Origin of the sequence: Kitasatospora sp. NPDC028055 (assembly GCF_040637885.1) — a bacterium.
In the GTDB taxonomy this organism is placed as follows: domain Bacteria; phylum Actinomycetota; class Actinomycetes; order Streptomycetales; family Streptomycetaceae; genus Kitasatospora.
In genome coordinates, this window is sequence record NZ_JBEZXE010000023.1 from 1 (window position 1) to 57,008 (window position 57,008).

A 57,008-nucleotide genomic window follows, 5' to 3' on the forward strand; every position below is an offset into this window, starting at 1 on the left:
GCCGGTGGACACGTGTCCACCGGCCCCGGCCGCTTCGTCCGCTCACGCCAGGAGCTTGTCCTTGGCCTTCTGGTACTCCTCGTCGGAGATGGCGCCCCGCTCCTTCAGGTCCGCCAGTCTCGCCAGGTCCTCGACGTGGCTGCGGCCGCCGCTGCCGCCCTCCGCAGGCGTTCCGGCCGCCGCGTCCCGGATGTAGGCCCGGACCGCCGCGTCGGCCTGCTGGGCCTGTTCGACGTCCCGCTTCCCCATGCCCTGGCCGCGGGCGATCAGGTAGGCGAGGATGCCGATCAGCGGCAGGATGATCACCAGGATCAGCCAGCCGGCCTTGCCCCAGCCGCTGAGGTCATGGCTGCGGAAGATGTCCGTGATGATCTTGAACAGCAGGAAGAACCAGAGGATCCAGAGGAACAGCTCCAGCATCGTCCAGAAGATGTTGAGCACCGGGTAGTCCACGGCCAGTGACGCGGCCAACGAATAGGTGTCCATGGCCGAGTCATATCACCGTAAAACGGATAGTTCCCTCTTCTGTTCGGCCGTTCCGGTGGTCTTCCGGCCCGACGGGAATATCCCGGACCGGGAGTGACCTCGGGCCGGGAGCCGCCTCGGGCTGGGGGCATGGCTCGGGCGGGGGCCGGCTCAGGGCTCAGCCCCGCCCGGCCCGCCGTCGCAGCTCGACCGCCAGCCCGATCAGCTCGCCCCACCAGGCGTCGTGCCCGCCGAGCAGCAGCCGCTGCGCCTCGGCTGCCGGGACGGCCCGGACCTCGACCACCTGCTCGCCGTCCGCCGGATTGGTCGGCGTGGAGTCCAGTTCGACCTCACCCCAGCCCCACAGCCAGGCCTTGTCCGGGTGCGGCTGCCACGGCCGGTACGGCACCAGGTCCTCGGTGTGGCAGCGGTGCGCGCCGAGCCAGGCCGGCTCGCCGAGCAGCCGGGCGCCGGCCTCCTCGCGCAGCTCCCGCGTCAGGCAGTCGGCGACGGACTCGTCCTTCTCCCGGGTCCCGCCGGGCAGGAACCAGTGGTTCCGGTCGTCCCGGCAGAGCACCACGTCACCGTCCGCGAACCCGACCAGGTGGATGTTGGTGACCAGCTCGTCCGGCGGCAGCAGGGTGGAGAACTGCGCGTCGTAGCGGCCCCAGGCCCAGTACTGCGGCGCGTGCAACGCCGGGAACAGGGCGGCGAGTTCGGCGGCTCTGGCGGCCGTGTCGGTGTCGGTGCGGTCCGTGGTGTCGGTCATTCCGTGATCGTAGTGCCGGCCGGGAAACGGCGGGGGGCGCCCTGGTGGACGAGGGCGATGTCGGAGGTGGAGATGGCGCGCGGCCGCCGGCGCACCGGTTCGACCGGGGTGTCGACCCAACTGCCCAGGGAGATCTCGGCGGTGATGCCCGGCCCGAACCCGGCGATCAGGCCGGTGGTGCCCTCGGCGACCCCGCCGTCGGCGAACAGCCGGGCCAGGGCGTCGAAGACGACCGCGCTGGCGATGTTGCCGCGCTCGGTCAGCGTGGCCCGGCTGTAGCGGAAGGTCGACGGCTCCAGGTTGAGGAAGTGGCAGAGGTCGTCCAGGATCCGCGGGCCGCCGGCGTGCACGACGTAGAAGCCGAGTCCGGAGACGTCCCAGCCGTGCTGTCCGGCCAGGGTGCGCAGCGCGGGGGCGAGCATCTCCATGGTGCCGGGCACCCGTTTGTCCAGCTGGAAGTGGAAGCCGGTGTCCTTGACCCCGTACGAGATCCAGCCCTCGGTGTGCGGGACGAGGTGCGAGCCGTTGCGCTCGACGTGCACCCCGCGGCCGCCCCGGCCGCGCATCACCACGGCGGCGACGGCGTCCCCGAACAGGCCGTTGGAGAGCAGCGAGCCGACTTCGAGGTCGCTCGGCTGGTAGCAGAGCGAGCAGAACTCGCAGGCGACGATGAGCACGTTGGCGCCCGGGTAGGCGCGGCAGAAGTCGTGGGCGCGGTTGACGGCGGCGCCGCCGGCCGCGCAGCCGAGCTGGGCGATCGGCACCTGGCGGGTGTCGGAGCGGAAGCCCATGGTGTTGATCAGCCAGGCGGTCATCGACGGCATCATGAAGCCGGTGCAGGACACGTAGATGATCAGGTCGATCTCCTGGGCGCCCAACTCGGCGTGGGCGAGGGCGCGTTCGACCACCTCGGGGACGCGGCGCTTGGCCTCCCGCTCGTACACCTGGTTGCGCTGGGTGAAGCCCGGGTGGGTGAGGGTCTGCTCGATCGGCTGGACCAGGTGCCTGGTGCGCACCCCGGTGTTCTCGATCAGCCGCAGGGCCAGGCCGAGTTGGGGGTGGCCGGCGTGCAGGGTGCGGGCCAGGTCGAGGGTCTCGTCGAGGGTGATGACGTGCTCGGGCACGGCGACGGCGGGGCGGCAGAGTGTGGGCATGGGTGTGTGGGTCTCCCCGGTGCGGGAACGGTGTGGCGAAGGGGAGTGGGCTACCAGGCGATCGGCAGGGTCTGCGGGAAGCGCCAGATCGAGCCGGATTCCCAGTCGAGTTCGGCCGGGTCGACGGCCAGTCGCAGCCGGGGGAAGCGGCGCAGCAGGGTGCCGATCGCGACCTGGAGCTCCATCAGGGCGAGGTGCGAGCCGAGGCAGCGGTGCTGGCCGTGGCCGAAGGCCATGTTGACGGGCCCGTCGGTGCGGTCCAGGCGCAGCTCGTCGGGGTGCTCGTAGACGGCCGGGTCGCGGTTGGCGGTGAGGTAGGAGACGTGCACGGCCTCGCCGGCCCGGATCAGCACGCCGCCGAGCTCCACGTCCTCGGTGGCGATCCGGGCGATGCCGGGGCCCTGGCGGAACGGGATGAAGCGCAGCAGCTCCTCCAGGGCGCGGGGCAGCTCCTCGGGCCGGGCGCGCAGCTTCGCGAGCTGCTCGGGGTGGGTGAGCAGGGTGTAGGTGATGTTGCTCAGCTGGTAGGTGCTGGTGTCGTGGCCGGTGACCAGCAGGACCATCGCCATGACGGCCAGTTCGTCCGGGTCGAGCAGGTCCTCGCCGTCGCGGGCGGTGGCGAGCGCGCTGATCAGGTCCTCGCCGGGGTGGGCCCGGCGTTCGGCGGTGAGCTCGGTGAAGTAGGCGCGCAGGCCGGCCTTGGCCTCTTCCTGGCCCTCGCGGCTGCCGGGGCCCATCCGCATCATCGCGACCGCCCGGGCGCGCAGTTGGTCGCGGTCCGGTTCGGGGATCTCCAGCAGTTCGCAGATGGTGTGGAGCGGGAGCCGGGCGGAGAGGAAGTGCGCGAGGTCGGCGGGGGCGCCGTGCTCGGCCATCTCGTCGAGGAAGCCGTCGACGATGGCCTGCGTCCGGGGGCGCATCCGCTCGACCTGGCGGTTGGTGAAGCCCTGGGCGACCAGGCGGCGCAGCCGGTTGTGCTCGGGCGGGTCCATCAGGTTGATGGACTCGGCCTGGGCGATGGTGGCGGGCGTCATCCGCGGCAGGTCGCGCCCGATGCCCGCGGCGCGGCTGAACCGGCGGTCGGTGGTGACCAGTTTGACGTCCTCGTAGCGGGTGGCCAGCCAGGCCTCGCCCGCGCCGTACGGCAGTCGGACCCTGGCGATCGGGGCCTCGGTGAGCAGCCGCTTGAGGAGGGGGTCGAACTCCAGGCCGTCGGTGTGGTGGAAGGGGCAGTCCCACACGGGGGTGCTGGTGGTCACGGGCCTGTCCAATGGTCTTCGTCCTGCGGGGGTGGTGCCGCCCGGACGGTGTTCGTCGCTCCGGTCGCGGATACGCAGATGCTCCCCCATGGACTGGCAAAAATGTGAATCCTTCGAGCTGTTCCCCCTAATGAGTGAGCTACCTGATTGTCATGCGAATCATCCTGGCGAGGAGGGGAATTGACGGTCAGTCGTTCGCGCCGGGTGCGACCAGTCCGGTCTCGTAGGCGAGCACCACCGCCTGGGCCCGGTCGCGCAGGTTCAACTTGGCGAAGATCCGGGCCACATGGGTCTTCACGGTCGACTCGCTCAGGGTCAGTTCGACCGCCAACTCGCCGTTGGACAGGCCGCGTCCGAGCAGGCCGAGCACCTCCACCTCGCGCGGGGTGAGCGGCGCGAGGTCGCGGTGCAGCCGCGGCCCGTCGGCGCCGCGCGCGGCGGGGTGCGGGGCGCCGGTCGCGAAGCGCTCCACCAGCCGGCGGGTGATCGACGGGGCGAGCAGGGCGTCGCCGGTGTCCACCAGCCGTACGGCGGCGGCGAGGTGGGCCGAGGTGACGTCCTTGAGCAGGAAGCCGCTGGCGCCGGCGGACAGCGCCGCGTAGACGTAGTGGTCCAGGTCGAAGGTGGTCAGCATGATGACCCGGCAGCCGGGCACCGCGGCCAGGATCCGGCGGGCCGCCTCCAGGCCGTCCATGGTCGGCATCCGGATGTCCAGCAGGGCCACGTCCGGCCGGTGCAGGGTGGCGGCGGCCACCGCCTCGGCGCCGTCGCCGGCCTCGGCGACCACGTCGATGCCGCGCGCGGTGAGGATCATCCGGAAACCGGTGCGGACCAGCTCCTGGTCGTCGGCGATCACCACCCGGGGGCGGCGCTGCTCCTCGGGTCGCACGGTGCCCTCCAGGGCGTTCACGGTCTCCTCCGGGGCGTTCACGGTGTCCTGGGCGTTCACGCTGCCCTCCGGGACGTTCACGGCGTTCACGGTCGGTCCAGCGGGCGCGGCCGGTCCAGCGGGATGCGGGCGCGGACCCGGTAGCCGCCGCCGAGCCGGCGCCGGGCGTCCAGGTCCCCGCCGTACACGGCGACCCGCTCGCGCAGGCCGATCAGCCCGCGCCCGGCGCCGTCCGCCTGCCGGAGGGCCGGCGCGGGGGCGGACCCGCCGGAGAGCACGCTCGGGCCGCTGTTCAGCACCTCCACGCGCAGGTAGTGGTCCGCGTACCGCACCGTCACCTCCGCCGTCACCCCGTCCCCGTGCTTGAGCGCGTTGGTCAGGGCCTCCTGGACGATCCGGTAGGCCGTCACGTCGACGCCGCCGGGCAGCGGGCGCGGCTCGCCGGAGACCCGCACCTCCACCGGCAGCCCGGCGAAGGCGAAGCGGTCGATCAGCGGGCTCAGCCGGCTCAGGCTCGGCTGCGGCGCGAAGCCGTCGCGCTCCGGTTCCTCGCTGCCGTCGGCGGCCGGGGCGAGCAGGCCCAGCAGGTGCCGCAGCTCCGTCATGGCGTCCCGCCCGGCGGCCTCGACCGCTCCCATCGCGGCCGCCGCCTCCTCCGGCATGGTGGCCAGCACCTCGCGGGCGGCCCCGGCCTGCACCACCATCAGGCTCACGTTGTGGCTGACGATGTCGTGCAACTCGGCCGCGATCCGCGCCCGTTCGGCGTCCACGGCGGAGCTCGCGGCGCTCTCCCGCTCGCGTTCCAGCAGCCAGCCGCGCTCGCCGATGGCCGCCCGGTACAGCCGCCGCGCCCGTACCAGCGCGACGCCCAGCCAGCCGGCGGTCGCGCAGGCGGTGCCCGCCGTCGCGACCGCGATCCAGTCCGTCCCAGTTCCCCACACGGCGCCAGCTTCCCAGGTCGGAGCTTGATCGACATCATCCGGGGGTGCCGCCCGCGTACATCCCGGGTACTACGGCGACCTGCGGTTACACCCGGGGTGGGACGCCCGGCCCGGGAGGCCGCGCCTACCGTCGTCGACCATGAGCAACGACCACGACGGGACCACCCGGCCCGACGACGCGCCGTACGTCGTCGAGCTGTCCGGGGTGCACAAGGAGTTCGGCGACGCCAAGGCGCTCGACGGCGTCGACCTGCGGATCCGCGCGGGGGAGGCGGTCGCCGTGATGGGCCCCTCGGGGTGCGGCAAGTCCACCCTGCTGAACATGGTGGCCGGGCTGGACCGGCCCAGCGCCGGCACCGTCCGGGTGCAGGGGCAGGACCTCGGCGGGCTGAACGAGAACGGCCTGGCGCTGTTCCGCCGCCGCCACATCGGCATGATCTTCCAGTTCTTCAACCTGATCGACGACCTCCCGGCCCTCGACAACGTCGCCCTGGCCGCCCAGCTGACCGGCACCAGCGCCAAGCAGGCGCGCCGCCGGGCGCTGGAGCTGCTGGACGAACTCGGCGTCGCGCACCGCAAGGACGTCTACCCGGCCACCCTCAGCGGCGGCGAGCGCCAGCGCGTCGCGGTGGCCCGCGCCCTGATGAACCGCCCGGCGCTGCTGCTCGCCGACGAGCCGACCGGCGCGCTGGACAGCCGCTCCGGCGAACAGGTGATGGACCTGCTGATCGACCTCAACCAGATCGGGCAGACCCTGCTGATCGTCACCCACGACCCCAACCTGGCCACCCGCTGCGCCAGTCGGCTGGTCGAGGTCGCGGACGGCAAGGTGGCGCGCGAGCGGATGCTGGAGAGCTCATCGTGAACAGTGCCGTGTGGCGGGCCTCCCGGGCGGCCGTGAAGCGCCGCCGGGTGCAGACCATCGTGATCGGCCTGGTGGTCTTCTGCTCCACCGCGACCGTGCTGCTCGCCCTCGCGGTGATCAGCGCCGCCCGGGCCCCGTTCGACGCCGCCTTCGAGGGCGAGCGCGGCGCCCACGTCAGCGCCCTCTTCGACCCGGCCAAGGCCTCGGCGGAGCAACTGGCCGCCACCGCCCACCGGCCGGGCGTGGAGGCGGCCGCCGGGCCCTTCGACCAGGCCGTGGTGACCATCCCCACCGACTGGGTCGGCCGCCCGCCGGGCCCGCTGGCCCTGGTCGGCCGGCCCGACCCGGCGGCCGCGCCGGTGGACCGGGTGGAGGTGCTGTCCGGCCGCTGGGCCACCGGCCCCGGCGAGGTGGTCATCAACGCGGGCGGTGGCGGTGGGACTCGGTTCCTCGGCACGTCGCTCACCACCAGCACCGGGCTGAAGCTCACCATCGTCGGCTTCGCGAGCGGCATGAGCCAGTCCGCAGGCGGCTGGGTCACCCCCGAGCAGGCGGCCGCCCTGCACCCCACCGGGCGGCAGATGCTCTACCGCTTCACCGACGCGGCCACCGAGCAACAGCTCACCACCTCGCTCGCCAACGCCACCGAGGGCCTGCCCGAGGACGCCGTCGAGAGCGGACAGTCCTACCTGGTGCTCAAGCAGGCCTTCTCGGCCGGCGCCGACACCTACCTGCCGCTGATGACGGTCTTCGGCGTGCTCGGCCTGGTCGTCGCCGCCCTGATCGTCGGCAACGTGGTGAGCGGCGCGGTGGTCTCCGGCTACCGGCACATCGGGGTGCTGAAGTCGATCGGCTTCACCCCGCGCCAGGTGGTGACGGTCTACCTGACCATGGTCTCGGTGCCCGCCGTCGTCGGCACCGTCCTCGGGACGGTGGCGGGTTGGGCGGCCTCGTACCCGATCCTCAAGGCCGCGTTCAGCGGGATCGCGACCGGTACCGCCGTGATCGAGCCGGCCGGCTGGCTGCCCGCCGCCAGCCTGCTCGGCGTGCCGCTGCTGGTCGCGCTCGCCGCGTTCGTCCCCGCCTCGCGGGCTCGCAGGTTCTCCGCCGCCCAGGCCATCTCGGCCGGCAGCGCCCCGCGCGCCGGGCGCGGGCTCAAGGTCCAGCGCTGGCTGGGCGGCACCCGGCTGCCGCGCGCCGTCAGCCTCGGCCTCGGCCAGCCCTTCGCCCGCCCGGCCCGCACCGCGCTGACCATGGCGGCGATCGTGCTCGGCGTGGTGACCGTGACCGTGACCACCGGGGTGAGCAGCACCCTGGCCAGGTCGATGTCCGCGCCCGACGGCAGCACCCACATCGACGTGCTGACCAGTGCCTTCTCGGAGAACAAGATCACGCCCCGGCTGACCCCGGAGCAGACCGAGGCGATGCTGCACGCCACCCCCGGCGCCGAGCAGGTCTCCGTCCGCAGCCTGGTCAGGGTCGGCATCGTGGGCCAGCCCCAGCTCGTCTTCGCCAACTTCTACGGCGGCGACGCCATGGTCGACCACCAGCGGCTCAACGTGGTCGAGGGACGCCTGGCGACCGGGCTGAACGAGATCGAGGCCGGGCCGGCCTTCCTCGACCAGCACGGGCTCAAGCTCGGCGACCGGATCACGCTGGTCCTGGACGGCCGACAGACCACGGTCACCCTGGTCGGCAAGGAGCTCGAGGGCAACGCCAACGCGATCACCTCCAACGACGCCACCAGGGCCCTGCTCACCCCCGATCCGCACGTGGTCGAGTACGACGTGAAGCTCGCCCAGGGCGCTGACGCCGCGGCCTACCAGAAGGCCGTCACGGACGCCGACCCGAGCCTGTCGGTCTCGGTGAGCACCCAGGGGTCGGTGGGGCCCGTCGTCGCGATCAAGACCTTCAGCACGACCTTCACCGTTCTGCTGTCCGTGGTCGCCGCGCTCGGCGTCTTCAACACCCTGCTGCTCACCATCCGCGAACGCCGCCGCGACCTCGGCATGCTGAAGTCGATCGGGATGACGCCCCGGCAGGTGGTCGCGATGACGATCACCTCGGTGGCCTGGCAGGGCGTGGCCAGTGGGATCATCGGCATCCCACTCGGGATCCTGGTGCACCGGCTGATCATCGAGCACGTCCGGATCATCGCCTTCACGGACTCGATGATCGACGTCTGGGGCGCCCCGCTGCTGGCCGCCCTCGCCCTCGCGGGCGTCGCGATCGCCGTCCTCGGCGCGCTCGTCCCGGCCCGCTCGGCGGCCCGGCTGCCGATCGCCGAGGTGCTGCACAACGAGTGAGCCCGCCCGGGACGCGGCGGACGCGACGAACGGACCCGGGTGGCCGGGCGGTCGGGGGGCCGGGCGGTCGGGCGGCCGTGCGGTCGGGCGGTCGGGCGGTCGGGCGGGGAACCGCCCGGCCGGTCCCGGCGTCCCACTTCCCGTCGACACCGGGGGAGTTGAGGCCAATGACCGCCAGCCGTACGGGAACCGGCCTGCGGGCCGTCGCCACCACGCTCAGCGTCGTCGTGCTGTTCCGGCTCGGCCAGAGCCTGCCGCTGCCGGGCGTCGACCCGGCGGTCCTGGGCCGGGTCGCCGACCGCACCCTGCCGGGCGACCAACTGCGCGGCCTGGTCGACCTGCTGACCGGCGGCGGGCTGTACCGGCTGGCGCTGCTCCCGTTCGGCGTTCTGCCGGTCCTGCTCGCCCGGGCGCTGGTGCTGCTCCTCACCCGGCTGCACCCCAGGCTCGCCGCGCTGCGCCCCGAGCACCTGGGCGGCAGCCGCGCCGGGATGCGGCGGCTGGAGACCCGGACCACCCTCGCCCTCGGCCTGCTCGGCGGCCTGGCGCTCGGGCTCGTCGCCGACTCCGGGCGGCTGCTGCCGTCCCCGGCCGCGGCGGACGGCGTGCTGCGGCTGCACGGCGCGCCCGCCGTCGCGGTGATCACCGGCTGCACCGCGGCCGGCGCGATGGCGGTGCTCTGGCTCGCCCGGTGGCTCAGCCGGCGCGGGCTCGGCGACGGGGTGTCGGTGCTGCAGCTCGTCCAGGTGCTCGCCGTCCTGCCCGGCCAACTGTGGGCGGTGGAACGGGAGTCGGGCCCCGGCGGCTACGCGCTGGTGCTCGCGGCGGCGCTGTTCGCCCTGCTGGCGACCACCGCGCTGGTGATCGCCGGGCGCAAGGGCGAGCGGCGCATCCCGGTCCAGTACGCCCGGCGCCTGATCGGGGTCCGGTCGGGTGGTGAGACCCGCTACCTTCCCCTGGTGCTGAGCCACCGCGGCTTCGTCCCGGCGGTGACCGCGGCGCTGCTGCTGGCGCCCTTCCCGCTGCCCCGACTCCCGTACCTCGCCCTGCTGTTCGTGCTCGCGGCGATCGGTGCCGGGCTGGCCGTACGGGCCGACCGGTCGGCACTGGGGGGTGCCGACGCGCTGCTGCGCACCGGGGGGTTCGTGCCCGGGATCCGGCCCGGCCGGCCGACCGTCGAGTTCCTCTCCTACCTGCGCCGACGGCTCGCCGTGGCCGAGGTGCTCGGCACCGGACTGGTCGCCGTACTGCCCGCGCTCGCCCTGACCGCCGTCGACGCGGGCGACGGGTACGCGTTCAGCGGCGCGAGTCTGCTGGTGGCGGCGGGCGCCGCGCTCGGCGCCGTCGGGCCGGTGATGCGGGACCTCCGACGGGCGGAGCTGCCGCGCCGTTACGCCGAGTACGTGAGGCAGGCCGAGGGGTGAGCGTCGGAGCGCCTATCATCGCGCCATGGCCACCGCTGAGCTGATCCGCATCGTGTCCCGCTCCTCGCCCATGGCACTCGCCCAGGTCGACCGGGTCCGCGCCGAACTCGCCGCACTGCACCCGGGGTTGCGCACCGAGGTGGTGCCGGTCACCACCTCCGGCGACCGCTGGACCGGGGACCTCGCGGCCCTCGGCGGCAAGGGCGCGTTCACCAAGGAGGTGGACGCCGCGCTGCTCGCCGGGGAGGCCGACGTCGCCGTGCACTGCCTCAAGGACGTGCCCGCCGACCGCCCGCTGCCCGCCGGCACCGTCTTCGCCGCCCACCTGCGCCGCGACGACATCCGCGACGCACTCGTCCACCCCGGCGGTCTCACCCTGGCCGAACTGCCGCCCGGCACCCGGATCGGCACCTCCTCCGTCCGCCGGATCGCCCAGCTCGCCGCCTCCCACCCGCACCTGGAGTGCGTGCCGATCCGCGGCAACGCCAACAGCCGGCTCGCCAAGCTGGCCGCCGGGGACGTTGACACGCTGCTGCTCGCCGTCTCCGGACTGGAGCGGATCGGCGAGCGGGCCAGGATCACCGAGGTCCTCCCGGTCGAGGAGATGTGCCCGCCGATCGGCGCCGGCATCCTCGTACTGCAGTGCCGCGAGGACGACGCGGCGACCATCGAGGCCGTCACCGGGCTCGGCCACCACGACACCTGGCGCGAGGCGGCGGCCGAGCGGATGTTCCTGCACGTGCTGCAGGGCCACTGCAACAGCCCGATCTCCGGCTTCGCCAAGGCCGAGGCGGACGGCCGGCTCTCGCTGCGCGGCCGGGTCTTCACCCCGGACGGCAAGCGGGTGCTGGACGCCCACGAGTGGGCCGGCGCGCTCACCCCGGAGGACCTCGGCACCTCGGTCGCCCTCGCGCTCAAGCGGCAGGGGGCGCACGAGCTGATCTCCTCGATCCCGCACTGAGGCCGACCGACACAAACCGCTGACCTGCAGTGACATTGACCTGCAGTGTCATCTGCTCCGCGAGGGCGGGGACCGGTACTCGGTCCCCGCCCTCGTCGGGTCTCAGCGGTGGGTCGCGGCCTTGCGGCGGCGTGCGACCACGAACAGCGCGCCGCCGACGGCGATGGCCGCCGCGCCGGTGCCCGCGATCAGGAGCGTGCCGTCGCTACCGGTGTGGGCGAGGTCGCCGCTCAGCGCGCGGGCGCTGGGGGAAGCGGTGCTCGCGGCCGAGGCCGTCGTGCTCGGGGCCTGGCCCGGCGTCGAGGGCGTGGCGGTCGGCCGCGCGATCGGCGGGGCGGAGGTCGGGCGGCTGCTCGGCGTCGGGCCCTGCGACGGCTCCGAGGTCGGAACCGGGCCGGGGATCGAGCCGCTCGCCTGGGCGCCCAGCTGGACCGAGACCGACTCGTGCGACGGGTCCGGTTCGAAGGACAGCTTGGCGATCGTGGCGCCGGTGCCGTACAGGCTGTCCTGGTCCTGGAGCGTCACCTGGACGGTCGGCGGGGTGCCGGCGTCGACCGACAGCCCGAACGGGAACACCTTCTCCAGGCCGTTCGCCACCCAGATCGGGGACTCGCACAGGTACTTGTCCGGGTGGGCGACCTGCTTGCCGTTCTCCCAGGTCTTGGGTCGGCAGCCGTCCGGGACCTTGGTCACGGTGACGCCGGCGGGGATCGCGGCCTGGACGGTCACGACCGCGTCGCCGCTGCGGTAGAAGATCGAGGCCGGGCCGTTGTTGCGGAAGCCGACCGACAGCGTGCCCTGCTTGGCGCCGTTGGGCTTCCAGGCGCCGAGCGCGGAGAAGTCGGCGGTGTTCGTGGCCTGCACGTTCTGCTCGACGTGGTTGTCGTAGCTGGTGCGGGGGGTGCTGAGCAGCTCGGGGTCGTTGGCCGGCTTGGCGGTCAGCGCCGGGCCGGTGCCGCGCTGGAAGGTCAGGCGCTTGCGCCAGTCCGAGATCTCGGAGAACTGGGCGTCCTCGGTCGGGGACACCGTGATGTCCGCGAAGGTGTACCAGGCGCTGTTGGTGATGCCGAGCTGCAGCGGGTCCAGGGCGACCACCTGGCCGGGCGCGACGGTGGTGTCCACGGTGCAGATCGCGATGGAGTCACCGGGCCAGGTCTTGTCGCCCGAGCTGCCGTCCGGTGCGGACGCGAACTCGCAGTTCGACGGGCGCTGCTTGAGGTCGATGCCGGAGATGGCGTCGACGGTCACCACGACCTTGCCGGCCGGCAGGTCACCGACGTTGGCGAACTCCACCGACGGCGTCAGCACGGTGCCGGGCTTGACGTTGTTCCGGTCGGCGAGCGGCTTGGCCTTGAAGTCCGGCCCGCCGACGTCGACCCGGACGTCCTGGCTGGCGCTCTGCGCGTTGGACGCCGTCAGCTTCAGGTGCAGCACTCCGTGGCTGCCCGGGGTCGCCCCCGGTACGGCACTGAGCCACGGGTTGGCGAGGATGTTGATCCGGTCGAAGTTCAGTTCGTGCTGGTCGCACGTGATGGTCTTGCCCGCGGTCGCGCAGCCGGGAACGGTCAGGTCCGCGACGCCGGCCAGGTCGGTGGTGTCGAACACGACCTTCACGTCGTGCGCGGTGCCGGAGCCGATCCGGCCGATCTCGATGTGCAGGTTCTCGCTGCCCCGACTCGGCTGTGCAGGCTTGGTCGGGATCTGGACGGTGGAGTTCGAGACTCCGGCGAAGGTGAGCTTCAGGTCGTCCGCGTGCGCCGGGACGGCGGTCGCCCCGAGGACGACGGCGGCGATGGTGAAGGGCGCGTAGAGCGCGCGTCTGCGCGAGTTGCGCATGTGGAAGGTCCCCCTGGGGTCGTGGCGGGCATGCCGGGACGGATCTGCCAGGACGGGCATGCCGACGGGAAGAACTACTCGACCGGTGGAGCGGTCCGCAATTTCCGTCGGGGTGACGCCTTCTCAGATGTGGTTGATCGGGTAAGGAATGTCCGAAAAGCACACTCTGTCCCGGTGAAGATTTTTGCCGCCCTTGGAAATCCCGTCATCCGGCCGTTACCCGGCCGCTGAGCCCCGTCCCCGTTCACTCCGACCGGCTCTCGCTCACCGTCGTCCGGAGCGAGCCGGGGTGACTACCGAATCCGTCAGCGGTTGACCACCGAGGCCCGTGGCGGCCCGTGGCGGTCCTTGGAGGTCCGGGGCGGCCGGTAGTTCTTTGCCTTTCCGAACTGGCCCCGCGGGCGTACAGCTGAGATTATTCTGCTTGCGGGGTCAGGCAGCTGAGGTTTACTCAGGTGCTGTCGGCCCCCGCAGAACGTGGAACGCGCACGCCGGGGGTGGACGTGGAGGCGTTGAGACCCACCGACCCGACGACGGTCGGCGGCCGCTACCGGCTGCTGGCCCGGCTCGGCAGCGGCGGGATGGGGGTCGTCTACCTGGGGCGCTCGCCCGGCGGACGCCTGGTCGCGGTCAAGTGCGTGCACTGGGACCTCGCCACCGACCCCCGCTTCCGGCTCCGCTTCACCCAGGAGACGGAGGCCGCCCGGCGGGTCGGCGGCTTCCACACCGCCCAGGTGGTCGACGCCGACCCGGACGGCGACCCGCCCTGGCTGGTCACCGCCTACATCCCCGGCCCGTCCCTGGAGGCGGCCGTCGCCGCCCACGGCCCGCTGCCCGAACCCGTCCTACGGGTGCTCGGCGCCGGACTGGCCGAGGCGCTGGCGGCGATCCACGCGGTCGGACTCGTCCACCGCGACCTCAAGCCCTCCAACGTGCTGCTCGGCGACGACGGGCCGCGGGTCATCGACTTCGGCATCGCCCGCGCCCTCGACGGCGCCTCGATCACCCGCACCCAGACCGTCATCGGCACCCCCGGCTACATGGCGCCGGAACAGATCGCGGGCGAGCCGCTCACCCCCGCCTGCGACCTGTTCAGCCTCGGCCGGGTGCTCTGCCACGCCGCCGGCAGCGCCCCGTACGGGCACGGCGGCAACCCGCAGGTGCTGCTCTACCGGATCATGCACACCGAGCCCGACCTCGGCCAGGTGCCCGAGGCGCTGCGCCCGCTGGTCGCCGCCTGCCTGGCCCGCCGTCCGGAGGACCGGCCCACCCCCGCCGAGCTGGTGGAGCGGCTCGGGCCGCCCGGGTACCAGGGGCCGACCGGGTCGTGGCTGCCGGAGGCGCTGCGGGTGCGGTCCGCCGTCCCGGAGGCACCGCTGCTGGCGCCTGGGGCCGGTGCGCCCGAGTCCGGTGCGCCCGGTTCCGCTGCGCCCGGGCCCGCTGCCCCCGGGTACGAGGGGCCCGGGTTTGAGGGGCCCGGGGCGCCGGGCGGGCTGCCCGGCCGGGTGCCCTCGACCAGGGTGCCGACCCTGCTGGGCGCGGACCCGTACGGCGCCGGCGGCTGGGCGCGGACCGAACCCTCCGAGGCGGCGGCCCGGCGGCGGCGCCGGGCGCGGCGGCTCTGGGTGCTGCTGCCGAGCGCGTTGGCGGTGGTCGCGGCCGCCGTGCTGGTGCCGGTCTACCTGCGGCACGACGACGGCGGCGGCACCGGGCTGGACAACGGCGGCTTCGTGGTCGCCGAGGACGGCGGCGGCCCGCCGGACTGCGTGACCGGCGGGTCCGGCGGAGCGGGCGGTACGGGCGGTACGGGCGGTACGGGCGGTACGGGCGGTACGGGCGGCGACGCGAGCGCCAACCAGGGCCCGCCCGCGGCCGTGCCGAACGGCACCCCGCACGCCTCCGGCCTGCTCACCCCGGCCGACCGGGACACCCTGACGCTGGGCCGCTCGCTGGTGCTCAGCTGGGACAAGGCCGGCGCGGTGACCAAGGTCTTCACCCGGCGCGGCACCCAGCCCTGGCAGGCCTCCGGCTGGCTCACCTCCGCCGACTGCACCTTCAAGCCCACCGAGGCGGGCGTCTACCAGTGGGCCGTGGTCGGCGCGAACGCCTCCAACGGCAGCATCGGCAGCGGCTGGAGCGCCACTCGCTACCTCAACGTGCAGCCGGACCGGAGCCAGGCGACCAACCCGGTCAAGGCCGCGCCCTCGGCCCCGATCCCGGTCTTCCCGAAGGACCAGCAGGTGGTTCCGGTGGGGAAGCCGGTCGAGTTCAGCTGGGCGAGCGCCGGTACGACCTCCACGGTGAACATCCTGACGCCGGGCGCCACCGCATGGGACCACCTGCCCTGGCAGGCCGCGCTGAGCACCACGTACACACCGAAGCTGCCCGGCGTCTACATCTGGACGGTCTACACCTCGGGCCCCGGGGACTGCGCGGGCGGGCCGTTCACCGGCGGGGGCTGCGTCAGCGGGGGGAGCGAGCAGCGGTACCTGGTCGTGCAGTGACGGCCGCTCAGTCCGTCGCCACCCGGGCCCGGGCCACCCGCCGGAGCACCGGCCCCAGCGCCAGCCCCACCGCCGCCCCCAGGACGATCCCCTGCACCCCGTCCCAGACGTCCTGCACGTCGCAGGCCCGCCCGATCGACGGCACCGCGTACTGCACCGCCGACACCGCGAACGGCAGCACCGCCGCGCCGAGCAGCGCCACCACCGCCCGCCGCCTCGTCCCGGCCAGGGCGGCGGCGAAGCCGACCGGGGCGTAGGTCGCCAGCTTGAGCTCGATGTGCCGCACGTGCAGCAGCTCGTACGGCGAACGCGGCCGCGCCCCCTGGACGGTGCAGTGCCGCACGGCGTCCGCGGACAGCCGGAACGCCTCCGGCAGCAGCGTCGCCACCACGACTCCGCCGAGCCCGAGCAGCAGGAGGAAGCCCACCACCCAATGGGCCCGCAGCAACCGCCCCACCGGCCGGTTCAGCAGCGCCGCCGGTACCAGCGAGAGCAGCAGCCCGGGCCAGAACATCGGCATCCCGCCGAGCACCGCACTGATCACGCCTCAAACGGACGCGCCGAACGCCCGTCCGGTTCTGGCGTCGGCGGGTCGGCCTCAGTCCCCTTCCAGCAGTGGGAACAGCCGGGTGACGGCGGCGACCGGGCGGGCCCCGGCGGGGCGGGCGGCCGGGTCGGCCTCGCGGTCGCGGTAGCGGGCGAGGATCCGGCGCACCTCCGCGCCGACGGCGGCCAGTTCGGCCGGGGTGAGGTGGACGACGGCGCTGAACGCCTCGTCCTGCTGCCACTCGGCGGGTGCCTCGGAGCGCCGGGCCAGCCAGCGCCGGTGGCTCTCGTCCTCCAGGCCGCGGGCGAGTTCGCCGAACTCGTCCGGGCTCTGTTCCTCGCTCGGCTCCTCGCTCTGCCCCGGCTCGGCCCGGGGGAGACGCCAGGGGCGGGCCCGGCCGTCGAGGGCGGGTGCCTCCTCGATCAGCCCGTGGCGGGCGAGCTGGCGCAGGTGGAAGGAGCAGAGCCCGGAGCTCTGCCCCAGGTGGGCGGCGGCCTGGGTGGAGGTGAGGGTGCCGTGTTCGGCGAGGAGCGCCAACAGGGCGGTGCGCACCGCGTGTTCGGGGAGGGTCCCGGATCTGACGAGGTCTTCGGTCACTTTGCAAAGTCTGCTACTTTGCAAAGCTGACAGCAAGTCCGACAGCAAGTCCGACAGCTAGTCCGACCGCACGTCCGGCGTCTCGTCCGGCATCACGTCGGACGGCAAGTCCATCGAAGGGGAGCACCCGTGTCCGAGCTGCGCGAGCGTCCGACCGTCCTGAGGATCACCGAGGTGGGGGAGGAGATCCTCCGCCGCACCTGCCGCACGGCGACCGAGCAGGACTTCGGCACCGAGCGACTGGCCCGGCTGATCGACGACATGTTCGCCACCATGTACCTCGCCGACGGCTGCGGCCTCGCCGCCAACCAGGTGGACGTGGACCTGCGGCTGTTCGTCTACGACTGCACGGACGAGGACGGCGTCCGGCACGTCGGACACGTGCTCAACCCGGTGGTCGAGGAACAGGAGCCCGGCCGCCGGCTGATCGAGGACGTCGAGGGCTGCCTGTCCGTGCCCGGCGCCAACACCCGACTCGCCCGCCCCGCCCACGCGGTGGTGCACGGCGTCGACCAGCACGGCGAGCCCGTGGTGATCGAGGGCGCCGGCTACTTCGCCCGCTGCCTCCAGCACGAGACCGACCACCTCAACGGCGGCCTCTACCTCGACCGGCTCTCCGCCCGCGACCGCAAGCGGATGATGAAGCAGACCGCCGACCGCCGCGAGAAGGTCTTCGCCGAGCGCGCCGCCCGGGCCGCGAAGGCCTAGGGCCCGTCTTCAAACTCCCGCCTGCGGGCCGACGCCGGGGCACGCACCTCGCCGCGTTGTCGTCGGTCGCCGATGGCCCCCAGCCTTCGGCCGGGAGGTGCCCCCACCGCATGGACTCCCTCCTCCGCCTTGCGATGCACGCACCCCAACGCCGCCCCGCCCGCCCTCCGGGCGAACGACGGGAGTTTGAAGACGGGCCCTAGTGTGGCGCGGTGACCGAGCCCGCACACCTCGCCGCCGTCCGCGAGTCCTACGACACCGTGGCCGCCGCCTACCTCCGCCGCGTCGTCCCGCCCGAGGGCATGGACCCGCTCTCCCGAGCGATGCTCGCCGCCTTCGCGGAGCTGGTCCGGGAGTCGGGCGGCGCCGAGGTCGCCGACCTCGGCTGCGGGCCGGGGCGGGTGACGGCGTACCTGCACCGGCTGGGGCTCCGCGCCCACGGCGTCGACGTGTCGGGCGGGATGATCGCCCTCGCCCGCCGCGCGTACCCCCGGCTGCGCTTCGCCGTCGGCTCGATGGCCGACCTGGACGCCGCCGACGGCAGTCTCGGCGGCATCCTCGCCTGGTACTCCGTCCACCACACCCCGGAGGCCGAACTGCCCGCGCTGTTCGCGGAGTTCCACCGGGTGCTCGCCCCCGGCGGACACCTGCTGCTGGGCGGGCACACCGGCGACGAGGAGTCCCGGCCGAGCTCGGCGTACGGGCACCCGGTGTCCTGGTCCTCCCACCTCGTCCCGGCCGGACGCCTGGTCGCGCTGCTGGCGGGGGCCGGGTTCACCGTCACCACCCGGCTGGAACAGACCCGGCCGGAGCGTCCGGACCGGGGGTACGTCAGCCTGCTGGCGCACACGTAACTCGCTCTGCCGGGGGAGGGGGTTCGGCCGCGCGGTCGAGGCGGGGGAGGGGTGGCGGCGGCGAGGGTGGACGCATGTGGAGGAACATCCCCGTCGGTGACACCGAACGCCCCGTCCCCCGTTGGGCCTTGCGGCTGGCCAAGGCCCTGCCGTTCATCCTGCTGCCGCACTGCCTGTGGCGGCTGCCGTTCGCCTTCGACTACGTGATGGGCACGGTCGACCCGAACCGCCCGCCCTTCCCGTGGTTCGGCGCCCCGTACGTGTTCGCCCTGAGCCTGGTGACCGAGGGGCTGGCGCTGCTCACCCTGGGCCTGGTCAGCGGCTGGGGCGAGGCGTTCCCGCGCTGGGTGCCGCTCCTGCGGGGGCGCCGGGTGCCGCCGCTCGGGCCGCTGGTCGCGACGGTGCTGGGCGGGCTGGTGCTGTTCGGACTGTTCGGCCTCCAGCCGCTCGCCTGGGCCGGCGTGCTGGACGAGGTCGGGTTCGACAACGGCTGGTGGGAGGCGCTGTACCGGGTCTGCGTCACCCCGGCCGCGCTGTGGGGGCCGATCACCATCGCGCTCGGCGTCGCGTACTACCGCCGCCGCACCGCCTGAGCGCCCGGTTGGTCGTTGCCGGCGACCAGGGTGTCGGCGAGCCGCTCGGCGACGGCCGGGTCCAGCGGGCCGTGGCCGAGCAGGAAGCGGTACCAGAACACCCCGTAGACCTGGTCCACGATCAGGTCGAGGTCGGCGTGGTCGGCCAGTTCGCCGCGCTCGCGCCCCCGGGCGAGCAGGTCGTGCAGCGCGTCGCGCCGGGTGGCGGTGAAGGCCTGCATCAGTTCGGCCAGGTGCGGGTCGCGGGCGGCCTCGCGGACCAGGGTGCGCAGCGCGGAGGCCGTGGTGCTCTGCTGGGCGGCGTCGAAGGTGGTCCCGATGAAGGCGCGCAGGTCGGTGCGGAGTGCGCCGGTGTCGGGGTGGTCGGTGACGTCCTGGTCGGCGCGGTCGGTGAGGGCGTCCAGGAGGACGGCGCCCTTGGAGGGCCACCAGCGGTAGACGGTCTGCTTGCCGACGCCGGCCGCGCGGGCGATGGCGTCGATGGTGACGGGCGTGCCGTCGGATTCCGCGAGCAGGTGCAGCGCCGCGTCCAGGATCGCCCGGTGGGCCGCCTCGTTGCGGCGGCGGCCGGTGTGCGGCCGGGTGGCCTGAGCGTCGGTCTCGTTCATGGCGGTGTCCCTCTCTTCCTGTCCCCGTGCTTCCTTTCCCCGCTTGACAAGACTAGCAGTCTCGGCAAACATCGTTACCGGAACCGATGGTCTCGACAAGTTCCCGATCAAGCCGGAAGGGCCAGAACCATGAGCACTGCATCGAACCTCTTCGCCGGACAGCGCGTCGTCGTCATGGGCGGCAGCTCGGGCATCGGCGAGGCGACCGCGACCGCCTTCGCGGCCGACGGCGCCGAGGTCGTCATCACCGGCCGCGACCGGGCGAAGCTGGACGCCGCCGTCGCCCGGATCGGCGGCAAGACCGAGGGTGCGCAACTGGACGCGACCGACCCGGCCGCCCTCGCGGCCTTCTTCACCGGCGTCGGCACCGTCGACCACCTGGTCGTCGCGGTCAGCGGCGCGGCCGGCAGCGGCCCCTTTGCCCAGCTCGACCTCGCCGAGCTCGCGCACGGCTTCGACGCCAAGTTCTGGCCGCAGGTGCGCGTCCTCCAGGCCGCCCTGCCGCACCTGCGCAAGGACGGCTCGGTCGCCCTGATCACCGCCGCCTCGGCCCGCGCCGCCATCCCCGGCACCGCCGGACTGGCCGCCATCAACGGCGCCCTGGAGGCGATGGTCCCGCCGCTGGCCGTCGAACTCGCCCCGCTGCGGGTCAACGCCGTCTCGCCCGGCGTCATCGACACCCCGTGGTGGGACCGCGTCCCCGCCGAGCAGCGCACCGCGCTCTTCGACGGCCTGGCCGCCACCACCCCGGTCGGCCGGGTCGGGCGCCCCGAGGACGTCGCCCGGGCGATCCACATGTTCGCCGCCAACACCTTCGTCACCGGAGTGGTGCTCGACTGCACCGGCGGGGCCAACCTGCCGACCGGCCGCTGAGCACTGGTCGCTGATCACCGAATGGCGCGACGGCCCGCCCGGGGCACCCCGGGCGGGCCGTCCTCGCAGGTCAGGCCTAGGGTTCGAGCATGAACGTACCCGCACTGATCCCGATCCGGCACGAGCCGGGCGGGCGCACGGACACCATCGGCCGCTGGCAGGGCGGCCAGTTCTTCGCCTCGGCCGTGTGGGCCGACGGCCGGCCGTACGCGGTGCTGCACCGCTTCGACCCGGACGGTCGGCACCTGGAGTCGAGCATCCGGGCCGTCGGCACGGCGGCGGAGGCCCGGCGGCTGCTGGGGGAGTGGCTGGACGCCCTGCCCGAGCGCGCGTACGGGGACATCGCGATCGCGCAGTTCTCCGTGGAGGTCGACGGCGTGCTCTTCGGCCTCCTCCTCGACGACGAGGAGGGCGACGAGGACGACGAGGACGACGAGGAGGAAGGCCCCTGGGTCGAGCTCCACCCCGACGGCCTCGGCTTCCACGCGCCCTGGCACGGCTGCTACGACACCTGAGCTGTTACCACCTCAATGCCTCACCACTCCGCGACCCGGTAGTTCTTGAGGAACACTCCCGACACCGGGTGCCCGGCCTCGCCGCGCACGATCGGGTCGTACACCCGGGCCGCGCCGTCCACGATGTCCAGCGGGGTGCGGAAGCCCCGGGCGGCGATCCGGGTCTTCCTGGGCGCCGGGTTCTCGTCGGTGATCCAGCCGGTGTCGACGGCGCACATGTGCACGCCCTGCGGCGCGAGTTCGGCGGCGCTGGTGCGGGTGAGCATGTTGAGCGCGGCCTTGGCCATGTTGGTGTGCGGGTGGCGCGCGGTCTTGTTGCGGACGGCGAACCGGCCCTCCACCGCCGTGACGTTGACGATGTAGCGGGCGGGGTGCGGGGAGGCGAGCAGCAGCGGCAGCAGCCGGTCGCACAACAGGGCCGGGGCCAGGGAGTTGACCAGCTGGGTCTCCAGCAGCTCCGTCGGGTCGAGCGAACCGAGCGTGGCGGACCACGAGTTGGCGGGCGCGAGGTCGGGCAGCAGTCCGGCCTCGTCGGTGAGGTCGGGCAGCAGTCCGGCCCCGTCGGTGAGGTCCGGCAACGCGCCCGCGCCCGAGGGCAGTCGGGCGGCGTCGGCGAACGGCCGGAAGCCGGGCGCGTGGGTGATGGCCCGGCGGTCGGCGCCCGGCAGGGGCGCGGACTCGCCCGCCGCCAGCAGGGCGTAGGACTCCGGCGGGCGGCGCAGGGTCTGCGCGGCGTTGTTGACCAGGATGTCCAGCGGCCGTCCGTCGGTGCGCAACTGCTCGGTCAGGCCGAGGACTTGGCGCGGATCGCGGAGGTCGATGCCGACCACGGTCAGCCGCTCCCACCACTGCGCGCTGCCCTCGGCGGCGCGGAAGCGGCGGACGGTGTCCTGCGGGAAGCGGCTGGTGACGATCAGCTCGGCGCCGTCCCGCAGCAGCATCAGGGCGAGCTGGAAGCCGATCTTCACCCGCCCGCCGGTGAGCAGCGCCCGTCGGCCGCGCAGGTCGGTGGAGAGCTCGCGGCGGGCGGTGTTGTCGGCCGCGCAGCCGGGGCAGAGCATGTGGTAGAAGCCGTCGACCTGCCGGTACGGCTGCTTGCAGACATAGCACCGGCGCGGGGCCAGCAGTTCGCCCACCGGTCCTCCCGTGGCCGGGGCGAGCGGCGCGTCCTCACGGCGCTGCCGGGCGCCGGTCGCGGTGGCGGCGAGCAGGGCGGCGTCGGCCTGCCGGACGGCCTCCTTGGCCTCCTGGCGGCGGCGCTTGCGGCTCTCCGTCACGAAGGAGGTGAGCTGGCGCTCGGCGACCAGCCGGGTCCGGTCGTGGGAGGGGAGGCCGCGCAGCCGGCCCAGGGTGAGGCTGAACGCGCTGAGTTCCTCGGGGGTGAGGCCCGCCGCAGAGGCGGCTTCGCTGGTCGCGATGGTGGTGATCAGCTGTTTGTGGTCGTCCCGGACCGTCATGTCCGCCCCCTCGTTCCGTACAGGTGGGAGGGACTGTAGTTGACGGTCCGGGAGGATGGGATGCCAATTTACGTGCGGAGGTGCCGGCGGCCCCCTGGTCCGCCGGCACCTCCGACAGCCGTGTCGTCAGCCCGTGTACTTGCTGAAGATCTTCGCGAACTCGTACGGCTGCTGCGGGATGTTGGTGCACTTCGCCAGCGAGCCGCCGGTGCAGGCGTTGGCGTCCCGGGTGGCGTCCCAGAAGGCGAGCAGGCCGAGGTGGTTCTGCTGGGCGAAGGTCACCAACTGCTGGGCGGCGGCCTGGTTGTAGACCTGGTGGTCGTCGTTCTCGCCGATCATCGGGGTGACCCCGACCATGGCCCACAGCCGGGCGTCGGTCTTCGCCGGGTAGAGCGCCTTGAGCTGGCCGAAGGTCGCCTGCGCGGCCTGGACGGCGGCGTTGCCGTAGTCGCTGCCGGAGCGGTAGTAGTCCATCGCCATGATGTTCACCAGGTCCAGGTCGACCCCGGCGTCCCGGGCGGACTTGACGATGGCGACGCCCTCGCTGGTCAGGCCCTCGGGCAGGACGGGCAGGGTGAGCGAGACCTTGAGGCCGGGGTGGGCCTGCTGGAGCTTGGCGAGCGCGGCGGAGCGGCGGTCGTTGGAGGCGGTGTCGGCGATCGCCGCGCCCTCGATGTCGTAGTCGACGTAGCGCAGGTTGTAGGCGTTGACCACCGCGTCGTACTCGTTGAACAGCGAGTCCACCGAGGTGCAGGCGGCGGCGAGTTCGGTGCCGCTGGCGCCGCCGAAGGAGAGCTTGACGTCGCCGCCGGCCGCGCGCAGCGCGTCGACCTGGTCCTTGGCCCAGGCGGTGCGCGGGTCGTAGGCGTTGAACCAGCTGGCCTTGCAGCCGACGCCGGTGACGAAGCCCATGGTGTAGCCCTTGACGCCGCCGGCCTTGGCCATGTCGGGCATGGACGGGGTGGGCCAGGCGCCCATGTCGATGTACGGGGCGACGGGGAGGGCGACGTTCGGCGGCGGGGTGGTCGGGCCGCCGGTGGGCGTGCCGGTGGGTGTCCCGGTGGGCGTGCTCGTGGGCGTCCCGGTCGGCGGGGTGGTCGGCCCGCCGCCGGGGCCGGTGAGGGCGACGTCGTCGGCGAGGTAGGCGCCCTGCCCGTACCAGCCGTGCAGGTAGACGTTGACGCTGGTGGTGCTCGGTCCGGTGGTGAAACTGGCGGACAGCTGCTGCCAGTCGGCGCCGCCCGGGGTCCACACGGCGGGGTCGGTGACGCCGCTGCCGGTGGCGCCGAGGTAGACGTACCGGCCCTGCACCCAGGCGCTCAGGGTGTAGGTGGTGTTGGGCCGGACGCTGACGGTCTGGCCGCACTGCGCGGTGTCGCTCGCGCCGACCGCCCCCTTGAGGGCGTCGGCTCCGCTGTGGGCACCGGAGTTGACGATGCTTCCGGTGCCGGCGGAACAGCTCCACGGGGCGAGCGCGCCGCTCTCGAAGCCGCCGTTGACGAGCAGGTTGGCGTCCGCGGCGCCGGCGTTCCCGGCGAGGGTGGCGAGGCCGCCGGCCGCGAGCACGGTGGCGGCGGCGAGGCTCAGCAGTTTGGTCCGGCCGGCGGGGCGGCGGTGGGTGGGGGCGTGCTGGGGCGCGCTGGGCATGGGGGTGCCTCTCGGAGCGTGGGGCCGCCCGCGCCGCGAAGGGGGAGACACGGGGCGGGCGGCGGCATGGGGGCTGTTCCGGTGCGGGAGGAGCACGGTGCTGAGCATCAAACTGGACTAGACCAGCTGTGCACGTCAAGCACTTCCCGGCGTTCGGGAGCTTCCGGGAGCAGGTTTTAGGGAGGGTTTAAGGAGGCCGGCCGCTCGGCCGAGCGCGGTCCGATGGCCGTACCGGGCCGGAGACTTGACCTTGAGTGCACTCCAAGGGGGAAGCTGGTGGCGTTGATCCACTTCGGCTCAGCGGAACCACAGATCGGAGCACCGTCATGCGCAGCGTCTCGTTCGGCAGCGGCGGCCCGGAGGTCGGCGTGATCGGCCTCGGCTGCATGGGGATGACCCACGCCTACGACGTCCGGAGCCGGGACGACGAGAAGTCCGTCCGGGTCATCCACCAGGCGCTCGACCTGGGCGTCACCCTGATCGACACCGCCGACGTCTACGGCCCGTACAGCAACGAGGAGGTGGTCGGCGCCGCCCTGGCCGGCCCGCACCGCGAGCGCGCCTTCCTCGCCACCAAGGTGGGCATCGTCCCGGGCGGCGGCGGCCCCGACGTGCGCGACGGCCGGCCCGAGCACGTGCGCCGCTCGATCGACGACAGCCTGCGCCGGCTCGGCACCGACCACGTCGACCTGTACCAGCTGCACCGGGTCGACCCGGCCGTCCCGATCGAGGAGACCTGGGGCGCGCTCGCCGAGGCCGTCCAGGCCGGCAAGGCCCGCCGGATCGGGCTCTCCGAGGTCGGCGTCGAGGAGATCCGGCGCGCCCAGGCGGTGCACCCGGTGGCCTCCGTGCAGTCCGAACTGTCGCTGTGGACCAGGGACGTACTGGCCGAGGTGCTGCCGTACACCGAGGAGCAGGGCATCGCCTTCCTCCCCTTCTCGCCGCTCGGCCGGGGCTTCCTGACCGGCAGCATCTCCTCCTTCGACGAGCTGCCCGAGGACGACCTCCGCCGCCGCCTGCCGCGCTTCCAGCAGGACGCGCTCAAGGCCAACCTGGCGCTGGTCGGCAGGGTCCGGGAGGTCGCCGAGCGGCTCGGCACCACCCCGGCGCGGGTCGCGCTGGCCTGGGTGCTGGCGCAGGGCCGGTACGTCCTCCCGATCCCGGGCACCAAGACGCCGCGCTACCTGGAGGACAACGTGGGCGCGGCCGCGGTCGAGCTCTCGGCGGCCGACCTGGCCGAGCTGGACGCGCTGCCGGCCCCGGAGGGCGGGCGCTACTGAGCGCCCCGGGCCTCACCGCCACCGCGCGCGGGGCGTCACCGCTTCCGGGTCACCGCCACCGCGCGCGGGGCGTCACCGCTTCCGGGTCACCGCCACCGCGCGCGGGGCGTCACCGCCTCCGGGTCACCGCCACCGCGCGCGGGGCGTCACCGCCTCCGGGTCACCGCTCCATGACCCAGACCAGCTGCCGTCCGGTCTCGCCCGGAGCCCGGACGGCGGCCTGGGCGACCCGGTCCAGCCGGTAGCCGAGCTTGCGCGGGACGGCCGCGCTGGCGGCGTTCGCCCGGTCGCAGCGGATCTCCACCCGGACGATCCCGGGCAGCGCCAGCGCGGCCTCGGTCAGCGCCCCGGCCGCGGCGGTGGCGATGCCGCGGCCGACGTGCCGGGCCGCGACCCAGTAGCCGATCTCCAGCGCGCCCGGGCCGATCCGGGCGTGCAGTCCGAGGGCGGCGACCACCCGGCCGGGGGCCTCGTCCAGCTCGGCGAGGTACATGAAGTCCGTCCCGGCCTCCCAGGCGGCGGTGCCGGCCCTGGTCCGTTCGGCGGTCCGGGCCCGGGTGGGGACTTCGGCCGCCCAGTCCAGCCAGGGCCGCAGGTGCTCCAGGTTGGCCCGGACGGCCCGGTGCAGGGCCGGTGCGTGGGCGCTGCGGCGGCGGTGCAGGGAGAGGCCGCCGGGCAGCCGCAGCAGTTCGGGCGGCCGTCCGGTGGTCACCTCGGGTGCCGCCCGGGCGGGCTCGCAGGACTGCGGCAGTGCGGGGCTCATGGCGGCGATTATGTCCTTGGCCCGGACCTGCCACATCCGGGCGGGGGCGCATCCCGTCCCGCCGACCGGCGGGGGCGGGCGACGCGCTTCGGGGCGCGCCCCGCCGTGCGCTTCGGGACGCGCCCCGCCGTGCGCTTCGGGGCGCGTCCCGCGGGCGCGGCGGCGCGCCGCCCGGCGCGTCAGAGCCGGATCATCACCTCGTCCAGCTCCTTGCGCCGCAGGTCCGGCACCCGCGCCCCCTCGGCGGGGTAGCCCACCGGGATCACGTACGCGGCCCGCTCCTCCGCCGGGCGCCCGCACACCTCGTTGAGGAAGCGCATCGGGCTCGGCGTGTGGGTCAGGGTGGCCAGCCCGGCCTGGTGCAGCGAGGCCAGCAGCAGTCCGACCGCGATCCCCACCGACTCCTTGGTGTAGTACGGGCGCGGCGAGTTGGGGCCCTTGTGCACCTCGAAGACCACGATCACGGCCGGCGCGTCCTCCAGGAACGGCTTGTGCCAGTCGGTGCCGATCGGCGCCAGCGCGGCCAGCCACTCCTCGGACGCCCGGTGGCCGTAGAACTCGCGCTCCTCCGCCTCGGCCGCCTCGCGCAGCAGCCGCTTGCGCTCCGGGTCGGTGATCACCACGAAGCGCCAGGGCTGGACGTGGGCGCCGCTGGGCGCGGTGCTCGCGGTGCGGACGGCCCACTCGACCACCCCGTCCGGGATCGGTTCGGTGGAGTAGTCGCGGACGGTCCGGCGCTGCGCCATCACGTCGTGGAAGGCCTTGCTGCGGGCCTCGGCCTGGTGGGCCGGCACCGTCATCGGGGTGAGCGGGACGGTCGGGTGGGGCGTCCCTGCCACTGTGCTGTCAACCATGGCCGACAGCACAGCACATGACGGCCGCTCCGGGAAGAGGTAGAGACCAATTCCCGGAGCGGCCGGCTGCGCTTCGACGGACCTACAGCTCGTGCACCCGGCCGTCCCGGACCTCGATCCGCCGGTTCACCGCCACCGTGTCCAGCATCCGCCGGTCGTGGGTGACCAGCAGCAGGGTGCCGGTGTACGAGGCGAGCGCAGACTCCAGCTGCTCGATCGCCGGCAGGTCCAGGTGGTTGGTGGGCTCGTCCAGCACCAGCAGGTTGACCCCGCGGGCCTGCAGCAGCGCCAGCGCGGCCCGGGTGCGCTCGCCGGGGGAGAGGGTGCTCGCCGGGCGCAGCACGTGCACCGCCTTGAGGCCGAACTTGGCCAGCAGGGTGCGCACCTCCTCCTCGGTGAGCTCCGGTACGGCGGCCGCGAAGGCGTCCGCCAGCGGCTCCCCACCCAGGCTGTGCTTGTTCTTGAAGATGTGCCCGCGCGCCTGGTCCACCTCGCCGACCACCACGCCGGAGCCCAGCACGGCACTGCCGGAGTCGAGTTCGAGCCGGCCGAGCAGGGCCGCCAGCAGGGTGGACTTGCCCGCGCCGTTGGCCCCGGTGATCGCGACCCGGTCGGCCCAGTCGATCTGCAGGTCCACCGGGCCGAAGGCGAAGTCGCCGCGCTTGACGGCGGCCGCGCGCAGGGTGGCCACCACCGAGCCGGAGCGCGGCGCGGTGGCGATCTCCATCCGCAGCTCCCACTCCTTGCGCGGCTCCTCGACCACGTCCAGCCGCTCGATCATCCGCTGGGTCTGCCGGGCCTTGGAGGCCTGCTTCTCGGTGGACTCGGTGCGCTTCGCCTTGGCGTTCTTGTCGTTGTCGCCGCCCTTGCGGCGGGCGTTGCGGACGCCGTGCTCCATCCAGTTGCGCTGCATCTGCGCCCGGGCCTCGAGCGAGGCCTTGGTGTCGGCGTAGTCCTCGTACTCCTCGCGGGCGTGCCGGCGGGCCACCGCCCGCTCCTCCAGGTACGCCTCGTAGCCGCCGCCGTACAGGTTGACCTGCTGCTGGTGCAGGTCCAGCTCCAGCACCTTGGTCACGGTGCGGGCCAGGAACTCGCGGTCGTGGCTGATCAGCACGGTGCCGGCGCGCAGGCCCTTGACGAAGGACTCCAGCCGCTCCAGGCCGTCCAGGTCGAGGTCGTTGGTGGGCTCGTCCAGCAGGAACACGTCGTAGCGGGAGAGCAGCAGCGAGGCCAGGCCCGCGCGGGCCGCCTGGCCGCCGGAGAGCGCCGTCATCGGCAGGTCGAGGGAGACCTTGAGGCCGAGTGAGTCGGCCACCTCCTCGGCCCGCTCGTCCAGGTCGGCACCGCCGAGGTCCAGCCAGCGGTCCAGGCTCGTCGCGTACGCGTCGTCGGCGCCCGGGCGGCCCTCGACCAGGCCCTCGGTGGCCTCGTCCAGCTCGGCCTGGGCGGCCGCCACGCCGGTGCGCCGGGCCAGGAAGTCGCGCACCGACTCGCCCTCGCGGCGCTCCGGCTCCTGCGGCAGGTGGCCGACGTTGGCGCTCGCCGGGCTGAGCCGCAGCGAGCCGCCCTCGGGGGTGTCCAGGCCGGCCAGCAGCCGCAGCAGGGTCGACTTGCCGGCGCCGTTCACGCCGACCAGGCCGATCACGTCGCCGGGGGCGACGACCAGGTCCAGGCCGGAGAAGAGGGTGCGTTCGCCGTGACCGGCGGCGAGGTCCTTGACTACGAGTGTCGCGCTCATGATGGAGCCGATTGTAGGAGGAGCGGGCCCCGAGCCGGAAAAGCCGGCGGGGCCGCGGCTGCGCTCCGGCAGTCGCGGCCCCGCACGGGACCGGGGCGGGTCTCAGCCCTCGGTCACCCGGCCTTCTCGGAGAACGGTCACTTGGCCTTCTTGGAGAAGTAGTCGAACATGTGCGCCGCGACGTCCTCCAGGTAGGGGCCCGCCTCGTAGGTGTTGGCGCCGTTGCCGACGGAGGTGTCGCTGACCAGGGCCGGCTTGCCGTCCTTGGTGGTGTACCAGCCGCCGCCGCTGCTGCCGCCGGTCATGTTGCAGCCGATCATCAGCATCGCCGGGCGGCTCGGGTCACCGGGCTTCGCGGCCGGCTTGCCGCCGTCGCAGTGCTCCAGCTCGACGCCGTCGAAGGGCTTGCCCTCCGGGAAGCCGTAGTTGGCGACGGAGGCGAGCTGGTCGCGCGGGGCGTTGAACCACAGCGGCACGGAGCCGCCGACGGTCTCCTCCAGCGACTTGCCGTTCGGGTCCGGGTTGGCGACCTTGATGATGCCGAAGTCGTACTGGCTCCACGGACCGCCCTTCTCCGGGTCGGCCTCCTGGGTCCACTGCGGGGAGACCATGCCGGCGGTCGCGCCCCACTCGCCGTACGGCTCGGCGTCGTCCAGCTTGGACTTCTGCTTGTTGCCGTTGCTCAGCACGCCGTTGCTGTTGAAGGCCGGGGCGAAGGTGATGTCGGTGTAGTACTTGTTGCCCTTGCCGCCGTGCAGGCAGTGGCTGGCGGTCCACACCAGGTTGCTCTTGCCCGGGTTGGCCGGGTCGGAGACGACGGTGCCGGAGCAGACGTAGTCCTCGTTGCCGTCCTTGAAGAAGATCTTGCCGTTGACGTGCATGTTCTTCGGGAACGGGTGCGCCACGGGCTTGGCGGCGACCACCGAGGGCAGCTGGTCCGGGCCGGTCGGCGGCTGGGCGGCGGTGGGCTGGGCCGGGGCCGCGCTCGTCGGCTGGGCCGGGGCGGCGCCCGTCGGCTGCCCGGTGGGCTGGGCCGGCGCCTGCGGCAGCGGCTTCGGCTTGGCGTTCAGCAGCTTCTGCAGGGTCCAGTAGCCCTTGGTCGCCGGGGTGATCACGTTGGCCTGGGCCCACTTGTCCCAGTCCTCGAGCTTCCAGGTCTTCAGCTCCTGGACCGTCGGCAGCTTGATCGGAGCCGCGCCCGGCTTCCCGGAGGTGCTGGCCGCGACCGACGGCGCGGAGGTCTGGGCGCCGGCCGGGTCGCTGTTGTCCGGGCCGCAGCCGGTGGCGACCACCATGGTCAGCGCGGCGACGGAGGCGCCGAGGACGGCACGGCTCGGCCGGGATATCGGTGACATGAGTTCAAATCCCCCTGTTGACTTCCGCCATACGGCCCGGTCCTCGGGTACGGCCGGCTGGGGCCGCAGGTATGGCAGGTGAGGAGTCTGCCATGTGGATAAGGAACTCCTTACAGGTGCCCCCGGCCGGTACGAGGCTGTCACCGGATCGGCACCGGATCGGCACGGGGGCTTTGCCGGGGTCGAATTCGCCCGGGCGTTGCGGCGGCATCGCGGCGGCGCTGCGGTGGTGTCGCCGTGCTGTCCCGGTGTCGTGGTGGCCGGATCGAGTTGCCGGATAAATCGGTTGCACGCGTCCGTCGGGGCTCCTAGCGTGGTTCCCGTCATCCGCCAGACAAGGAGAAGGCCGTTGCTCTACTGAGGTCCCGGGACACCGCCCCCGCCACGCAGGCCCCGCTGCCGTTGCCGCTGTCGTTCTCGCGGCCGCAGCCGCAGCCGCAGCCGTAGCCCTTGCCGTGTGGTGTGCGAGTGTGCGACCTCAGTCACGGCCCCCTGGCGCGTCATCGCGCCGTCCTGTCCTCCGGCCGTCCCGGTTCCGCACCCGCGGTGTCTCCCCGTGTTGCTCGTCACCCCTTCAGCAACCACCCGGGAGGCCTTGCATGGCACAACCCACCACCGCCGTCCTCTGCACCGACCTCGCGTTCGAGTGGCCCGACGGCAAACCCGTCCTGGACGGCTTCCACCTCGCCGTCGGCCCCGGCCGCACCGGACTCATCGGCCTCAACGGGGCCGGCAAGTCCACCCTGCTGCGGCTGATCGCCGGCGAACTCACCCCCACCGGCGGCACCGTCCGGGTCGAGGGCGAACTCGGCCACCTGCCGCAGGGCCTCACCCTCGACACCGGCCTGCGGGTCGACGAGGCGCTCGGCATCCGGGCCGCCCGCGAGGCCCTGCACGCCATCGAGTCGGGCGACACCGACCAGCGGCACTTCGACGCCGTCGGCGACGACTGGGACGTCGAGGAGCGCGCCCGCGCCACCCTCGACAAGCTCGGCCTGCGCCGCCTCGGCCTCGACCGCACCACCGGCGAACTCTCCGGCGGCGAGGCGGTGTTGCTGCGACTGGCCGCCCTGCTGCTGCGCCGCCCCGACGTGCTGCTGCTGGACGAGCCCACCAACAACCTCGACCGGGCCGCCCGTGAGCGGCTCTACGAGACGGTGGCCGGCTGGCAGGGCGCCATGGTGATCGTCAGCCACGACCGCGAACTGCTCCGGCACGTCGACCAGATCGCCGACCTCCGGGACGGCGGGGTGACGTGGTACGGCGGCAACTACGACGACTACGAGCGCACCCTCGCGGCCCAGCAGGAGACGGCCGAGCGGCTGCTGCGCAACGCCGAGGCCGACGTCCAGCGCCAGAAGCGGGACTTGGCCGAGGCCCGCACCAGGCTGGACCGCAGCGCCAGCTACGGCAAGAAGCGCTCGGTCACCCGCAACGACCCGCACATCTTCGCCGGGATGCTCAAACGCAAGGGCCAGGAGACGGCCGGCCGGCTCACCGGCATGCACGCCGAACGGCTGGAGGAGGCCAGGGCGCGGCTGACCGCCGCCGAGGAGGCGGTGCGTGACGACGCCGAGATCCGGATCGACCTGCCGCGCACCGAGGTGCCGGCCGGGCGCACCGTGCTCACCCTGCAGAAGGTCAAGCTGCCCTTCGGCGCCACCGTCGACCTCGACCTGCGCGGCCCCGAGCGGATCGCCCTGGTCGGGCGCAACGGCTCCGGCAAGACCACGCTGCTGCGCACCATCGCGGGCGAACTCTCCCCGCTGGAGGGGCAGATCACCACCCCGGAGGGGCTGCGCCACCTGCCGCAGCGGCTCGACCTGCTGGACGACGCCCTCACCGTCGTGGAGAACGTCAAGCGGTTCGCCCCCGCCGCCGGGGACAACGCGATCCGGGCCCGGCTGGCCCGCTTCCTGTTCCGGGGCGCCCGGGCCGAGCAGCCGGTCGGCACGCTGTCCGGCGGCGAGCGCTTCCGGGCGACACTGGCCGCCCTGCTGCTGGCCGACCCGCCGCCGCAGCTGCTGCTGCTCGACGAGCCGACCAACAACCTGGACCTCGCCAGCGTCCGCCAGCTCACCCAGGCGCTGGCCGCCTACCGGGGCGCGCTGATCGTGGTCAGCCACGACCTGCCCTTCCTGCGCGGCCTGGGGCTGACCAGGTGGCTGGAGTTGGAGGGCGAACTGAGGGCGGTGGATCCGATGTAGCGGCTACTGATACTGGTACTGGTACTGGTACGGCTACTGGCGCGGCTGGTGCTGCCGCTGTCGGTCCTGGTCGCCCTGGTCGCCCCGGGCGTTCTGGTGGCCCTGGTCGCCCTGGGCGTCCTCGGCGAATACCCGGCGGGCCGTGCTCAGGGCGGAGTCCTTGAGCGCGGCCAGCTCCTCGGGGCTGTACACCGGGGTCCGGAGGTCCGGCGCGATGCCCGGGCCGTCGAAGGTGCCGCCGCTGCGGGTGAGGTACTTCTCGTTCGGCAGGACGACCGCGAAGTCCGGTGAGAGCGGCTTGATCAGGACGTCCGAGAAGACGCCCTGGGTGTTCTCGCCGATCCGGGTCACGTGCGGGGAGCGGCCCATCAGCGCCTGGGCGAAGGTCTCCGCCGCGCTGGCCGAGATCGAGGAGGTGAGCAGGGCCACCGGCCCGGTGAAGTGCTCGCCGTCCGAGGGCTCCACGGGGACGGGCACGGGCCGGGTGAACTTCGTCGGGTCGGCCGGGTCGTTCCGCGCCACCTTCCGGTAGGCGAGGTACGGGCGGTCGGTGAGCCGGGCGGCGATGTGCAGCCCCAGCGCGTCCGAGCCGCCGCCGTTCAGCCGGACGTCGAGCACCAGCCCGCTGAGCCCGTCCGGGTCGGCGAGCAGGGCGTCCAGCGCCCTGTCCAACTCGGCGACCTGGCTGCGGTAGTCGCCGTCGGTGTAGCCGGCGAAGCTGCCCACCCGCAGGTAGCCGACGCCGTCGGGAAGCCGGCCCACCCCGAGCTTCCCACCGGCGAAGAGTTGCTCCGGGCCGGTGAGCTGGGCGGCGACGGCCTCCCCGGCCCGGGTGGTCAGCTCCTTGGTGCGCACCGTCGAGCCGGGCCGCCGCCCGCCGAACACCGGTGTCGGCTGCCCGTCGACGATCCGTGCCAGCCCGGTGTGGGCGTCGCCGAGCGGCCGCAGCATGTCGACGAACACCTCCTGCAACTGGTCGGCGGTCGTCGTCGGCGTGATCCTTCGGCGCTGCTCGTCCCGGACGGCGTGCCAGTCGATCCCCTTGGCCGCGAAGAAGGGGTAGTTCTCCGCGAAGTCCTCCCAGAACCGGTCGAAGACCGCGAGCGGGTCGTTCGGTGCCGGGGTGGTGCACAGCGCCGGCAGTGCGGGGATCCGGTACAGGTCCTTGGTGCCGACCCCGCCCTCCTCACGGTCGACCAGCCGGTCGCGGCCCTTCGGGGTGAGGGTCACCGCGTTGGTGCCCGTGACGTAGCGGACGGTGCCGTCCGGTCCGGGCGAGCCGGCCTGCGTCGCGGTGATCCAGCCGGGCACGCAGCTGTGCGCGGTCACGTCGTAGGTGGTCAGCCGGCCTCCGTCGACGGCGACCACCGTGCCGTAGCCGTCCATCCGCCAGACGCCGGTCAGCGGACTCCCCGGCCGCCCCTCGGCCGCGGCCGCCGCCGTCCCGGCCGTCGGCCCGATCACTGTCGCGAGCGCCGTGGCGAGCACCACCGTCGTCGCCAGTGCCGTCGTGGCGGCCGCCGCCCGGCCGACCTTCCCGTACCTCAGCTCCAGCCCTTGCCGGCTCTGCTTCATTTTCGGCCTCCGCCGACTCTGCTTCATTTTCGGCCTCCGCCGAGTGGCCGGCCTCCCCCGCGGAACCCCTCCGCCGCCGTGCCCACGACGCTACGGTCGCCCGTACCGCCCGGGCGTCATCCGACGCGCCGCTCCCGTCCCTCCTCCGGGCGCACTCGCACGCCCGGGCGAACCGCCTCGGGAGGGATGGACGGCAAACCCTTTTGACGGCGGGTGGAAAATCCGTCGCGCACAGGTGTCCCCGGCTGCCACCCGCCCGGGCTGCCACCCCGCCCCGGCTGTCACCCGCCCGGGCCGTGCCCCCGCGGTCCCTCACCCCGGCAGGACGAAGCCCGACTCGTAGGCCGCGATCACGGCCTGGGTGCGGTCCCGGGCGCCCAGCTTGGCCAGCACGCTGCCGACGTGGGTCTTCACCGTCTCCTGGCTCACCACCAACTGCCGGGCGATCTCCGCGTTGTTGAGCCCGGTGGCCATCAACCGCAGTACCTGGCCCTCCCGTTCGGTCAGCCGTCCGATCGGCCCCCGGTCCGCGGCGGCCCCCCGCCGGCCGTCCGCGCCGTGCCGCAGCGCGAGTTCGCGCACCGCCGCCGGGAACAGCAGCGAGTCCCCGCGCGCGACCAGTCGCACCGCCTGCACCATCTCCTCGGCCCGGGCCCGCTTCAACAGGAAGCCGGCCGCGCCCGCGCGCAGCGCGTCGTACACGTGGTCGTCGTGCTCGAAGGTGGTGACCACCAGGATCCGCGGCGGCTCGGCCATCCCGCCGACCAGCTGCTCGGTGGCCCGGATCCCGTCGATGCCGGGCATCCGGACGTCCATCAGCACCACGTCCGGGCGCAGTTCGCGCACCAGCGGCACGACCTCGGCGCCGTCGGCGGCCTCGCCGACCACGGAGAGGTCCGGTTCGGCGTCGATCACCACCCGCAGGCCCATCCGGACCAGGCGCTCGTCGTCCGCGATCACCACGCGGACGGGCCCGTCCCCCGCGCCGTTGCCGTCGTTCATCCCCCAGTCCCTCCCAGCGGCAGCCACACGGCCAGCCGCCACGTCGTCCCGTCCTCGCTCGGCCCCACGGCGCTCCCGCCGCGCAGGGCCGTCGCCCGTTCCCCGATCCCGCGCAGCCCGCGCCCGCCGCCGGGGCGGCTCGGGCGGGCCGGGCCCAGCGGGTTGGTCAGTTCGATCTCCAGCCGGCCCGCGTCCAGCGCGACCCGCAGTCCCGCCGGGGCGGGCCCGGCGTGCCGGAGCACATTGGTCAGGCCCTCCTGGACGATCCGGTACGCCTCGCGGGAGACCTCGGCGGGCAGCGCGCCCAGGCCGGGCGCCAGCTCGGCGTCCACCGTCACGCCGGTGCGGGCGAGTTGGCGCAGCAGGTCGTCCAGCCCGGCCAGCGTGGGCCCGGCCGGTCCGGCGCCGCCGTCCTCCTCCTCGCGCAACAGCCCCAGCACGGTGTCCAGTTCGGCGACGGCCCCGCGCGCGGTCTCCTCGATCGCGCGCAGCGCCTCCGCGGCGAAGTCCGGGTCGGTGCGCAGCACCCGGGCGGCCGCGGAGGCCTGGATGCCGACCGCGCTGAGCGCGTGCCCGACCGAGTCGTGCAGTTCCCGGGCCAGCCGGTTGCGCTGGGCGAGCACGGTGGCCCGCCGTTCGGCGGCGGCCAGCCGCTCCTCCGGGGTGGGGCCGAGCAGCCTGGGCGCCCAACGGGCCAGCAGCGCACCGCAGCCGGCGTTGCTGACGACGATCAGCAGCAGTACGGCCAGGCCCAGCGCGGGGCCGGTGAGCATCCAGTCGGGGAAGCGGTCCGTCCAGTAGCCGGCGAAATCCCTGGACCCGACGAGGCCGAACATCAGCACCACCGCGAAGGGCGTCCCGGCCAGCGTCATCCCGGCGACCACCCCGCCGGTGAACAGGTGCAGCACGAAGAACGCGGCGGTCCGCCGCCGGGCGGCCCAGGACCGGGACGGCCCGGTGGCCAGTTCCTCCGGCCGGGCCACCGCGCACAGCGCCCGGGCGGCCGCGCCCTCCAGCCCGCGGACGGTCGGCACCAGTGCGGTCACCGCGGCCATCGGCAGCGAGGTGAACAACGACAGGATCTGCAACAGCAGTTGGCGGGCGTGCCCCTGGTTCGGGTTGAGCGCCCCGAGCCCCACCGTCGACAACAGGTAGTAGGGCATCAGCAGGGCGCCGCCCAGCACCAGGTGCACCCAGCGCAGTCGGGCCCGCCGCCCGAACAACACCTCGCCCGCCCGCCGGATCCGGCCGCCCCCCGTACTCACCCGGGCGACTTTACGTCAGTGCCGCCGGAGTCGTCGGCGCTGCGGGGGCTGTCCGTGCCGCCGGGGCCGTCAGCGCTGGCGGGCCCGGAAAACCTGCGGGCGCCGGCCCCCCGTTCGGTCAGGGCCACCGAGCCCACGGCCAGCATCAGGGCCCCGGCCGTGAACTGCCCGGCCTCCACCAGGGCCATGAACCCCGGCACGGCCCGCGGCAGGTCCGGAACCGTCGTCGAGGTCCCGAACGCCACCAGCAGGAAGCCGCCCCAGCCGAACAGCGAGCCCGCGCCGGTCCAGGCCACCAGCAGCGGCACCCGCAGCCGCCGTCGCGGCCCGATCCGGAAGACCAGCACCAGCAGGGCCAGTGCCGCGGCGACGGCGGTCACGGCGGTCGCCGCGTCCATCGTCGCCATCGACCGGCCGTACTCCTCGGCCATCCGCAGCGGCAGTCCCACCCGCCCGCCCGCCGCCCAGTACGCCCGGGCCGTTGCGACCCCCAGCGCGACCAGCGCGGCCGCCGTGGCGAAGGCCCGCTGCACAGTGCGGGTGGGGGAGTCGGGCAGGTCGCCGATCCGGTCGTGGAGCAGGCCCGTCCAGCGTCGGCGGGCGTAGAGCGCGAACGCGGTGAACAGGGCGGCGCCCTGCACCCCGAAGCCCCCGTAGACCAGGGCGTACACCCACCCCGCCAGACCGTCGTCGGCCTGCTGCGCCGCCGTTCGGTGCTCCGCCCCGAACACCAGCGAGCCGAGCAGGTCCAGCGGGACGACCACCAGGATCGTCCCCAGCAGGCCGGTCGCCACCCACATCGGGAACGCCACCAGCGCGGCCGGGGCCCGCCGCCCCCACGGCCGGACGAAGGCGAGCGCGAGCAGCAGCGCGACCACGTCCATGCCGAAGGTGAGGAGGTTGAGCGTCCACAGGCCGTCCAGCGCCTTCCCGTCCCGCGCGCCCACGTGGGAGCCGGACAGCCACAGCAGTTTCAGCGTCAGATAGGGCACCGTGGCGACCATCGCGATCCCGGCCGCCGCCCCCCGCACCATGTCTTCCTTGCGCCTCATGCCCCTACGCTGCCGCCGCACCCCGGGCCCCGGCCTCGGCCCGGGGTGCGATCCCCCTCCCCCCGGCGGGGGATCTTCCGGTCCTCCCTAGGCCATCCGGTGGATCAGCCGGTCCTCCTGGTCCACCCGCCCGTCCGGGTCCGGCACCAGCCCGAGCCGCTCGGCCAGTCGGCGCGACGGCAGGTTGTCCGCCCTGATCAGCGCCGTCACCGGGATCCCGGGGAACCGCGGCAGCGCCTCCGCCATCGCCGCCCGGCACGCCTCCGCCGCGTACCCCTTGCCCCACGCCGACGGCCGGAACCGGTAGTACAGGTTGAACACCGGCTCCCCGTCCAGCGAGTGCAGGAACAGCCCGGCGACCCCGATCACCACCTCCGGCTCCGCCCGGGTCGCCACCATGCAGTACCCCACCCCGTCCCGCGGCCAGTCCGCCACGAACCCGGCCAACTGCTCCCGCGCCGCCGCGAGATCCCGCTGCGGCCCGTGCGGGTTGTACCGGTTGGTCTCCGGATCCCCGTGGATCGCGAACATCACCTCCGCGTCCCCCTCCTGCGGCCGGCTCAACACCAGCCGCTCGGACACGGCGACGACCGTCCGGGCATCGGCGGGCAGATCGGTGGTGGTCATGGCGGTTCCCCCTGTCATTCGTAATGGTCCAATGGCACGATAGACCATTACGCCGACGCCCGCCCGTCCATTTCCTACAGGATCGGCTCACACCCGATCGCCTTGCCCCCGGCGGCGAGGAACTGCTTCCAGGTCTCGTCGTCGTTGGGGATGAGCTTCTGGGCACCGTCCCAGCTCAATCGGAAGACAGTGGGCTTGCCCTGGCAGGACGTCACCATCTCGTCCGGTCCGACCCAGCGGGCCCGGCCGAGCCCCGGTTCGTCCTTCGGGGCAACCGAGGTCAGGAGCCGCGGCTCGGTGCCGATGGTGAAGGAGACGGAAGGGCCGGGGTTTGCGTCGGTGTGGATGTGGCAGGCCCACAGGGGGTCGGTGGCGGTGGTCGCGGTTTCCCGGAGGCCGCGGTTCCCCGGCAGGTCAGGCAGGGTGAACCCGGGCAGACCACAGATGGCGCTGTGGTTGAGATCGTGGTCCGTTCCGGCCTCCGACAGGACGTGCGGCGCCGGCATCGGCGTCGATTCGCAGGTTCGCTGGCCCGCGATCTGGTTGGCCACCGCCACGGAGAGTCCTGCGAGCTCTCGGGCCCCGGGTCCGTCGTCACCCGAACTGACCGTGACCCGCAGCCCACTGCCGCAACCCTCGGGGAGCAGTGCCCACGCCCGGTGGTCGGAGGCCGCGCCGGCCGCACCTCCGTTGGCCGAAGCGGCGAACAGCCGGGCTCCCGAGTCGTCCGCGAGGGCGGAGAGCCCGGTGTTCTCGCGTAGCTCCACCGTGACCGACCGGTCGTTTCCGAAGATTCCACGACTCACCGTTGCCACGCAGGATGCGGTGCCGCTGCGTAGTTGCCCGTTGCCGTACGTGTGCTCGCTGACCCGGCCCGATCCGAGTGCAGCGGTGAGCGCGTCGGCGCTCACGGTGCCGCTGCACACGCTGTCCGGTCCGAACGCATTGCTCAGGTTGTTCGCGAGGAACGCCCCCGCACCGGCCACCACCACCGTCACTGCGGTCACGGCCACGGCGGCCCGTACGCGTGGACGGCGGCTGCTGTCGGAAGGCTCGTGTCGTTGCTCCGTCACGCGATCACCCATTGCCGAACGCGGCCCTGTAGGCCTGGGTGATCGACGTGTAGTAGTGCATCTTCGCCGTGTCGGACAGTTGGAGCAGTTGCGCGTCGCGGAGAGGGATGCCGGACTCGTCGGCCTTCGTTTTGAGCATGTCCGGCACCTGCATCTGTCCGGCGCTGTAGAGGCTGCTGATGTTGCCCTGGGCCTTGGAGTTGATGGCGTCAGCCGTACTGTTCGCCCAGTTGCTGGTGGCGACGTCCACATAGCGCTGGGCGATGTCGCCCACCGGCAGCCAGGCCGAACCGGGCAGCATGTTCGCGATCGTGCCGATGTAGTGGTACTTCATCTTGGCTTCCCAGTTGGCCTTGAACACGGCGTCGTCCCGATGGTTCGTGATGGTGTTCGCCTGGACCGCGTCGAGCGACCCGAGGGCCTTGCTGGCGTCGTTGACGAGCATCTCGAACTTCGGATCCGGACGGCCGTTGACGTCCTTGAATACCTCCGGGCCGTACTCGGCCATCCGTCGGGCCACCTCCCGGCTCTCGCTCAGGTGGATCAGCGCGTACGCCTCGGGGTCCTCGGCGGTTCCCCGGATCGCCCGGAGCAGTTGCTCGCGGGTGGTGTTCAGCCCGCCCGGTTCGGAGGGGCCGGCCATGTCACGGCTGAGGATGTCGTGGGTGTCGGCGACGTATTCACTGATCAGCCCGGCCATCGGGCGACGCAGCCCGGAGTACATGGCGGCCTGGTCGCCCGCCTTGTCCCCGCCCAGCGCCGAGAGTGCACCGTCCATGATCCGCGTCATCATCGCGTCGTGCGGTCGTACGGGTGGCAGAGTGCTGCCGGGCTCGCGGCCGGTTGCCGCGCCGTCCAGCATTTCGACGAACATCCGGTGGGAGGTCTTGGGCAGCACACCCGGGGGAAGCCTGCTCTCCTGGTCGTCGCTGGGCCAGCCGCGGTCCCTGAGCAGGTGGGTGAGGTTCTGGTTCTGGCTCGGGTCGAGGAAGGCCTGGGTCGTCGCCAGATCGCCCTTCATCATCCGCAGCAGCGGGGCCAGCGGGTCGCCCTTCTCGGGGTTGTTGAGCCAGTTCGGGCCCCACAGCTCCTCGCCCTTGACCTTGCTGGAGGCCTCGTAGTCGAGCAGGTCGGTGCCGACCCTGCGGACGAAGGCCGGATCGAAGTTCCCCTTCGCTTCCATGAGGGCGGTGAGTGCGGGGTAGTTGTCGTTCCATCCTGCCGCCGAGCCGCCCGGGCGGCGGGCGGCCGCGAAGAGTCCGGCCTCCCAGTCCTTGCCCATGCCGCCGTTGCGGGTGGCGTTGGCGAGAAGCACCGACAGGTTGCCGTAGACGTCCTGGTAGCCCTTGGCGTTGTGGTTGCCGTGGGCGAGGTCACCGTAGGCCTTGCTGTACTCCAGGAAGGCTTCCGGGCCGGTCTTGCCGCCGTAGTTGAGGCCGTTGAGTAGCGAGGTCGCGAAGTCCTTGTTCCCCGTGTTGGCGGCCAGCAGGGTCTGCAGTTCCTTGAGCTGGTCGTCGGAGAGGCTGCCGCCCTTGGACATCAGGTCGGTGGCCCGCTTGGCGTCGGTGACCGGGCCGGTGCGGCCGGGCGTGGGGTTGAAGACGGCGTCGCTGGTGCCGATGTCGCTCTGGAGGTGGAGCGTGGCCAGCTGATCGGCGGCGGTGGCCTTCTCGACAGCCTTGGTCAGGCGTTCCGACACGGCCTTGGCCTTGGCGTTCAGGTCTCGCGCCAGCTGTTCGCTGTCGGGGTCGTTCTTCGCCCCCTTCGGCAGACTCCAACTCACCGTGCCGTCGGCCGAGACGGTGAGTCCCTGCGTCTGGGCGTCGTGGAGGGCCGTGTCGAGGTCGCGGCGGGCGGCGGTGAAGTCCTCGGCGGCGGTCTTCATGATCGCGGCGAGGGCGGTGGCGACGGCCGAGCCCTTCTTGAAGTCGTCGTCGATGCCCTGCAGCGCCTTGGTCGCGCTGTCGGCGGCATCGCCCTTCCAGCCGGCCCGCTGCGCGGTACTGGTGAGGTCCTTGGTGACCCGGCCGTCGAGGGCGGTGAGGGCCTTGGCGACCCCGGCCCATGCCTCGGCGGCGTCGGAGACCCCGGAGAAGTCGGCTTCGTGCAGTTCCTTGAAGGACACCATGTGTCCGTTCCCCCTTCTGACTTCTACCGGGCCGCGCGCAGGTCGGCGACGGTCGTGATCTCGTTGGAGTGGTAGTTCTGCCGGGTCTGGTCGAGGCCGGTGGCGGCGTTGCCGAGCTTGTCGTGCAAGGTCTTGCACTGGTTCAGCCAGCGCTCCGTGGCGCCGGTGAGGGCGCCGCCGAAGGAGAAGCCGCGGATCTTGGTCGACGCGGTGCTCGCGTACTCGGTGAGGCTGTGCGCGCCGGGCCCGGCCTTGCTGTTGGCGCCGTCGAGGTCGGTGGCGATCTGGCGGGCCACCCCGGCGGAGGCGGTGAGCTCGTACGGGGTGTCCAGCTGGCTGGTGGCCTTGCCGGGCGGGATGAGGGGGAGGGGTGGCACGGTGTTGCCGCCGTCGGCCGGGGCCGGCGGGGCGTACGGCGACTTCTTGGCCGTGGTGGTCGGCATCGGGTCCGTGGCCGGGGCGACCGGCCCGGTGGTGAAGTACGGGCTGCCCATGTCTGCGTGTTCCTCCCCTGGTCGGCGGGGGTTCGTGCACCCCCTTCGGCATGACGACCGTACAGGTCGGCTCCGTCAGTACACCGACGCACCCTCCGTGCCGCCGGTTGCACTGGGCGTGATCGGCTCCATCAAGGTTTCGTCAGGAGGGAATTGGCGGGGGATCGGCGACGCGGCTGCGCGGGCGAGGGCTTGTTACCGGCGGGTCGCTTCCCTATCATCGCGAGTGTTACAGCTTTACTGTCAAACCCCGGAGGGGCTGCGGCCAGTGCGTGACGCGAGCAATTCGGCGAGCAGTCCGGCGACCGCCCCGGCCGCCGGTGCGGGCCCGTTGGCGGGCGTTCGGGTGGTCGAGCTCGCCGGGATCGGGCCGGGGCCGTTCGCGGCCATGCTGTTGGGCGACCTCGGGGCGGACGTGGTGCGGGTGGACCGCCCGGAGCCCTCGCCGCTCGGGACGGACCCGGCGTACGACGTGACCAACCGGAACAAGCGGTCGGTGCTGGTGGACCTCAAGTCGCCGGAGGGGCCCGGCCTGGTGCTGGACCTGGTCGAGCGGGCCGACCTGTTGATCGAGGGCTACCGGCCGGGGGTGGCGGAGCGGCTCGGGGTGGGCCCCGGGGCGTGCCTGGCGCGCAACCCGGCCCTGGTGTACGGGCGGATGACCGGGTGGGGCCAGCAGGGGCCGCGGGCCGCCACCGCCGGGCACGACCTCGGGTACGCGGCGGTGGCCGGGGTGCTCGGGCTGGTCGCCGCGGAGGGCGGGGCCGACGCGCCGCCCGGGATCCCGGCGAACCTGCTCGGCGACTACGCGGGCGGCTCGCTCTACCTGGTGGTCGGCCTGCTCGCCGGACTGCACCACGCCCGCGCCACCGGCGCCGGGCAGGTGGTGGACGCCGCGATCGTGGACGGCGCGGCGCACCTGGGCAGCATGCTCTGGGGCCTGCTGGCGGCCGGCCACTGGCAGGACCGCCGGGGCGTCAACCTGCTGGACGGCGGCGCCCCGTTCTACGCGATCTACCGGGCCGCCGACGGCGGGCACCTCGCGGTGGGCGCCCTGGAGCCCCGGTTCTACGCGGAGTTCGCCCGCCTGCTGGAACTCGGCCCGGACGCGCCCGGCCAGTACGACCTCGCCCGCTGGCCCGAACTGCGCGCTCTGATCGCCGCCCGCTTCGCCACCCGTACCAGGGCCGAGTGGGAGGCCGTCTTCGCGGGCTCCGACGCCTGCGTGGAGCCGGTTCTGACGATGCGTCAGGCCGCTGCCGAGGGGCATCTGTCGGCGCGCGGCACGTACGTCGAGGCGGGCGGCGTCACCCAGCCCGCCCCCGCCCCGCGGTTCTCCGTCACCCCTGGGGCGCTGCGCCGCCCGCCGGCCCGGCCGGGTGCGGACACCGCGGAGGTGGCCCGGGACTGGGGCGTGCCGGCGCTCGACCGCGTGCCGGCACTCGACCGCGTGCCGTCCGCGCACCCGTGCGACCCGCCGCCCGGTGCCGCCGAACCTCTCAACTCCGCGACCGAACAAGGGGAGTAGCGTTGCAGCGCGAGATCTTCACCGAGCAGCACGAGGACTTCCGGGCCACCGTGAAGGCCTTCCTCGCCAAGGAGGTGCTGCCGCACTACGACCGCTGGGAGAAGGCCGGCATCGTCGACCGCTCGGTCTGGCTGGCGGCGGGCCGGCAGGGGCTGCTGGGCATCGCGGTGCCCGAGGAGTTCGGCGGCGGCGGCGCCCCCGACTTCCGCTACGCCGCCGTGCTGGCCGAGGAGTTCGCCCGGGCTGGTGCGTCCGGGCTGGCGATCGGGTTGCACAACGACATCATCGGCCCGTACCTCACCTCGCTCGCCACCGAGGAGCAGAAGCGGCGCTGGCTGCCCGGTTTCTGCAGCGGTGAGCTGATCACCGCGATCGCGATGACCGAGCCCGGCACCGGCTCCGACCTCCAGGGCATCCGCACCCAGGCGGTGGACCGGGGAGACCACTTCGTGCTGAACGGCGCCAAGACCTTCATCTCCAACGGCATCCTGGCCGACCTGGTCGTCGTGGTCGCCCGGACCACGCCGGAGGGCGGTGCGCACGGGCTGAGCCTGCTGGTGGTCGAGCGCGGGACGCCCGGGTTCGAGCGCGGCCGCAACCTCGACAAGATCGGCCAGAAGGCCCAGGACACCGCGGAGTTGTTCTTCGAGGACGTCCGGGTGCCGAAGGAGAACCTGCTCGGCGAGCTCAACGGCGGCTTCGTCCACCTGATGCAGAACCTCGCCCAGGAGCGGCTCACCATCGCCGCCGCGGCGATCGCCGGCGCCGAGTACCTGGTCGAGATCACCACCGACTACGTCAAGCAGCGCGAGGCCTTCGGCCGGCCGCTGGCCAAGCTCCAGCACGTGCGCTTCGAGATCGCCGAACTGGCCACCGAGTGCGCGATCACCCGGACCTTCGTCGACCGCTGCATCACCGAGCACAACCGCTACGCGCTCACCCCGGCGGATGCCTCGATGGCCAAGTGGTGGGCCACCGAACTGCAGAAGCGCACGGCCGACCGCTGCCTCCAACTCCACGGCGGCTACGGGTACATGAGCGAGTTCCCGGTCGCCCGGGCGTTCACCGACGGTCGCATCCAGACGATCTACGGCGGCACTACCGAGATCATGAAGGAGATCGTCGGCCGCTCCATCCTCGGCTGACTCCTCCGCCAACCCCCCCTGCCCCGAAAGGCATCCCCATCGTGACCACCGAAGCGTACGTCTACGACGCGATCCGCACCCCGCGCGGCCGCGGCAAGGCCACCGGCTCGCTGCACGGCACCAAGCCGATCGACCTGGTCGTCGGCCTGATCCACGAGATCCGCCGCCGCTACCCCGAGTTGGACCCGGCGGCGATCGACGACATCGTGCTCGGCGTGGTCAGCCCGATCGGCGACCAGGGCTCCGACATCGCCCGGATCGCCGCCATCGCGGCCGGCCTGCCCGACACGGTGGCCGGCGTCCAGGAGAACCGCTTCTGCGCCTCGGGCCTGGAGGCCGTCAACCTGGCCGCCGCCAAGGTCCGTTCGGGCTGGGAGGACCTGATCCTGGCCGGCGGCGTGGAGTCGATGTCCCGGGTCAAGATGGCCTCGGACGGCGGCGCCTGGTTCGCCGACCCGATGACCTCGTACGAGACCAACTTCGCCCCGCAGGGCATCGGCGCCGACCTCATCGCCACCATCGGGGGCTTCTCCCGCACCGACGTGGACGCCTTCGCCGCCGAGTCCCAGGCGCGCGCCGCCAAGGCGCAGGCGGACGGCCTGTTCGACCGCTCGGTCGTCCCGGTGCGCGACCGCAACGGCCTGGTCGTGCTGGAGCGCGACGAGTTCATCCGCCCCGGCACCACCGTCGAAACCCTGGCCGGCCTCAAGCCCTCCTTCGCCGCGATCGGCGAGGCGGGCGGCTTCGACGCCGTCGCCCTCCAGAAGTACCACTGGGTGGAGGCCATCGACCACGTCCACCACGCGGGCAACTCCTCCGGCATCGTGGACGGCGCCGCCCTCGTCGCGATCGGCAACCGCGAGGTCGGTGAGCGGTACGGGCTGCGCCCGCGCGCCCGGATCGTCTCCGCGGCCGTGTCCGGCTCCGAGCCGACCATCATGCTGACCGGCCCCGCCCCGGCCACCCGCAAGGCCCTCGCCAAGGCCGGGCTCACCGCCGCCGACATCGACCTGGTCGAGATCAACGAGGCCTTCGCGGCGGTCGCCCTGCGCTTCATCGGCGAACTCGGCTTCCGGCACGACCAGGTGAACGTCAACGGCGGCGCGATCGCGCTCGGCCACCCGCTCGGCGCGACCGGCGCGATGCTGCTCGGCACCGTCGTCGACGAGCTGGAGCGGCGCGAGCTGCGCTACGGCCTGATCACCCTGTGCGTGGGCGGCGGCATGGGCGTCGCCACCATCGTCGAGCGCGTCTGATCCCCCTCTCCCCCCGGTAGACCTGGAGACCTTGAACCCATGAGCGACACCACCACCATCCGCTGGGAGCAGGACCAGGACGGCGTGGTCACCCTCGTCCTCGACGACCCCACCCAGTCCGTCAACACCATGAACGAGGCCTTCACGGCCGACTTCGAGGCCACCGTCGAGCGGCTGGCCGGCCTCGGCGACGCGTTGCGCGGCGTGGTGGTCACCTCCGGCAAGAAGACCTTCTTCGCCGGGGGAGACCTGCGGATGCTGTCCGCCGCCCGCCCCGAGGACGCCGAGGCCGTCTTCGAGAAGTCCATGCGGATCAAGCGTTCGCTGCGCAAGCTGGAGACCCTCGGCAAGCCGGTCGTCGCCGCCGTCAACGGCAGCGCGCTCGGCGGCGGCCTGGAGATCGCCCTCGCCTGCCACCACCGGATCGCGCTGAACACCCCCGCCAGCCGGATCGGCCTGCCCGAGGTCACCCTCGGCCTGCTGCCGGGCGGTGGCGGCGTCGTCCGCACGGTGCGGCTGTTCGGCATCACCGACGCCCTGCTGAAATTCCTGCTGCAGGGCCGCCAGTACCGCCCGGCGCAGGCACTGGAGCACGGACTGGTGCACGAACTGGTCGACACCCCGGAGGAGTTGACCGCCCGGGCGAAGGCCTGGATCGAGGCCAACCCGACCGCCGTCCAGCCCTGGGACGTCAAGGGCTACAAGATCCCCGGCGGCACCCCCGCCACCCCCGCCTTCGCCGCCAACCTGCCCGCCTTCCCGGCCAACCTGCGCAAGCAGCTCAACGGCGCGCCCTACCCGGCCCCGCGCAACGTGCTGGCCACCGCGGTGGAGAGCAGCCAGGTCGACGTCGACACCGCGATGGTGATCGAGGCCCGCTACTTCACCGAGCTGGCCTGCGGGCAGACCAGCAAGAACATGATCCAGGCGCTGTTCTTCGACATGCAGGCGGTCAACTCCGGCGCCGGGCGGCCCAAGGACGTCGAGAAGCGGCTGGTCCGCAAGGTCGCGGTGCTCGGCGCCGGGATGATGGGCGCCGGCATCGCCTACGCCTGTGCCAAGGCCGGCATCGAGGTCGTGCTCAAGGACGTCAGCACCGAGGCTGCCGAGCGCGGAAAGGCCTACTCCGAGGGCCTGCTGAACAAGGCGATCGCCCGCGGCCGCTCCACCGAGGCGAAGCGCGACGAACTGCTGGCCCGGATCACCCCCACCGGCGACGCCGCCGACCTGGCCGGCTGCGACGCGGTGATCGAGGCCGTCTTCGAGAACACCGAGCTCAAGCACAAGGTGTTCCAGGAGATCGAAGGCGTGGTCGCCCCCGACGCGCTGCTCTGCTCCAACACCTCCACCCTGCCGATCGGCGTGCTCGCCGAAGGCGTCCGGCGCACCGGCGACTTCATCGGCCTGCACTTCTTCTCGCCGGTCGACAAGATGCGCCTGGTCGAGATCATCCGGGGCCCGCAGACCGGCGACGAGGCACTGGCCCGCGCCTTCGACCTGGTCCGGCAGATCGACCGGACCCCGATCGTGGTCAACGACTCCCGCGGCTTCTTCACCTCGCGGGTGATCGGCCAGTTCCTCAACGAGGGCGTCGCCATGGTGGGCGAGGGCATCCACCCGGCCTCCGTCGAGCAGGCCGCCGCCCAGGCCGGCTACCCCGCCAAGGTGCTCTCCCTGATGGACGAGCTCACCCTCACCCTGCCGCGCAAGATCCGCGACGAGTACCGGCGCGCGGTCGAGGCCGCCGGCGGCACCTGGACCCCGCACCCGGCGGACACGGTGGTGGACCGGATGGTCGACGAGTTCGGCCGCCCCGGGCGCAGCGGCGGCGCGGGCTTCTACGAGTACGGCGAGGACGGCAGGCGCGGCCGGCTCTGGCCGGGGCTGCTGGAGCACTTCGCCGGTGGCGCCGACGGTGCCGAACCGGTCGACCCCTCGGAGGTCCCGTTCGAGGACCTCAAGGAGCGGATGCTGTTCAGCGAGGCGATCGACTCGGTGCGCTGCCTGGAGGAGGGCGTGCTCACCTCGGTCGCCGACGCCAACGTGGGGTCCATCCTGGGCATCGGCTTCCCGGCCTGGACGGGCGGCGTCTTCCAGTACATCAACGGCTACCCGGGCGGCCCGGCCGGCTTCGCGGCCCGCGCCCGCGAACTCGCCGCCGCCTACGGCGAGCGGTTCGCGCCGCCGGCACTGCTGGAGCGGATCGCGGCGGAGGGGCGGACCTTCACCGACTGACCACCTTCACCGACTGACCAGAGTGGCGGAGGGCAGGGGGTGGGGCCGTGCGCGCGAGGGCGCGGCCCCACCCGGGGGCTGCTAGGTGCCGGGTTCCGCGCCGGGCTTCTCGCCGGGTTCCGCGCCGGGCTTCTCGCCTGACGCCTCGCCCAGCTCGTCGCCCAACTCCTCCCGCAGGAAGCGTTGGAACGCGGTGACCAGCGCCTGCGCCACCATCGGCTGGATGTGGTCGGTCAGCTCCTTCATCCGGGCCAGCTCCGCCGGATCCGGCTCGCTCTCCCGGTACGGCTTCCAGACCGTCTCCCGGAACAGCCGCTGCAACTCCCGGGCGGTCGCCCGGCTGTGCTCCACCACCACCGCCCGGGCGGCCAGCAGCGTCTCCAGCGGGATCGGCACGTCCAGGATCCGCACGCCCAACGGCAGCAGGGCCGGATCCGTCCGGAACACCTCCGGGTCGGCGGTGCGCTCCAGCGCCCCCATCGCGACCAGGCGTTCCACCTGCTCCTCCGACAGCCCCCGACCGGCCCGCCGCTCCAACTGGGCCCGGCCCACCTCCTCGGCCGTTTCCGGTGTCCAGGACGCCACCAGCGCCCGGTGGATGGCCAGGCCCAGCGGGGTGCTGTCCTCCGGCAGCCGGGCCAGGTAGCGCTCGATCGCGGCCAGGGTCAGCCCCTGCCGCTGCAACTCCTCGATCAGCCCCAGCCGGTCCAGGTGCGCGGCCCCGTACAGTCCCACCCGCCGCGGACCCAGTTCCGGCGGCGGGAGCAGCCCCTTCGTCCCGTAGAACCGCACCGTCCGCACCGTCACCCCGGCCCGCGCCGCCAACTCGTCCACCGTCAGCCGCACCTCGCCGACCCCGGCGCTGTGCTCCCCCATCTGCTGCCTCCCGCGCTGGCACACTCCTGCTGTGACAGCTGCAGTGTGACAGTGCGGTGCGATCAGGTCCATCGGACGGGGTGGGCGGCCCGGGCGGTGGGGGCCCGGGGCGGTGGTGGCCCGGAGGCGGCGGCCCGGGCGGTGGTGGCCCGGAGACTGCGAACGGCGCCCGCCCCGGCGTCGGGGCGGGCGCCGGGGCGGGGCACCTGTGGGGTCTCTCGCGGGCCTCGGGTCAGGCGAGGGCGGCGTGGTGGCGGCGGGTGACCTCGGGGTGGGCCCGGGTGTAGCCCTTCCACTCGTTGAAGCCGAAGTCGGCGAAGAGGGGGTTGGCCGGGTCCTCGGTGGCGCCGGGGGCGTGGTGGGCGAGGGGGAAGTCGAGCGGCTCGATGTGGGCGTCGAGGCGGGGGTTGTAGAAGAACGGGACGGAGTAGCGCTCACGGGCTCCGGCCGGGCTGACCACGCGGTGGCTGGTCGCCTTGAGGTAGCCGTCGGTGGCCACCTCCAGCAGCTCGCCGAGGTTGACCACGAAGGCGCCGTCGAGCGGCGGGACGTCCAGGAAGGTGCCGTCCGGGCGCTCCACCTGGAGGCCGCCCACGGTGTCCTGGAGGAGCAGGGTGATGAACCCGTAGTCCTTGTGGGCGCCGACGCCCTGGCCGGCGCCGTCGGGCGCGGTGCCCGGGTAGCGGACCAGCTTGAGCCGCAGGTGGGGGTGGCCCGCGAAGGCGTCGTCGTAGAAGTCGGGGCGGGCGCCGATCGAGGCGAGGAGCTCGTGCAGCAGGCGGCGGGCGACCGCGCCGAGGTGGTCGATCCAGCCGAGCGCGGCGGAGCGCAGCTCGGGGAGCGCGGCCGGCCACTGGTTGGGACCCTCCAGCCACCAGTACGGGGGCTCGCCGCTGCCGGGGGCGTGCGGGGGCAGCTCGGCGCCGATGTCCAGCTGGTCGCGCCAGTCCTGGCTGCCGCCGGTGCGCTCGTCGCCGGTGCGGGTGTAGCCGCGGTAGTGGGGGGAGTTGAGGTTGCTCACGGAGAGCCGGTCGGCCTCGGGGAGGGCGAAGAAGGCGCGCATGGCTGCGGTGAGCGCGGCCGTCTCCTCCGGGGTGACGCCGTGGCCGACGAGCTGGAAGAAGCCGACGCCGGTGGCGGCGGCACGGAGCTCGTCGTGCAGGCGGCGGCGGTCCTCGGGGCTGCCGTCGGCGAGCGAGAGGTCGATCACCGGGAGGGCCTCGGGGTGCGCCTCCGGGGTGGAGCCGGATCCGGATATGGGCGTGTACTGCTGCGTCATGTGTGACATCCGCTGGTCTCGTCCCGGCTGGTCCCGGTGGTCGACCAGGGAAGGCCGGAGCCGCGCCTGGTGGGGCGGGTGCTCCGGTAGCCGGGAGGTGGTGGCGGCCGCGTCGGGGCTGCCGTGAGGGTGGGTGGCGCGAGGTTCAGCCGGAGCGTCGACAGGACATGGTCGTCACGCGGAGCAGGTCCACGTGGCGGCGGCGAACAAGGATGAGCACCTCACCAGGGTAGATGACCCGTTCGGTGCCGGGCGAGCCCCCCTGGGCGGAGGGGGCCGTCGAGGTCGTCAGGAGTTGTTGAGGTAGGCCAGGACGGCCAGGACCCGGCGGTTGTCGTCGTCGGAGGGCTGGAGGTCGAGGCGGACGAAGATCGACGCGGTGTGCTTGGCGACCGCCCGCTCGGTGATCACCAGCTGCTGGGCGATCGCCGCGTTCGAGCGGCCCTCGGCCATCAGCGCCAGTACCTGCCGCTCGCGCGGGGAGAGGGTGGAGACCGGGCCGGCCGAGGAGTTATGGGTGAGCAGTCGGGTGATCACCTCCGGATCCATGGCCGTACCACCCTGGGAGACCCGGCGGACGGCGTCGAGGAACTGGGCACCGTCCAGCACGCGGTCCTTGAGCAGGTAGCCGATCCCGCCGGAGCTGCCGGCCAGCAGCTCGCGGGCGTAGAGCTGCTCCACGAACTGTGACAGCACCAGCACGGGGAGTCCCGGGTGGGCCCGCCGGGCGGCGAGTGCCGCGCGCAGCCCCTCGTCCGTGAAGCTCGGCGGCAGCCGCACGTCGACCACGGCGATGTCGGGCCGGTCGGCGGTGATCGCGGCGAGCAGCTGCTCGCCGTTCTCGACCGCCGCGGTGACCTTCATGCCGTTGGCCTCCAGCAACCGGGTCAGCCCGTCCCGGAGGAGGAAGAGGTCTTCGGCGATGACAACGCGCACGGGATCTCCAGGTTCACGATGGTCGGCCCACCGGACGGACTGCTGATCGCGAGTACCCCGTCGAAGGCGGCCAGTCGGCGTTCGGTTCCGCTGAGGCCGGTGCCCCGGGACGGGTCCGCGCCTCCGCGCCCGTCGTCGGTGACCGATATCCGCAGCAGCCCGTCACTGTGCCCTATCTCGATCCACACGTGCGAGGCCCCGGCGTGTTTCACCGCGTTGGCCAGCAGCTCGGTCACCGCGAAGTAGGCGGCCGACTCCACCGGTGCCGGGGCCCGGCCGGACAGGCTCCCGGTGAAGGTGACCGGCAGCGGCAGGTCCAGCGCGGTGGCCTCCACCGCGTCGGCCAGGCCGCGGTCGGCCAGCACCGGCGGGTGGATGCCCCGGACCAAGTCCCGCAGTTCGCCGAGCGCCTTGACCGAGGACGTCCGGGCCTCGGCCAGCAGCGGCCCGAGGGCGTCCGGGTCGTGCTTCACCTGCTCGGCGACGGTCAGCAGCATGCCCAGCGCCACCAGCCGGGCCTGCGCCCCGTCGTGGAGGTCCCGCTCGATCCGGCGCAGCTCGGCCGCCCCGGCGTCGATGGTGTCCGCCCTGGTGCGCGCCAGATGGCTGACCTGGCGGGCGAGTTCGGTCTGCCGGGAGGGCCCGAGCAGGGACCTGGCGGCCCTCTCGTGCAGCCTCAGGACGGGCGGTGCCGCCCACAGGAGCGCGAACGGGGCCGCCCAGACACCCATGCCGTAGACGATCACCAGCGGGAACAGCAGCCCGTTCCGGCCGAAGATCTCCAGGGCGATCGGCGCCAGCACCACGATCGCGGCCGTGAACAGCACGGCGAATCCGGTGAGGAAGGCCCAGGCGAAGTCCCGCCAGGTCGCCGGGTCGGCCAGCCAGCCGCCGGCCGACAGCCGCTGCCAGGCGCCGGCCCCCTCGGCCGGGCGGCGGTACGGCACCGGGATCGGCCGCCCGCTCCACCGCTCGACGACCCGCCGGCTCTCGGTGGCGATCCAGCGTGCGCCGAACAGCCCGAGCACCAGCAGCGAGGGCGCCAGCCAGAGCGAGACGGACCGGCCGCCGGGCGCGGCGCCGCCGTACAGGTGGGTCGCCGTCACCGCGAGCGCGCCCGGGGCGAACAGCGCGGCCCCCAGCGCCCGGCCGGAGCCGCCGGTGGCCCAGCAGAGCGCCCAGAGGGCGACCGGCCCCAGCGGCACCGCCAGGATGAGCGGCCCGCCCAGCCCGAAGTGCCCGGACTCGTCCGGACCGAACAGCGCGGCACCCAGCACGATCGGCCCGGCCAGCAGCGCGATCAGCCCCGTGACGGCCATCGTCGCCACGTACCAGGCGCGCACGCCGTCCGCGCAGGCTTGGCCCAGCCGTCGAGCCACCCCGGTGATCGCTTCCGTCCTCATGTCGCCCCCCTTTCGTCCCGGGCCCCGCGGGGCCCGAAGTCTGCCTGCCGGAGCCCTCCGTGAGCATCCGTCCCGATCTTCCGCGGAGTCAGTCTGCCCGTCGTGATCGTCCGGCGCTCTAGGCCTGAACACCCAGTTCGGGGTGTATCTGGATACACCCCCAGGACGCCGCCTAGACGGCTGTCCGGGCCCGACCGCGGATTCGTAGCGTGATGTTCCGTCAGCCGGTCCCGGGTCCCCCGGAGCCGGACCCCGAACCGTGGAGGGCCCGTGAATGCGCCGATCATCAGGATCCGCGGCGTCAGCAAGACGTACGACCGATCCGACGCCGCCCGTCCCGCCCTGGCCGGGCTCGACCTCGACGTGCGGGCCGGCGAGGCGGTGGCCGTGCTCGGCCGCTCGGGCAGCGGCAAGTCCACCCTGCTGAACCTGGTCGCCGGCCTCGACCGCCCGAGCGAGGGCGGCGTCGAGGTGGACGGCGTGGCCGTCCACGAACTCGGCGAGGCCGCGCTCGCCGAGTACCGGCGGACCAGGATCGGCATGGTGTTCCAGTTCTTCAACCTGCTGGACGACCTCAACGTTGAGGACAACGTGCTGCTCCCGGCCCAACTCGCCGGGACGCGGCGGGAGCAGGCCCGGGCCCGGGCCGGTGAGCTGCTGGAGCGGCTCGGGGTGGCCCGGCACGCGAAGGCCTTCCCCGGTCGGCTCTCCGGCGGCGAGCGCCAGCGCGTCGCGGTGGCCCGGGCGCTGATGAACCGTCCGCCGCTGCTGCTGGCCGACGAACCGACCGGAGCACTGGACACCGCCTCCGCCGCCGACGTCCGCGACCTGCTCCGCGGGCTCAACGCCGAGGGCCAGACGATCCTGCTGGTCACCCATGACACCGCGCTCGCCGAGGCCTGCGCCGACCGGACGATCGAGCTGCTCGACGGCCGCCTGGTCCGGGACACGGCGGCGCTGCCGGCCTCCGGCGGCCGGAGCGGGGTGGGCGCATGAACGCGATGGGCAAGGTGGTCCGCGCCGGGGTGGGCCGCAAGCGGGTGCAGACCCTGGTCATGGTGCTCACCACGATGATGTCCGTGACGGCGTGCATCCTCGCCCTCGGGCTGGTGGTCGCCGCCCAGGGCCCGTACGAGCGCGCCTTCACCGACCAGCGCGGCGCGCACCTCAACGTGCTGTACGACCGGACGAAGGCGAGCCCCGCCCAGCTGGCCGCGGCCGCGCACGCCCCCGGGGTGACGGCCTCGGCCGGCCCCTACCCGGCGGTGACCCTCCAACCGCGGGCCGGTCAGGACACCAGGATCCCGCCCGCGGGCAGCCTGCTGCCGCCGATGACGCTGGTCGGCCGGGCCCAGGACGGCCCGATGGACGACCTGCGGATCACCATGGGCCGCTGGATTGCGGGCCCCGGCGAGGTGGTGTTCCTGAACGGGCACTCCCCACTGGCGGTCGGGGACTCCGCGCAGTTCCCGGAGCTGCCGGGGCAGCCGACGCTCAAGGTCGTCGGCCTGGCCGACTCGGTCTCCTGGAGCGCGGACGGCTGGGTCGCCCCCGAACAGGTGGCCGGGCTGACGGCGCCGGGTACGACGCCCGCCGCCCAGTACCTCTACCGCTTCGCCCACGCGGGCAGCGACGCCGAGGTGGAGGCCGACCACGCGGCGATCGCCGCCGCGGTGCCGGGCGGAGCGCTCACCAAGGCCACCTCCTACCGGGCCGCCCGGGAGGAGGCCAACCGGACGGCCTCGACCTTCGTCCCGTTCGTCACGGCCTTCGGGGTGCTCGGCCTGGCCATGTCGGTGCTGATCATCGGCGTCGTGGTCGGTGGCGCGGTGAGTGCCGCCACCCGGCGGATCGGCATCCTCAAGTCCCTGGGCTTCACCCCGGCCCAGGTGGCGCGGGCCTACGTCGGCCAGGCGCTGATCCCCGCCGGGATCGGCACCGCGCTGGGCGTGCTGGGCGGCAACCTGCTGTCCGTGCCGGTGCTGGGAATGGCCCACAAGGCCCTGCGCGGCGGCCTGCTCGGCATCCCGCTCTGGGTGGACGTGGTGGTCGCGGTCGCGGCCCTGGGCGCGGTGGTCGGCACCTCGCTGGTGCCGGCCCTGCGGGCCGGGCGACTGCGCACCGTGGAGGCGCTCGCGGTCGGCCGGACGGCGCCGGGCGCCAGGAGGGCGGCCGCCGGGGGTGCGGCGGGTCGGGCCGGCGTGGCGGGCCTGCTGTCCGGGGTGCGGGACGCGATCGGCCGGCTGCCGGTGCCGAGGGCGCTCAGCCTCGGGCTGGCATCCCCGCTGAACCGGCCGGGCCGCTCGGCGACCACCGCCGCCGCGGTGGTGCTCGGCACGGCCGGTGTCACCCTCTGCGTCGGGCTGACGCTCTCCCTGGGCTCGCTCCAGGACGGCCTGACGGCCGACCGCGCGGGCAAGGTCCTGGTCCAGGTCCCGTTCGACGGCTCCGCACCGGTCGACCACGTGGACGAGGCGGCCGTGGCGAAGGCGATCGAGTCCCGCCCCGGGACCCGGGCCTGGTACAGCAGCGCGCCCGCCGCGGCGACGGTGGCCGGGAGCACCGATCGCTCCGAACTGGTCGCCTTCACCGGCGACACCTCCTGGAGCGGCTTCCAGATGGTCACGGGCCGCTGGTTCCACGGCGCCGGCGAGACGGTGGCCAGCGCCGCCTTCCTGCGGGCCAACCAGTTGAAGGTGGGGGACACCGTCACCCTCGCCGACCACGGGCGCACCACCCCGGCGAGGATCACCGGGGAGGTCATGACCACCCAGGACGTGGTGTTCCTGGACCGCGCCGCACTGGAGCCGCTCGGCGGCGCGGTCCACGCCGAGGCGGTCTCCTTCCACATCGACCTCACGGCGGGCACCGACGCGGTGTCCTACGCCGACGGACTGGACGCGGTGGTCAAGCCGATGGGGCTGAGCGCCGACCCCGGCGAGGCGCACATCAACATCGTGGTGCTGGCGGTGAACACCCTGGCGGGCACGCTCACCCTGCTGCTCTCGGCCGTGGCGGGGCTCGGGGTGCTCAACACCGTGCTGCTGGACACCCGGGACCGGGTGCACGACCTGGGGGTGCTCAAGGCTCTCGGGATGTCGCCCCGGCAGACCGTCGGCATGGTGCTCACCTCGGTCTGCGGCAGCGGCCTGCTGGCCGGCCTGGTCGGGGTCCCGATCGGGGTCGGGGTGCACCACCTGGTGATGCCGGCGATGGCCCGCGCCGCCGGCATCGGGGTGCCGGACGCGGACCTCACGGTGTTCGCCCCGTCCGTGGTGGGGCCGCTGATATTCGGCGGGGTGGCGCTGGCCCTGCTCGGCGCCCTCCTGCCCGCGACCTGGGCCGCCCGCACCTGGACGGTCACGGCCCTGCGGACGGAGTGACGACGGAGCGCCCCGGAGGGCGACGGGCCCGCTCCCACAGGTGCCCGCCCCCCGAGAGCGGGCCGGCCGAGGGCCACGCGGCCGACGGCCAGGTGCGCGCGGGCCATGCGGGCGAGGGGCAGTGCGCGACGGCACCGGTTCACGCCCCGGCGAACCACTCCAGGCTCTGCCCGTGCGGCCCCGTGAAGGCGACCGGCCGCTCGTCCAGGGCGAGCGCGAACAGCCCGGAGCCGGCGGGGACCGGGCGGGGGAGTCGCTCCGCGACGGTCGGCAGGACGGAGACCGCCTCGTTGGAGATCCAGTGAGCAGGCAGCTCGCGCATGGTCGCCGCGAACTCCTCCCGTGCCTCCGGCGACAGGTAGGCGAGCACCGCGCTGTGGAACACCACCGGCGTCGAACCCGCCGGGGCCTGCGCCACCAACTCCCGTACGGTGGCGTTCAGATCGCTGCGCACCAGCAGCGGCGGTTCGGCCCGGGCGACCTGGACGGCGCCGCGCAGCCGCTCCAGCCGGTGGGTCTGCTCCGGCCACACCAGGGACTCCAGCCAGCGCATGTCCTCCTCGGACCGGACGTCCAGCGGATTGAGGTCGATTCCGGCGCGCCACACCACCTCGGGCAGCCGCTTCCGCAGGGCGTCCAGCTGGGGCACCGGCCCGCTCACCGCGCAGTCCAGCGTCACCGGGCTGCCAGCCGCGCCGAATTCCTCAGCTGAATCGGCCGAACCGGCTGAATCGGCGGAACCGGCCGCGCTGTTGGCATCGACCGCACCATCGGTACCGGTACCAGCCATGTACCGGTATCGATACCGGTACCGGTCGGGATACAGGCAGAGTCCGGCCGAGGCGCCCACCTCGATCAACGCCAGCGGCTGCGGCAGCGAGGCCAGCAGTGGCAGCAGGGTGGCGCAGCGGCCCGCCTCGTTGGTCTGGGTCCGCCGCTCCAGCATCGTCGCCGAGACCTCGGCCCACCGCTCCACCGTCCAGGCGCGGAAGGCCGGCCAGTCCTCCGTCACCGGTCCGCCGAGGTGCCGCACCGCGCCGAACAGCAGGTTCGGCTGCCGCTTGGCGTCCGGCAGTTCGTCCAGCAGGCCGAGCAACTCCGCATCGCCGGCCGTCCGTTCGGCCAGCTCCTGGTACATCGCCGAGTTGCCGCGCGCCTCCCGTTCCGCGAATGCCCGGTAGACGTCCCCCGTGACGCTGTCCATGGCCCGTACTCCCTTTCCCCGCCCCGATCGTGGCGCAGCCTCGGCCGGGCCCCTGCCCTCCGCCGTGCGGGCGCTGTCGCGCCGTGACGTCGTGACGCCGTCGCGCCGGAGCACGAGCCTACTGACCTGCGCCGCACGCCCGATCACCCCCCCCCGCGACCCGCACCACCCCCGCACCACCTACACCGTCTGCATCGCCGACGCCGGAGCTGCCACCGATCGGAGTGCCGCCACCAGTGCCCCGAGCACCGGCTGCCCCCAGGCGCTCTCCCGTACGGCGGCGTGCAGGGTCCGTACCGGCTCCGGGCCGCGCACCCGGCAGACCGTGACGCCCGGGTGGCGCTGCGTCAGTCCCAGTTCCGGAAGCAGTGACACTCCCAGCCCCGCCGCGACGAAGCCCTGGGCGGTGACGTAGTCCGCGCCGTCCACCGCGAGTGCCGGACGGAAGCCGGCCGCGTCGCAGGCCTCCTCCACCAGGCTCCGACAGGGGCCGGGCGGCTCGGCGCCGACCCAGGGCTCGTCCGCCAGCTCGGACAGGTCCAGCACGCGCCGTCCGGCCAGCCGGTGCCCCCGGGGCA

General features: G+C 73.5%; 48 protein-coding genes (1 of these 48 running past the window's edge). 18 read left to right on the top strand and 30 right to left on the bottom strand.

Annotated elements, in window-relative coordinates; genetic code table 11:
- Positions 1-42 precede the first annotated feature (42 nt).
- The 6 genes from AB0F71_RS22400 to AB0F71_RS22425 form a co-directional block, all read right to left on the bottom strand.
- Positions 43-486 carry an SHOCT domain-containing protein gene (locus AB0F71_RS22400; protein ID WP_360237227.1) on the bottom strand — a complete coding sequence of 148 codons (444 nt, stop codon included), beginning with the start codon at positions 484-486 and terminating at the stop codon, positions 43-45.
- 157 nt (positions 487-643) lie between these two features.
- Entirely contained in the window at positions 644-1,234 is a 591-nt protein-coding gene (locus AB0F71_RS22405) for an NUDIX hydrolase (protein WP_360237229.1), read from the bottom strand.
- Positions 1,231-2,388 carry a type III polyketide synthase gene (locus tag AB0F71_RS22410; protein ID WP_360237231.1) on the bottom strand — a complete coding sequence of 386 codons (1,158 nt, stop codon included), beginning with the start codon at positions 2,386-2,388 and terminating at the stop codon, positions 1,231-1,233. The genes AB0F71_RS22405 and AB0F71_RS22410 overlap by 4 nt, the downstream gene beginning before the upstream one ends.
- 50 nt (positions 2,389-2,438) lie before the next feature.
- A complete protein-coding gene (locus AB0F71_RS22415; protein ID WP_360237233.1) occupies positions 2,439-3,647 on the bottom strand; it encodes a cytochrome P450 in 1,209 nt (402 codons plus the stop codon).
- A 187-nt stretch (positions 3,648-3,834) separates the two neighbouring features.
- Entirely contained in the window at positions 3,835-4,461 is a 627-nt protein-coding gene (locus AB0F71_RS22420; RefSeq protein WP_360237439.1) for a response regulator transcription factor, read from the bottom strand.
- Positions 4,462-4,622: 161 nt separating this feature from the next.
- Positions 4,623-5,477, bottom strand: a complete 855-nt coding sequence (locus tag AB0F71_RS22425) for a histidine kinase (protein ID WP_360237235.1) — start codon at positions 5,475-5,477, stop codon at positions 4,623-4,625.
- Positions 5,478-5,616: 139 nt separating this feature from the next.
- Between AB0F71_RS22425 and AB0F71_RS22430 the strand changes: the two genes are divergently transcribed.
- From AB0F71_RS22430 to hemC, 4 genes are all read left to right on the top strand, one after another.
- The gene (locus tag AB0F71_RS22430) at positions 5,617-6,342 is read left to right on the top strand and encodes an ABC transporter ATP-binding protein (RefSeq protein ID WP_360237237.1); all 726 of its coding nucleotides are present in this window, start codon (positions 5,617-5,619) and stop codon (positions 6,340-6,342) included.
- A complete protein-coding gene (locus AB0F71_RS22435) occupies positions 6,339-8,648 on the top strand; it encodes an FtsX-like permease family protein (RefSeq protein WP_360237239.1) in 2,310 nt (769 codons plus the stop codon). The genes AB0F71_RS22430 and AB0F71_RS22435 overlap by 4 nt, the downstream gene beginning before the upstream one ends.
- A gap of 167 nt (positions 8,649-8,815) precedes the next feature.
- Positions 8,816-10,072 carry a hypothetical protein gene (locus AB0F71_RS22440; protein ID WP_360237241.1) on the top strand — a complete coding sequence of 419 codons (1,257 nt, stop codon included), beginning with the start codon at positions 8,816-8,818 and terminating at the stop codon, positions 10,070-10,072.
- A 25-nt stretch (positions 10,073-10,097) separates the two neighbouring features.
- Positions 10,098-11,033 (top strand): hydroxymethylbilane synthase, encoded by a 936-nt coding sequence (gene hemC / locus AB0F71_RS22445; protein WP_360237243.1) that lies wholly within the window; start codon positions 10,098-10,100, stop codon positions 11,031-11,033.
- Between the two features lie 102 nt (positions 11,034-11,135).
- Here hemC and AB0F71_RS22450 read toward each other — a convergent pair whose 3' ends face one another.
- Positions 11,136-12,869, bottom strand: a complete 1,734-nt coding sequence (locus tag AB0F71_RS22450; protein WP_360237245.1) for an LPXTG cell wall anchor domain-containing protein — start codon at positions 12,867-12,869, stop codon at positions 11,136-11,138.
- Between the two features lie 512 nt (positions 12,870-13,381).
- Between AB0F71_RS22450 and AB0F71_RS22455 the strand changes: the two genes are divergently transcribed.
- Positions 13,382-15,373, top strand: coding sequence for a serine/threonine-protein kinase (locus AB0F71_RS22455; protein WP_360237247.1), 1,992 nt, complete (start codon positions 13,382-13,384; stop codon positions 15,371-15,373).
- Positions 15,374-15,380: 7 nt separating this feature from the next.
- Here the strand turns inward: AB0F71_RS22455 and AB0F71_RS22460 are convergent, their stop codons facing one another.
- Positions 15,381-15,917, bottom strand: coding sequence for a hypothetical protein (locus tag AB0F71_RS22460; RefSeq protein WP_360237249.1), 537 nt, complete (start codon positions 15,915-15,917; stop codon positions 15,381-15,383).
- A 54-nt stretch (positions 15,918-15,971) separates the two neighbouring features.
- Positions 15,972-16,517, bottom strand: coding sequence for a winged helix-turn-helix domain-containing protein (locus tag AB0F71_RS22465; protein WP_360237251.1), 546 nt, complete (start codon positions 16,515-16,517; stop codon positions 15,972-15,974).
- A 129-nt stretch (positions 16,518-16,646) separates the two neighbouring features.
- On the opposite strand from AB0F71_RS22465, the gene def reads away from it, so the two are divergent.
- From def to AB0F71_RS22480, 3 genes are all read left to right on the top strand, one after another.
- Positions 16,647-17,225 carry a peptide deformylase gene (gene def / locus AB0F71_RS22470; RefSeq protein ID WP_360237253.1) on the top strand — a complete coding sequence of 193 codons (579 nt, stop codon included), beginning with the start codon at positions 16,647-16,649 and terminating at the stop codon, positions 17,223-17,225.
- Between the two features lie 212 nt (positions 17,226-17,437).
- The gene (locus AB0F71_RS22475; protein WP_360237255.1) at positions 17,438-18,079 is read left to right on the top strand and encodes a class I SAM-dependent methyltransferase; all 642 of its coding nucleotides are present in this window, start codon (positions 17,438-17,440) and stop codon (positions 18,077-18,079) included.
- Between the two features lie 74 nt (positions 18,080-18,153).
- Positions 18,154-18,672, top strand: coding sequence for a hypothetical protein (locus AB0F71_RS22480; protein ID WP_360237257.1), 519 nt, complete (start codon positions 18,154-18,156; stop codon positions 18,670-18,672).
- Here AB0F71_RS22480 and AB0F71_RS22485 read toward each other — a convergent pair.
- On the bottom strand, positions 18,651-19,280 hold the full coding sequence (locus tag AB0F71_RS22485; RefSeq protein ID WP_360237259.1) for a TetR/AcrR family transcriptional regulator: 630 nt from the start codon (positions 19,278-19,280) through the stop codon (positions 18,651-18,653). The genes AB0F71_RS22480 and AB0F71_RS22485 overlap by 22 nt on opposite strands.
- 129 nt (positions 19,281-19,409) lie before the next feature.
- On the opposite strand from AB0F71_RS22485, the gene AB0F71_RS22490 reads away from it, so the two are divergent.
- On the top strand, positions 19,410-20,153 hold the full coding sequence (locus AB0F71_RS22490; RefSeq protein ID WP_360237261.1) for an SDR family oxidoreductase: 744 nt from the start codon (positions 19,410-19,412) through the stop codon (positions 20,151-20,153).
- An 89-nt stretch (positions 20,154-20,242) separates the two neighbouring features.
- Positions 20,243-20,668 (top strand): hypothetical protein, encoded by a 426-nt coding sequence (locus tag AB0F71_RS22495; RefSeq protein ID WP_360237263.1) that lies wholly within the window; start codon positions 20,243-20,245, stop codon positions 20,666-20,668.
- Between the two features lie 20 nt (positions 20,669-20,688).
- Here AB0F71_RS22495 and AB0F71_RS22500 read toward each other — a convergent pair whose 3' ends face one another.
- Entirely contained in the window at positions 20,689-22,125 is a 1,437-nt protein-coding gene (locus tag AB0F71_RS22500; RefSeq protein WP_360237265.1) for an SDR family NAD(P)-dependent oxidoreductase, read from the bottom strand.
- Positions 22,126-22,251: 126 nt separating this feature from the next.
- Positions 22,252-23,772 carry a carbohydrate binding domain-containing protein gene (locus AB0F71_RS22505; RefSeq protein ID WP_360237267.1) on the bottom strand — a complete coding sequence of 507 codons (1,521 nt, stop codon included), beginning with the start codon at positions 23,770-23,772 and terminating at the stop codon, positions 22,252-22,254.
- A gap of 326 nt (positions 23,773-24,098) precedes the next feature.
- Between AB0F71_RS22505 and AB0F71_RS22510 the strand changes: the two genes are divergently transcribed.
- Positions 24,099-25,052, top strand: coding sequence for an aldo/keto reductase (locus AB0F71_RS22510; protein ID WP_360237269.1), 954 nt, complete (start codon positions 24,099-24,101; stop codon positions 25,050-25,052).
- A 160-nt stretch (positions 25,053-25,212) separates the two neighbouring features.
- Here the strand turns inward: AB0F71_RS22510 and AB0F71_RS22515 are convergent, their stop codons facing one another.
- The 4 genes from AB0F71_RS22515 to AB0F71_RS22530 all read right to left on the bottom strand — a co-directional run bounded on the left by AB0F71_RS22515 (position 25,213) and on the right by AB0F71_RS22530 (position 29,762).
- On the bottom strand, positions 25,213-25,815 hold the full coding sequence (locus tag AB0F71_RS22515) for a GNAT family protein (RefSeq protein WP_360237271.1): 603 nt from the start codon (positions 25,813-25,815) through the stop codon (positions 25,213-25,215).
- Between the two features lie 179 nt (positions 25,816-25,994).
- Entirely contained in the window at positions 25,995-26,669 is a 675-nt protein-coding gene (locus AB0F71_RS22520; RefSeq protein WP_360237273.1) for a nitroreductase family protein, read from the bottom strand.
- Between the two features lie 82 nt (positions 26,670-26,751).
- Positions 26,752-28,407: an ABC-F family ATP-binding cassette domain-containing protein gene (locus AB0F71_RS22525; RefSeq protein ID WP_360237275.1), complete on the bottom strand. Its 1,656-nt coding sequence runs from the start codon at positions 28,405-28,407 to the stop codon at positions 26,752-26,754.
- Between the two features lie 137 nt (positions 28,408-28,544).
- Positions 28,545-29,762 (bottom strand): hypothetical protein, encoded by a 1,218-nt coding sequence (locus tag AB0F71_RS22530; RefSeq protein WP_360237277.1) that lies wholly within the window; start codon positions 29,760-29,762, stop codon positions 28,545-28,547.
- A gap of 599 nt (positions 29,763-30,361) precedes the next feature.
- Here AB0F71_RS22530 and AB0F71_RS22535 point away from each other — a divergent pair.
- Positions 30,362-31,969, top strand: a complete 1,608-nt coding sequence (locus AB0F71_RS22535; protein WP_360237279.1) for an ABC-F family ATP-binding cassette domain-containing protein — start codon at positions 30,362-30,364, stop codon at positions 31,967-31,969.
- A gap of 33 nt (positions 31,970-32,002) precedes the next feature.
- On the opposite strand, the gene AB0F71_RS22540 is transcribed toward AB0F71_RS22535, so the two are convergent.
- The 8 genes from AB0F71_RS22540 to AB0F71_RS22575 form a co-directional block, all read right to left on the bottom strand.
- Positions 32,003-33,544 carry a S41 family peptidase gene (locus AB0F71_RS22540; RefSeq protein ID WP_360237281.1) on the bottom strand — a complete coding sequence of 514 codons (1,542 nt, stop codon included), beginning with the start codon at positions 33,542-33,544 and terminating at the stop codon, positions 32,003-32,005.
- A gap of 312 nt (positions 33,545-33,856) precedes the next feature.
- Positions 33,857-34,546, bottom strand: a complete 690-nt coding sequence (locus AB0F71_RS22545) for a response regulator transcription factor (RefSeq protein WP_360237283.1) — start codon at positions 34,544-34,546, stop codon at positions 33,857-33,859.
- Positions 34,543-35,811 carry a histidine kinase gene (locus AB0F71_RS22550; protein ID WP_360237285.1) on the bottom strand — a complete coding sequence of 423 codons (1,269 nt, stop codon included), beginning with the start codon at positions 35,809-35,811 and terminating at the stop codon, positions 34,543-34,545. The genes AB0F71_RS22545 and AB0F71_RS22550 overlap by 4 nt, the downstream gene beginning before the upstream one ends.
- Positions 35,808-36,863 (bottom strand): hypothetical protein, encoded by a 1,056-nt coding sequence (locus AB0F71_RS22555; RefSeq protein WP_360237287.1) that lies wholly within the window; start codon positions 36,861-36,863, stop codon positions 35,808-35,810. Before AB0F71_RS22555 ends, AB0F71_RS22550 begins: the two co-directional genes overlap by 4 nt.
- 87 nt (positions 36,864-36,950) lie before the next feature.
- Positions 36,951-37,490: a GNAT family N-acetyltransferase gene (locus AB0F71_RS22560; RefSeq protein WP_360237289.1), complete on the bottom strand. Its 540-nt coding sequence runs from the start codon at positions 37,488-37,490 to the stop codon at positions 36,951-36,953.
- A gap of 74 nt (positions 37,491-37,564) precedes the next feature.
- A complete protein-coding gene (locus AB0F71_RS22565; protein ID WP_360237291.1) occupies positions 37,565-38,497 on the bottom strand; it encodes a hypothetical protein in 933 nt (310 codons plus the stop codon).
- 70 nt (positions 38,498-38,567) lie between these two features.
- Positions 38,568-40,691 (bottom strand): hypothetical protein, encoded by a 2,124-nt coding sequence (locus AB0F71_RS22570; RefSeq protein ID WP_360237293.1) that lies wholly within the window; start codon positions 40,689-40,691, stop codon positions 38,568-38,570.
- A 23-nt stretch (positions 40,692-40,714) separates the two neighbouring features.
- The gene (locus AB0F71_RS22575) at positions 40,715-41,185 is read right to left on the bottom strand and encodes a hypothetical protein (protein WP_360237295.1); all 471 of its coding nucleotides are present in this window, start codon (positions 41,183-41,185) and stop codon (positions 40,715-40,717) included.
- 331 nt (positions 41,186-41,516) lie between these two features.
- Here AB0F71_RS22575 and AB0F71_RS22580 point away from each other — a divergent pair, with 331 nt between their 5' ends.
- Genes AB0F71_RS22580 through AB0F71_RS22595 form a run of 4 tightly spaced genes read left to right on the top strand, consistent with a single transcriptional unit; the run spans position 41,517 to position 47,349 of the window.
- A complete protein-coding gene (locus tag AB0F71_RS22580) occupies positions 41,517-42,713 on the top strand; it encodes a CaiB/BaiF CoA-transferase family protein (protein WP_360237441.1) in 1,197 nt (398 codons plus the stop codon).
- A 2-nt stretch (positions 42,714-42,715) separates the two neighbouring features.
- Complete coding sequence (locus AB0F71_RS22585; protein ID WP_360237297.1) at positions 42,716-43,858, top strand: acyl-CoA dehydrogenase family protein; 1,143 nt, start codon at positions 42,716-42,718, stop codon at positions 43,856-43,858.
- 41 nt (positions 43,859-43,899) lie between these two features.
- Positions 43,900-45,114, top strand: a complete 1,215-nt coding sequence (locus tag AB0F71_RS22590) for an acetyl-CoA C-acetyltransferase (RefSeq protein WP_360237299.1) — start codon at positions 43,900-43,902, stop codon at positions 45,112-45,114.
- A gap of 39 nt (positions 45,115-45,153) precedes the next feature.
- Positions 45,154-47,349 carry a 3-hydroxyacyl-CoA dehydrogenase NAD-binding domain-containing protein gene (locus AB0F71_RS22595; protein WP_360237301.1) on the top strand — a complete coding sequence of 732 codons (2,196 nt, stop codon included), beginning with the start codon at positions 45,154-45,156 and terminating at the stop codon, positions 47,347-47,349.
- Between the two features lie 81 nt (positions 47,350-47,430).
- Here the strand turns inward: AB0F71_RS22595 and AB0F71_RS22600 are convergent, their stop codons facing one another.
- The 4 genes from AB0F71_RS22600 to AB0F71_RS22615 all read right to left on the bottom strand — a co-directional run bounded on the left by AB0F71_RS22600 (position 47,431) and on the right by AB0F71_RS22615 (position 51,843).
- Entirely contained in the window at positions 47,431-48,225 is a 795-nt protein-coding gene (locus AB0F71_RS22600; RefSeq protein ID WP_360237303.1) for a MerR family transcriptional regulator, read from the bottom strand.
- A gap of 232 nt (positions 48,226-48,457) precedes the next feature.
- Positions 48,458-49,504, bottom strand: a complete 1,047-nt coding sequence (locus AB0F71_RS22605; RefSeq protein ID WP_360237305.1) for a 2-oxoglutarate and iron-dependent oxygenase domain-containing protein — start codon at positions 49,502-49,504, stop codon at positions 48,458-48,460.
- Between the two features lie 288 nt (positions 49,505-49,792).
- Positions 49,793-50,440 (bottom strand): response regulator transcription factor, encoded by a 648-nt coding sequence (locus AB0F71_RS22610; protein ID WP_360237307.1) that lies wholly within the window; start codon positions 50,438-50,440, stop codon positions 49,793-49,795.
- A complete protein-coding gene (locus AB0F71_RS22615) occupies positions 50,392-51,843 on the bottom strand; it encodes a histidine kinase (RefSeq protein WP_360237309.1) in 1,452 nt (483 codons plus the stop codon). Before AB0F71_RS22615 ends, AB0F71_RS22610 begins: the two co-directional genes overlap by 49 nt.
- A gap of 270 nt (positions 51,844-52,113) precedes the next feature.
- Here AB0F71_RS22615 and AB0F71_RS22620 point away from each other — a divergent pair, with 270 nt between their 5' ends.
- Together AB0F71_RS22620 and AB0F71_RS22625 are read left to right on the top strand one after the other, a co-directional pair.
- Positions 52,114-52,839, top strand: coding sequence for an ABC transporter ATP-binding protein (locus tag AB0F71_RS22620; RefSeq protein ID WP_360237311.1), 726 nt, complete (start codon positions 52,114-52,116; stop codon positions 52,837-52,839).
- Positions 52,836-55,226 carry an FtsX-like permease family protein gene (locus tag AB0F71_RS22625; RefSeq protein ID WP_360237313.1) on the top strand — a complete coding sequence of 797 codons (2,391 nt, stop codon included), beginning with the start codon at positions 52,836-52,838 and terminating at the stop codon, positions 55,224-55,226. Before AB0F71_RS22620 ends, AB0F71_RS22625 begins: the two co-directional genes overlap by 4 nt.
- 139 nt (positions 55,227-55,365) lie before the next feature.
- Here the strand turns inward: AB0F71_RS22625 and AB0F71_RS22630 are convergent, their stop codons facing one another.
- On the bottom strand, positions 55,366-56,430 hold the full coding sequence (locus AB0F71_RS22630) for a DUF2332 domain-containing protein (RefSeq protein ID WP_360237315.1): 1,065 nt from the start codon (positions 56,428-56,430) through the stop codon (positions 55,366-55,368).
- 180 nt (positions 56,431-56,610) lie between these two features.
- A protein-coding gene (locus AB0F71_RS22635) for a LysR family transcriptional regulator (protein ID WP_360237443.1) crosses the window boundary here: on the bottom strand, positions 56,611-57,008 show its end. Its footprint extends 493 nt past the window's final position; only the last 398 of its 891 coding nucleotides appear in the window; its start codon lies off the right edge, out of view; it ends in the stop codon at positions 56,611-56,613.

Bases quoted from the DNA above. Each gene is read 5' to 3' on its own strand.
- AB0F71_RS22595 (WP_360237301.1), top strand. From the start codon at position 45,154: ATGAGCGACACCACCACCATCCGCTGGGAGCAGGACCAGGACGGCGTG.
- AB0F71_RS22530 (WP_360237277.1), bottom strand. From the start codon at position 29,762: ATGTCACCGATATCCCGGCCGAGCCGTGCCGTCCTCGGCGCCTCCGTC.
- AB0F71_RS22600 (WP_360237303.1), bottom strand. From the start codon at position 48,225: ATGGGGGAGCACAGCGCCGGGGTCGGCGAGGTGCGGCTGACGGTGGAC.
- AB0F71_RS22555 (WP_360237287.1), bottom strand. From the start codon at position 36,863: ATGAGGCGCAAGGAAGACATGGTGCGGGGGGCGGCGGCCGGGATCGCG.
- AB0F71_RS22490 (WP_360237261.1), top strand. From the start codon at position 19,410: ATGAGCACTGCATCGAACCTCTTCGCCGGACAGCGCGTCGTCGTCATG.
- AB0F71_RS22405 (WP_360237229.1), bottom strand. From the start codon at position 1,234: ATGACCGACACCACGGACCGCACCGACACCGACACGGCCGCCAGAGCC.
- AB0F71_RS22510 (WP_360237269.1), top strand. From the start codon at position 24,099: ATGCGCAGCGTCTCGTTCGGCAGCGGCGGCCCGGAGGTCGGCGTGATC.
- AB0F71_RS22485 (WP_360237259.1), bottom strand. From the start codon at position 19,280: ATGAACGAGACCGACGCTCAGGCCACCCGGCCGCACACCGGCCGCCGC.
- AB0F71_RS22540 (WP_360237281.1), bottom strand. From the start codon at position 33,544: ATGAAGCAGAGCCGGCAAGGGCTGGAGCTGAGGTACGGGAAGGTCGGC.
- hemC (WP_360237243.1), top strand. From the start codon at position 10,098: ATGGCCACCGCTGAGCTGATCCGCATCGTGTCCCGCTCCTCGCCCATG.
- AB0F71_RS22535 (WP_360237279.1), top strand. From the start codon at position 30,362: ATGGCACAACCCACCACCGCCGTCCTCTGCACCGACCTCGCGTTCGAG.
- AB0F71_RS22480 (WP_360237257.1), top strand. From the start codon at position 18,154: ATGTGGAGGAACATCCCCGTCGGTGACACCGAACGCCCCGTCCCCCGT.
- AB0F71_RS22515 (WP_360237271.1), bottom strand. From the start codon at position 25,815: ATGAGCCCCGCACTGCCGCAGTCCTGCGAGCCCGCCCGGGCGGCACCC.
- AB0F71_RS22520 (WP_360237273.1), bottom strand. From the start codon at position 26,669: ATGGTTGACAGCACAGTGGCAGGGACGCCCCACCCGACCGTCCCGCTC.
- AB0F71_RS22615 (WP_360237309.1), bottom strand. From the start codon at position 51,843: ATGAGGACGGAAGCGATCACCGGGGTGGCTCGACGGCTGGGCCAAGCC.
- AB0F71_RS22525 (WP_360237275.1), bottom strand. From the start codon at position 28,407: ATGAGCGCGACACTCGTAGTCAAGGACCTCGCCGCCGGTCACGGCGAA.
- AB0F71_RS22495 (WP_360237263.1), top strand. From the start codon at position 20,243: ATGAACGTACCCGCACTGATCCCGATCCGGCACGAGCCGGGCGGGCGC.
- AB0F71_RS22630 (WP_360237315.1), bottom strand. From the start codon at position 56,430: ATGGACAGCGTCACGGGGGACGTCTACCGGGCATTCGCGGAACGGGAG.
- AB0F71_RS22625 (WP_360237313.1), top strand. From the start codon at position 52,836: ATGAACGCGATGGGCAAGGTGGTCCGCGCCGGGGTGGGCCGCAAGCGG.
- AB0F71_RS22605 (WP_360237305.1), bottom strand. From the start codon at position 49,504: ATGACGCAGCAGTACACGCCCATATCCGGATCCGGCTCCACCCCGGAG.
- AB0F71_RS22430 (WP_360237237.1), top strand. From the start codon at position 5,617: ATGAGCAACGACCACGACGGGACCACCCGGCCCGACGACGCGCCGTAC.
- AB0F71_RS22505 (WP_360237267.1), bottom strand. From the start codon at position 23,772: ATGCCCAGCGCGCCCCAGCACGCCCCCACCCACCGCCGCCCCGCCGGC.
- AB0F71_RS22440 (WP_360237241.1), top strand. From the start codon at position 8,816: ATGACCGCCAGCCGTACGGGAACCGGCCTGCGGGCCGTCGCCACCACG.
- AB0F71_RS22570 (WP_360237293.1), bottom strand. From the start codon at position 40,691: ATGGTGTCCTTCAAGGAACTGCACGAAGCCGACTTCTCCGGGGTCTCC.
- AB0F71_RS22545 (WP_360237283.1), bottom strand. From the start codon at position 34,546: ATGAACGACGGCAACGGCGCGGGGGACGGGCCCGTCCGCGTGGTGATC.
- AB0F71_RS22420 (WP_360237439.1), bottom strand. From the start codon at position 4,461: ATGATCCTCACCGCGCGCGGCATCGACGTGGTCGCCGAGGCCGGCGAC.
- AB0F71_RS22450 (WP_360237245.1), bottom strand. From the start codon at position 12,869: ATGCGCAACTCGCGCAGACGCGCGCTCTACGCGCCCTTCACCATCGCC.
- AB0F71_RS22410 (WP_360237231.1), bottom strand. From the start codon at position 2,388: ATGCCCACACTCTGCCGCCCCGCCGTCGCCGTGCCCGAGCACGTCATC.
- AB0F71_RS22575 (WP_360237295.1), bottom strand. From the start codon at position 41,185: ATGGGCAGCCCGTACTTCACCACCGGGCCGGTCGCCCCGGCCACGGAC.
- AB0F71_RS22400 (WP_360237227.1), bottom strand. From the start codon at position 486: ATGGACACCTATTCGTTGGCCGCGTCACTGGCCGTGGACTACCCGGTG.
- AB0F71_RS22500 (WP_360237265.1), bottom strand. From the start codon at position 22,125: ATGACGGTCCGGGACGACCACAAACAGCTGATCACCACCATCGCGACC.
- AB0F71_RS22560 (WP_360237289.1), bottom strand. From the start codon at position 37,490: ATGACCACCACCGATCTGCCCGCCGATGCCCGGACGGTCGTCGCCGTG.